The 57,671-nt window shown below is 42.1% G+C and carries 37 protein-coding genes (2 of these 37 running past the window's edge); 25 read left to right on the top strand and 12 right to left on the bottom strand.

Annotation, left to right across the window (positions count from 1 at the left end):
- Together ID165_RS12085 and ID165_RS12080 are read left to right on the top strand one after the other, a co-directional pair.
- Positions 1 to 287 carry the final stretch of an FkbM family methyltransferase gene (locus ID165_RS12085; protein WP_192350916.1) on the top strand. It extends 514 nt beyond the left edge of the window, so the window shows 287 of its 801 coding nt (coding positions 515-801); the start codon falls outside the window, past its left edge; the stop codon is at positions 285 to 287.
- A gap of 292 nt (positions 288 to 579) precedes the next feature.
- On the top strand, positions 580 to 741 hold the full coding sequence (locus tag ID165_RS12080) for a hypothetical protein (protein WP_192350914.1): 162 nt from the start codon (positions 580 to 582) through the stop codon (positions 739 to 741).
- Between the two features lies 1 nt (position 742).
- Here the strand turns inward: ID165_RS12080 and ID165_RS12075 are convergent, their stop codons facing one another.
- Both ID165_RS12075 and ID165_RS12070 read right to left on the bottom strand, forming a co-directional pair.
- Entirely contained in the window at positions 743 to 1,906 is a 1,164-nt protein-coding gene (locus ID165_RS12075) for a glycosyltransferase family 1 protein (RefSeq protein WP_192350912.1), read from the bottom strand.
- 331 nt (positions 1,907 to 2,237) lie between these two features.
- Complete coding sequence (locus ID165_RS12070; protein WP_192350910.1) at positions 2,238 to 3,542, bottom strand: alpha-amylase; 1,305 nt, start codon at positions 3,540 to 3,542, stop codon at positions 2,238 to 2,240.
- Between the two features lie 248 nt (positions 3,543 to 3,790).
- Between ID165_RS12070 and ID165_RS12065 the strand changes: the two genes are divergently transcribed.
- The 3 genes from ID165_RS12065 to ID165_RS12055 are packed head-to-tail and all read left to right on the top strand — an operon-like array spanning position 3,791 to position 9,294.
- Entirely contained in the window at positions 3,791 to 6,496 is a 2,706-nt protein-coding gene (locus tag ID165_RS12065; protein WP_192350908.1) for an HAD-IC family P-type ATPase, read from the top strand.
- Complete coding sequence (locus tag ID165_RS12060) at positions 6,493 to 8,199, top strand: ATP-binding protein (RefSeq protein ID WP_192350906.1); 1,707 nt, start codon at positions 6,493 to 6,495, stop codon at positions 8,197 to 8,199. Before ID165_RS12065 ends, ID165_RS12060 begins: the two co-directional genes overlap by 4 nt.
- Before the next feature lie 33 nt (positions 8,200 to 8,232).
- Entirely contained in the window at positions 8,233 to 9,294 is a 1,062-nt protein-coding gene (locus ID165_RS12055; RefSeq protein WP_192350904.1) for a response regulator, read from the top strand.
- A gap of 420 nt (positions 9,295 to 9,714) precedes the next feature.
- Here ID165_RS12055 and ID165_RS12050 read toward each other — a convergent pair whose 3' ends face one another.
- Entirely contained in the window at positions 9,715 to 11,007 is a 1,293-nt protein-coding gene (locus ID165_RS12050; RefSeq protein ID WP_192350902.1) for a glycosyltransferase family 4 protein, read from the bottom strand.
- Between the two features lie 347 nt (positions 11,008 to 11,354).
- On the opposite strand from ID165_RS12050, the gene ID165_RS12045 reads away from it, so the two are divergent.
- On the top strand, positions 11,355 to 11,813 hold the full coding sequence (locus tag ID165_RS12045; protein WP_192350900.1) for an Hsp20/alpha crystallin family protein: 459 nt from the start codon (positions 11,355 to 11,357) through the stop codon (positions 11,811 to 11,813).
- A 47-nt stretch (positions 11,814 to 11,860) separates the two neighbouring features.
- Here ID165_RS12045 and ppsA read toward each other — a convergent pair whose 3' ends face one another.
- Positions 11,861 to 14,326, bottom strand: a complete 2,466-nt coding sequence (gene ppsA, locus ID165_RS12040) for a phosphoenolpyruvate synthase (protein ID WP_192350898.1) — start codon at positions 14,324 to 14,326, stop codon at positions 11,861 to 11,863.
- A 316-nt stretch (positions 14,327 to 14,642) separates the two neighbouring features.
- Here ppsA and ID165_RS12035 point away from each other — a divergent pair, with 316 nt between their 5' ends.
- Positions 14,643 to 16,385 (top strand): ATP-binding protein, encoded by a 1,743-nt coding sequence (locus tag ID165_RS12035; RefSeq protein WP_192350896.1) that lies wholly within the window; start codon positions 14,643 to 14,645, stop codon positions 16,383 to 16,385.
- Between the two features lie 144 nt (positions 16,386 to 16,529).
- Here the strand turns inward: ID165_RS12035 and ID165_RS12030 are convergent, their stop codons facing one another.
- Both ID165_RS12030 and ID165_RS12025 read right to left on the bottom strand, forming a co-directional pair.
- Positions 16,530 to 17,087 carry a DUF4136 domain-containing protein gene (locus ID165_RS12030; RefSeq protein WP_192350894.1) on the bottom strand — a complete coding sequence of 186 codons (558 nt, stop codon included), beginning with the start codon at positions 17,085 to 17,087 and terminating at the stop codon, positions 16,530 to 16,532.
- Between the two features lie 226 nt (positions 17,088 to 17,313).
- On the bottom strand, positions 17,314 to 17,775 hold the full coding sequence (locus ID165_RS12025) for a pyridoxamine 5'-phosphate oxidase family protein (protein WP_192350892.1): 462 nt from the start codon (positions 17,773 to 17,775) through the stop codon (positions 17,314 to 17,316).
- A 232-nt stretch (positions 17,776 to 18,007) separates the two neighbouring features.
- Here ID165_RS12025 and ID165_RS12020 point away from each other — a divergent pair, with 232 nt between their 5' ends.
- The gene (locus tag ID165_RS12020; RefSeq protein WP_192350890.1) at positions 18,008 to 18,826 is read left to right on the top strand and encodes a universal stress protein; all 819 of its coding nucleotides are present in this window, start codon (positions 18,008 to 18,010) and stop codon (positions 18,824 to 18,826) included.
- 351 nt (positions 18,827 to 19,177) lie between these two features.
- On the top strand, positions 19,178 to 19,657 hold the full coding sequence (locus ID165_RS12015) for a YbhB/YbcL family Raf kinase inhibitor-like protein (RefSeq protein ID WP_192350888.1): 480 nt from the start codon (positions 19,178 to 19,180) through the stop codon (positions 19,655 to 19,657).
- Positions 19,658 to 19,809: 152 nt separating this feature from the next.
- Here the strand turns inward: ID165_RS12015 and ID165_RS12010 are convergent, their stop codons facing one another.
- The gene (locus ID165_RS12010) at positions 19,810 to 20,487 is read right to left on the bottom strand and encodes a BON domain-containing protein (protein ID WP_192350886.1); all 678 of its coding nucleotides are present in this window, start codon (positions 20,485 to 20,487) and stop codon (positions 19,810 to 19,812) included.
- Positions 20,488 to 20,793: 306 nt separating this feature from the next.
- On the opposite strand from ID165_RS12010, the gene ID165_RS12005 reads away from it, so the two are divergent.
- The 6 genes from ID165_RS12005 (at position 20,794) to ID165_RS11980 (ending at position 30,178) form a co-directional block, all read left to right on the top strand.
- Positions 20,794 to 21,303 carry an AAA family ATPase gene (locus ID165_RS12005; RefSeq protein WP_192350884.1) on the top strand — a complete coding sequence of 170 codons (510 nt, stop codon included), beginning with the start codon at positions 20,794 to 20,796 and terminating at the stop codon, positions 21,301 to 21,303.
- On the top strand, positions 21,293 to 22,309 hold the full coding sequence (locus ID165_RS12000) for a hypothetical protein (protein WP_192350882.1): 1,017 nt from the start codon (positions 21,293 to 21,295) through the stop codon (positions 22,307 to 22,309). The genes ID165_RS12005 and ID165_RS12000 overlap by 11 nt, the downstream gene beginning before the upstream one ends.
- A gap of 335 nt (positions 22,310 to 22,644) precedes the next feature.
- On the top strand, positions 22,645 to 26,862 hold the full coding sequence (glgP, locus tag ID165_RS11995) for an alpha-glucan family phosphorylase (protein WP_192350880.1): 4,218 nt from the start codon (positions 22,645 to 22,647) through the stop codon (positions 26,860 to 26,862).
- A 62-nt stretch (positions 26,863 to 26,924) separates the two neighbouring features.
- Positions 26,925 to 28,013, top strand: a complete 1,089-nt coding sequence (locus tag ID165_RS11990; RefSeq protein WP_192350878.1) for an AI-2E family transporter — start codon at positions 26,925 to 26,927, stop codon at positions 28,011 to 28,013.
- A 227-nt stretch (positions 28,014 to 28,240) separates the two neighbouring features.
- A complete protein-coding gene (locus ID165_RS11985) occupies positions 28,241 to 28,804 on the top strand; it encodes a Crp/Fnr family transcriptional regulator (RefSeq protein WP_192350876.1) in 564 nt (187 codons plus the stop codon).
- 477 nt (positions 28,805 to 29,281) lie between these two features.
- Positions 29,282 to 30,178 carry an NmrA family NAD(P)-binding protein gene (locus ID165_RS11980; protein ID WP_192350874.1) on the top strand — a complete coding sequence of 299 codons (897 nt, stop codon included), beginning with the start codon at positions 29,282 to 29,284 and terminating at the stop codon, positions 30,176 to 30,178.
- Between the two features lie 307 nt (positions 30,179 to 30,485).
- On the opposite strand, the gene ID165_RS11975 is transcribed toward ID165_RS11980, so the two are convergent.
- The gene (locus ID165_RS11975; protein WP_192350872.1) at positions 30,486 to 31,424 is read right to left on the bottom strand and encodes a TerC family protein; all 939 of its coding nucleotides are present in this window, start codon (positions 31,422 to 31,424) and stop codon (positions 30,486 to 30,488) included.
- 66 nt (positions 31,425 to 31,490) lie between these two features.
- The gene (locus tag ID165_RS11970) at positions 31,491 to 32,123 is read right to left on the bottom strand and encodes a DedA family protein (protein WP_192350870.1); all 633 of its coding nucleotides are present in this window, start codon (positions 32,121 to 32,123) and stop codon (positions 31,491 to 31,493) included.
- A 1,447-nt stretch (positions 32,124 to 33,570) separates the two neighbouring features.
- Between ID165_RS11970 and ID165_RS11965 the strand changes: the two genes are divergently transcribed.
- The 3 genes from ID165_RS11965 (at position 33,571) to ID165_RS11955 (ending at position 39,666) form a co-directional block, all read left to right on the top strand.
- Positions 33,571 to 36,786, top strand: a complete 3,216-nt coding sequence (locus ID165_RS11965; protein WP_192350868.1) for a SusC/RagA family TonB-linked outer membrane protein — start codon at positions 33,571 to 33,573, stop codon at positions 36,784 to 36,786.
- Positions 36,787 to 36,850: 64 nt separating this feature from the next.
- Complete coding sequence (locus ID165_RS11960) at positions 36,851 to 38,401, top strand: SusD/RagB family nutrient-binding outer membrane lipoprotein (RefSeq protein WP_192350866.1); 1,551 nt, start codon at positions 36,851 to 36,853, stop codon at positions 38,399 to 38,401.
- Between the two features lie 161 nt (positions 38,402 to 38,562).
- Complete coding sequence (locus ID165_RS11955) at positions 38,563 to 39,666, top strand: alkaline phosphatase family protein (RefSeq protein ID WP_192350864.1); 1,104 nt, start codon at positions 38,563 to 38,565, stop codon at positions 39,664 to 39,666.
- Positions 39,667 to 39,854: 188 nt separating this feature from the next.
- Here the strand turns inward: ID165_RS11955 and ID165_RS11950 are convergent, their stop codons facing one another.
- Positions 39,855 to 40,433: a phosphonate degradation HD-domain oxygenase gene (locus ID165_RS11950; RefSeq protein ID WP_192350852.1), complete on the bottom strand. Its 579-nt coding sequence runs from the start codon at positions 40,431 to 40,433 to the stop codon at positions 39,855 to 39,857.
- 461 nt (positions 40,434 to 40,894) lie between these two features.
- On the opposite strand from ID165_RS11950, the gene ID165_RS11945 reads away from it, so the two are divergent.
- Positions 40,895 to 41,473: a helix-turn-helix domain-containing protein gene (locus ID165_RS11945; RefSeq protein ID WP_192350850.1), complete on the top strand. Its 579-nt coding sequence runs from the start codon at positions 40,895 to 40,897 to the stop codon at positions 41,471 to 41,473.
- A 185-nt stretch (positions 41,474 to 41,658) separates the two neighbouring features.
- On the opposite strand, the gene ID165_RS11940 is transcribed toward ID165_RS11945, so the two are convergent.
- Both ID165_RS11940 and ID165_RS11935 read right to left on the bottom strand, forming a co-directional pair.
- A complete protein-coding gene (locus tag ID165_RS11940) occupies positions 41,659 to 42,792 on the bottom strand; it encodes a TIGR03364 family FAD-dependent oxidoreductase (RefSeq protein WP_192350848.1) in 1,134 nt (377 codons plus the stop codon).
- A gap of 97 nt (positions 42,793 to 42,889) precedes the next feature.
- Positions 42,890 to 43,591 (bottom strand): HAD family hydrolase, encoded by a 702-nt coding sequence (locus ID165_RS11935; RefSeq protein ID WP_192350846.1) that lies wholly within the window; start codon positions 43,589 to 43,591, stop codon positions 42,890 to 42,892.
- 794 nt (positions 43,592 to 44,385) lie between these two features.
- On the opposite strand from ID165_RS11935, the gene ID165_RS11930 reads away from it, so the two are divergent.
- The 6 genes from ID165_RS11930 to ID165_RS11905 form a co-directional block, all read left to right on the top strand.
- Positions 44,386 to 45,705 carry a DUF5690 family protein gene (locus ID165_RS11930; protein WP_225587105.1) on the top strand — a complete coding sequence of 440 codons (1,320 nt, stop codon included), beginning with the start codon at positions 44,386 to 44,388 and terminating at the stop codon, positions 45,703 to 45,705.
- A 724-nt stretch (positions 45,706 to 46,429) separates the two neighbouring features.
- Positions 46,430 to 47,788 carry a hypothetical protein gene (locus ID165_RS11925; protein ID WP_192350844.1) on the top strand — a complete coding sequence of 453 codons (1,359 nt, stop codon included), beginning with the start codon at positions 46,430 to 46,432 and terminating at the stop codon, positions 47,786 to 47,788.
- Positions 47,788 to 48,555, top strand: coding sequence for a hypothetical protein (locus tag ID165_RS11920; protein ID WP_192350842.1), 768 nt, complete (start codon positions 47,788 to 47,790; stop codon positions 48,553 to 48,555). The genes ID165_RS11925 and ID165_RS11920 overlap by 1 nt, the downstream gene beginning before the upstream one ends.
- A gap of 19 nt (positions 48,556 to 48,574) precedes the next feature.
- Positions 48,575 to 53,359 (top strand): hypothetical protein, encoded by a 4,785-nt coding sequence (locus tag ID165_RS11915; protein WP_192350840.1) that lies wholly within the window; start codon positions 48,575 to 48,577, stop codon positions 53,357 to 53,359.
- The gene (locus ID165_RS11910) at positions 53,360 to 56,578 is read left to right on the top strand and encodes a PKD domain-containing protein (protein ID WP_192350838.1); all 3,219 of its coding nucleotides are present in this window, start codon (positions 53,360 to 53,362) and stop codon (positions 56,576 to 56,578) included.
- A gap of 9 nt (positions 56,579 to 56,587) precedes the next feature.
- Positions 56,588 to 57,671, top strand: the 5' end (the start) of a protein-coding gene (locus tag ID165_RS11905) for an RHS repeat-associated core domain-containing protein (RefSeq protein WP_192350836.1). It continues 7,316 nt past the right edge of the window; only the first 1,084 of its 8,400 coding nucleotides appear in the window; it begins with the start codon at positions 56,588 to 56,590; its stop codon lies off the right edge, out of view.

Here is a 57,671-nt window from a genome sequence, read left to right as displayed (position 1 = left end):
ACTGGCTAACAGATAAAGTGGATTTCCTGAAAATAGACATAGAAGGGGCTGAGTACGAAGTATTAGAATCTTGCCAAAAGCTACTTGGGAATGCTTCGCACATTTTCTTCGAATATCATAACGATATCAATAAACCTCAGACGCTTCATATACTCCTGGAGATGATAGAAACAGCGGGTTTTCGATACCACTTGAAAGAATCTTCTACACGTCGACGACCTTTTGTAGACGATTCACTCATATGTGAAAGGTTTGATATGGCTATCACTGTTTTTTGCTACAAATAACATAAATCTTCACAATGACTTCTATTTTCAAAAAAAAACATAGCATAAGAGAAGGACTTGACTTTTTAAAATATTTCATCGTGGTCCGAGAACGGAAATTGACGTCATCATTTACTTCAGGAATACAAAAGAAAGATGGGAAGCCGAAAAGCTGTTCCAGCTTTTTTTATAATGTCGTTTCAACTGAGAAATAACAATATTATTTCCTTTATGCCAAGAGTCCTATGGGAACAACCATTGATACATACTGCCCAGATGGGCGGGACTCAGTGCGAACAAATTCCGAGGCCAGATGGAGATAGACAATAATCTGATAGAAAGTGCGGTATGTCCCCTTGCGGCGGGGGGGGAAGCATTTTTGTTCGCAGAATCACACCAGGCATCGGAGAGAGCTGCCGGGATGTACTCATTTATGGCTTGTTGCAAAAAGAACAAAATCAATGAATTTGAATGACTCAATGTGCCAATGCGGGTCTCAGGGAAGAAACCTCCATCACTTCCTCATAGATTTCCATCATTTGCCTGGAAATAATTTTCTGATCAAAACGCTTGATATTCATATGTCCTTTCTGGATAAGAGCTTCCCGCTGGGATTCGTCGTTGAGTAGGTCAATATGGGCGATCAAGTCGGCAGGGGCGTCCGGTCGCCCATATAAAGCTCCGTTGCCGCCAGCTTCACGGAAACATGACCCGGTACTTGTGATGACCGGAACTCCCATGCGCTGAGCTTCTATAATAGGGATACCAAAGCCTTCAAAGTAGGATGGGTAGATAAACACATGAGCCATCTTGTATATTGTGGGGAGATCTTCAAAGGATACGTCGTGTAGAAAACTTACTTTATTCTCTAATCGATGCTCGTGAATGTAGTTTTTTAGATTCGACAGATAGGCAGTAGGTCTGCCTATTACGACCAAAGGGCAATCCCAGTCTCTCCGCTCTTTGAGTGCTTCTAGGATCAACTGTACGTTTTTTCGCTTATCTATCGTGCTGACAAATAATAGGTAACGGTCAGGGAGATTGTATTTTTGCTTTACGTGGAGGCTTTTGTCTAGACTGACCTCTTGATTGAAGATTTCATGCACACCCTGATATACCACTTTTATCTTGTTGGGATCTATTCCGAAATAGGTGATTAGGTCTTTTTTTGTTTGCTCACTTACCGCTATTACCTGATCTGCAGTTCTGCAAGACCTTCCCATTTTCAGTTTGTAGATTTGTACATCGATGGGATTGAAAAGTTCCGGATACCTGCAGAAGAGGAGATCGTGTACAGTCACCACGTACTTGGTCGATTTGTTTTTGAACAGTGGAATCTCATTACTCAGTCCATGGAATATATCCAGATGGCTTTCTGAATGTTTTATACCTTGAAAAATACTCCTCCATGCCCCTGAGACGCCGGGGAGCTTCCAGAGGTCATTGGGTGTTATGGTTTTTTGATTTGCGTTGTTACAGGCCAGCGATATTTCCGTGGCCTCTCTTCGGACCTCAGGGGTGAAGAGAAGGTAATCGTTGGAAGGGAAATTTTGACTCAATGACTTTAAAATAAACCTGCTGTAATTGCCAAGTCCTGTAAAGTTTTTGAATGCACGTTTAGCATCAAATCCGATTCTCATAAAGGTGGTTGGTTTAGTCTTCAAGTGTAATAAACGACGGCATGGGCAATAACGCTACAGGAATATTGCCACAAATGAAAAAAGTGTCATAAGTATCGAGTTGATATCCCGGTTTTAAGGGACATTGTACGGTGTGTGTTGAAGTGTGGGAACTTGCTATACAGGCTTAATGGGGTTTTCTTCTTGCGGAGGAGGGGCTAAGGTAGTCCTAAATGGATAGGTTTACAACTTTAAAATAAATTTGCCCTTTTGGCAAAAGAATATGTACCATGAAACGGTAAGTTATGGAATTATCGACCTGCAAAAATGTGTTTGAAGCTGGATTTGGAAATCAAATTGTCGGTGTATAAACGCCGGTCGGGTGAGCTCCTTGTTGTAATAGCTCCGGCGGTACTTTCCTTTTTGTTTTTTCGCTTTTTAGTTGGTTAAGTCTTGTTGTTGTAAGGGATTTCATTAAGCCAACTGCCTTGCTACGATAATCTGAAATCACATTCATAAAATTTATAAATGCCAGAAATGGGCTTTCATAAGGACTAAGATGGGGGTGTTTTCCGTTTGGCAGCATTTGGCCGGTACCCATATAGTAAAAATGATCACTGGATTGGAGATACAGCCAGTCACGCTGTATGCCGGGGTCAGGACAGTCCACTATGAGGTTTTCCAGGTCATAAAGGGAATAAAAAGCCTCTTTTTGCATATCATTTCCCATTTGGCATGCCATTTCATGCCGGCTGTTTTTCCCTGATGAAGATAGGATTGATGAAGCGAATAAGGTTGCTTCATGGTCCATTGGCTCTAGGAAAGAGGGCGTGGTCAACTGGATTCCTGAAGACAGGGACTTTCCAATGAATGCATCCAGAAATCCAACAATACCCCAGCCATTTTGTTGGAGCTTACCCAGGTCTCCATAGTTTAAGAAAAGGTTGATCAACTGCTCTTTCTCAGGAGTTGCCTTAAGCCAATCGATGTATTTTGCTGCGGTTAAGGGAAACTCAGTCCATTGTATGTCTGAAAATCTCAGGGTAATATCATCGCTAAGCTTTTGGTTGTTTAGCAAGATTTTTAATTCAGGAGTAAGTGCGCTTTTATACGTGTAGTTGACAGCCCCATCTATCCAATTAATATCATTGCCTTCCAGAACCAGTGTTTTAAATCCCATGTCAAACAGGATTTCTCCGATTGCATCGGTGTAGGTCAGCTGTGGAATTCGAAATGTCTTTGGACTCGCACCAAACAGTTCATTTACTTTTCCAGAATGGAATACTGCCTGCCGGGCAAATTCCTTACGGCTTTTCAACGCTGCCAAGGAGTGGGCATAAGTCTCACCGATAAATTCCACACAGCCGGTGTCAAAAAGCTCCTGAAAGCTTGCAATGACCTCAGGCGCATATTTTTCAAACTGCTCCAGCGCAGTTCCGGAAATGCAAAAGCTCACACTGAATTTTTTATCATGCGTACGGATAAGCTGTAGCAACAGTCGATTTAAAGGTAAATATGAATTGAGCACTTCTTCATTTAGGATGGAACTGTTCAGTTCCTCGTCGAAATAATTCTTTCCGTTTCCAATCTCGAAAAAGGGGAAATTTACGAGTCGGAAGGGCTGATGAATTTTGAAATAAAGGCAAATGTTTTTCATATTCGAAAATTGGCTGGTGAAGAAAAATTAGAGGACTTTCATTTTTAATTAAAGATCTTCCCAAACTTGGAAGCTTGAAATGATCTGGGTCATCAAAAAGAATAATCCTTGTCGCAATGAAGGAGGTAGAAGTGGTTTTATTCATCACTGTTTTTTTATAGAAGCATTCTGTTCATGCTGACCATAATTTTACCAGGTGATGATCTTTGTCATTAGTTGGTTTTCGCATTCCCTGCATTTTTGTGGCTATGCCTTCTTATCACCATCTGACAGTACAAGAGACCTTGGACACCTTGCAAACCTCCAAAGCAGGGCTTTCATCAATCGAAGTAACCAAAAGACGTACTAGATACGGCTGGAACGAATTACCGGTAGCTAAACAACGGTCATGGGTCTTACTTTTTTTTAGACAGTTTAAAAGTCTCATGGTCGGGATTCTGTTTGCCGCAGCTTTTATTTCTTTTCTTACAGGGCATACGTTGGATGTCTACGTGATTCTAGCAGTCTTACTGATCAACGCCCTGATTGGGTTCATCCAAGAATATCGGGCTGAGAAATCAGTTGAATCCCTTAAAAAAATGCTGGTACAGCAGGCGTTTGTTATTCGTGACGGGCAAAAGACTGGGGTGGATGCCAGAGATCTGGTTCCCGGTGACATTATCGTTTCGTCGGAAGGGGAAGTGATTCCCGCTGACGCCAGGGTTTTAGAAGCCAATAACCTACGGGTAAATGAAGCCCCACTTACCGGAGAATCCACACCTATAGGGAAGCATGATGTGGCGGTTTCTGATGAGACGCTGTTAGCAGACCAAAAGAATATGTTATGGAAAGGCACTTATGTTTCCGGGGGTCAGACAGTTGCTGTGGTTTGTCATACCGGCTTGCAGACTGCTATAGGTGATATCGCACAGACGCTTTCGGCCATAAAACCCGAAAAGACTAATTTTCAGTTGAAATCTGATCGATTGGCCAAGCAGATGGGAATGATGGCAATAGGCAGCACGATTTTATTTTTTATTGTTGGGTATTTTGGAAAATCCCTTGAAGTAGAGGAATTGCTTTTGGTCTCCATTGCCGTGATGGTTTCTGCAATACCTGAGGGCCTCCCGGCTGTTCTCTCCATTGTCTTGGCTATAGGCTCAAACAGGATGTCCAAACAACATGCGATAGTCAAGGATTTTGCATCGGTAGAGACCTTAGGATCAGTAACCACGATAATCACCGATAAGACCGGAACGCTTACCCAAAACACGCTCACGGTGAGAAAAATCATGGTGATGGGAGAAGGTGAATTTGAGATTTCCGGTGAAGGTTGGCTTCCGGCAGGGAATTTTTACCAAAACCATGTAATTGTAAATCCTTTGGAGTTTCCCATTCTAAAAAGAATGCTTCAGGTGTCGGCGAATTCAAACAATGCGGAAATCAGCTTTGGAGAGCAGAAGGATGGTTTGGTGCCGATAGGAGACCCAACAGAGGCGGCATTGCTGGTAATGGCCAAAAAAGCAGGAATAGAAAAAGACTTCAAAAGATATGGGGATCTTCCGTTTGATTCCCAACTCAAGATGCGGGCGAGTCTGTGTAGGGGCATGTCAGGCAAAGAACTTTTTGTGGTAGGGGCACCGGAAAAACTGTTAGAGAAATCCGGCTTCATTATGAGTAGGAACGGCCCTGAGGAAATAAATGATCAAGTTAAAGCAAAAATAAAGGGGAAAATTGATCAATGGTCCCAAGACGCGATGAGAGTCATAGGAATTGCTTTCAAGACAGTTCGGGATTCCTCTATAGATGCTATTGATGAAAATGAACTGGATAAGTTGGTCTGGCTAGGTATAGTGGGAATGATAGATCCACCTAGGCCTGAGGTAAAACCGGCTATTGAAAAATGCCACAGGGCTGGGATAAGGGTGATCATGGCGACAGGGGATCATATTAACACAGCGGTTTCCATAGCCAAAAAAACCGGGATCATTGGAGCGCACCAAGAGGAGACAGAGCTTTTGGCATTGACCGAGCAGCAATTGCTCAGGCTTGAAGAAGCAGAATTTGATGAGGTGATTAAAAGGGTAAATGTGTTTTCCAGGCTTACTCCCAGAATGAAACTTAGAATTGCAGAGCGACTGCAGCAGATGGGAGAACTCGTGGCAATGACAGGTGATGGCGTCAATGATGCCCCTGCCCTCAAAAAAGCCGATATCGGAATTGCCATGGGTATAATGGGAACTGATGTCACCCGGGATGCGGCTAATCTGGTGTTGGCAGACGACAACTTTGCTACGATTGTACGTGCGGTGGAGGTCGGAAGAGTGGTGTTTACAAACGCCAGACAAGCCAGCTTTTTTCTGGTCACGACAAACCTTGCGGAAATAGCCACCCTGATTTGTATGATCATACTCGGATACCCTGTTCCACTTACGGCAATACAGATCTTATGGTTAAATCTGGTGACTGACGGAGTCGGGGATGTCGCCTTGGCTACTGAGCAGGGACATGGGGACGAATTGGACAAAAAGCCTATAGGACGTAAGGAAGGACTTCTAAATAGAGAGATTTTGCCTTTTTTGATTATTATGCCTGTCCTCATGGCTATGCTGTGCATCGTGGTATATCTTTGGTTTTACGATGAAGGGGTTGCAAAGACCAGAACTGCGGTTTTTATCACTATGGCAAGCACCCAACTTTATAATCTCTTCAATATGCGCTCCTTAAAAAAATCTGTATTTGAGATCGGAATTTTTTCCAATAAGTATGTTACCGGTGCTTTTGTTGTCTCTCTGGCTATCGTGATACTAATTACCGAAGTGCCGTTTTTTCAGACAATATTCTTGTTCGAACCTCTGAGTTTTGCAGAGTTTCTAATCTTGGTGTCCATTTCGTCACTTGTCTTGTGGATAGGGGAGGCTTATAAACTAGTCTCCCATAAAATGCCACTCAAGTCTATTCCTTCTTTAACTTGAGCTGGTTTAATTTAGATGATTGGGAGCTTTTTAAGCTAAAAATCTTACCTTATACGAAAAATGAGAGATTAAATCAGACTTTAATTCAGGGACATTTTTATAAGGAAGAGATGGGCATCAACGATAAACCGGGAAACAGGAATTTTGTAGTAGCCATCGCTCTTGTTTGTGTTGTTTTCATTGCTCTGCTAGTGGGGGCCGGTAGGGATATGGACTTGTCACCTGCCTATTTGCTCGTCATTGTTTACTTGTTGTGGATGCAGGAAAGGGGGGCGAACTACTATTTTTTAGGTGCTATTATATCAGCTTTGATGGCATTGGGGTTTTTACTTACTACCGATATTGAGTCCAGGACGGTAAACCACCTGTTTTCGCATCTAATGATGTTGATGCTTGTGTGGGTTGTGATCTATTTTATTTATAGGCAGAAGAAGTTGGTGGAAAGTGTACGTAAAAACAGTGAGCAACTCAGTGCGATGTTTGAGAATGCTACAGAGGGGATCTTTCTAGTCGACGAACAGGGGGAAATTCTGATCCTGAATAAATTTGCAGAGATGCTGTTCGGATACAGCAGAGATGAACTGATCGGGCAGCCGGTAGAAAAATTAATTCCGAAGCGGTTTGCACACCGGCATGCGACCCATCGGCATGCATACCACAATGATCCCCATAACAGACCAATGGGTTCGGGAATGGAATTATTTGCACTTCATCGGCATGGAGGAGAGTTCCCCGTGGAAGTTAGTTTGGGCTACTATACTGTGGGAGGTAGTCAGACAGTCATTGTATTTGTCAATGACATTACCGAAAGAAATAAAGTGAATCAGCAGTTGATCAGGGAAAAAGAACTCACCCAAAAGCTGAACGAAGAGCTGGAAGGCAGAGTACTCGAAAGAACCCGGATGCTGGAAGAGGCACTCATCAGGCTGGAAAAGAAGAATCAGAGTCTGAAAGAAATCGATGTAGATTTAAAAAAAGCACTTTCTAAAGAAAGGGAGCTGGGGGAATTTAAATCCAGGTTTGTGACCATGGCCTCACATGAATTCCGGACACCACTGACTACCATACTTTCATCAGTATTTCTTCTGGAAAACAGCAAAGAGGAGGATCAGGAGCGGGTTAGAAAAGTCCATTTTGAAAGGATCAGAAAATCGGCTAAAAACCTCAACGTTATATTGAACGATTTTCTTTCCCTCAGTAAATTGGAAGAAGGGAAAGTGATGCTTTCTTACAGTGCAGTTGATATAAATGAATTTGTAAAAGAGATCATTGAGGAAATCAGTGCATTGAAAAAATCGGAACAGACCATATCCTATTCGTGTTCGGGTAGTGCCGTTTCGCTTGTTGTGGACAAGCAGTTGCTTAAAAACATACTTATCAACTTATTGTCAAATGCCATCAAATTTTCCCGTCAGGAAGGGACGATTGAGCTCAATTGCGAGACTGAAAATAATAAGTTGAAAATTACGGTCTCTGATCAGGGAATAGGAATTCCCGATGCAGACCAACAGTATCTTTTTGGTAGGTTCTTCAGGGCTGAAAACGCTCAGAATATAGATGGCACAGGACTGGGGCTCAACATTGTGAAAAAATACCTAGACCTGATGCAAGGCAATATAGCAGTGTTAAGTAAAGTCAATGAGGGGACGACCTTTGTCGTAACGATTCCTGTTCAAAGAAATGGGTTGCAGGAAAATGAATAACTATTCCATGCCAAATTTTTAAATAAATTATCTATGAAGGAGACCATTCTTATTATTGAGGACAATGTGGAGATGTGTGAGAACATAGCCGATATCCTGAAACTTGAGAATTATGAGGTCATCAGTGCCAATAATGGGAAGGAAGGTGTCAAATTGGCTATTTCCGCTATGCCCGACTTAATACTCTGCGATATTATGATGCCTGAACTCGACGGTTATGGAGTACTGCACGTTTTGGGTAAGCATCCGAATACTTCTGACACCCCTTTTATATTCCTTACTGCCAAAAGCGAAAAAGCGGATTTCAGGAAAGGAATGAGTTTGGGTGCGGATGACTATCTGGTCAAACCATTTGATGGGATGGAACTTCTTAAAACTTTGGAAATCAGGTTGAAAAGAAATAGGAAACTGAAAACCGCTTTTGAAAATGAACCAAAAGATCTGGGGGAGTTTTTTGACCGGGCTAAGGAGCTGAATGGTTTTGAGAATCTTTCTGATAAAAAACTGGTCAAACAGTTCAAAAAAAAGGATTTTGTTTTTAGGGAAGGGCAGAGTGCGGGGACATTGTATTACCTGGTAGAAGGTGAAATCAAAACCAATAGAATCAATGAGGATGGAAAGGAATTTATCACTGGGATTTTCACGCCGGGGCAATACATCGGTTACGTAGCTTTGCTGAGAAATATTCCCTATACTGAAAATGCGGTTGCAATGACGGACATAACAGTAGAAATGATTGTCAAGGAAGACTTTCACCTCCTTGTCAATACTAACAGGCTGGTAGCGGCCAAATTCATGAAAATACTCTCCAATAACGTCCTGGAGGCTGAAAAAAGGCTGGTTGAACTGGCTTATCAGTCGGTAAGGCAGCGGGTGGCATCCGTGATTTTAACACTATGTGATAGAGAGCCTTCTCAAAATAAGGATGCAGGGACAATTAATATGCTAAGAAGGGATATTGCCGGTATTGTGGGGACAGCACTGGAAACCCTGAACAGAACCATTACGGATTTTAGGGAGGAAGGACTGATAGAGATTATCGAGGGAGGTGTGCGTATTGTGGATAGAAGAGGGCTTGAACGAACCAGTCGATAACGTGTTTCTAGAGCAGCCGTTTAAGAGGGATGGGTTTTTGGTTAGAACAGCGATTGCTTGTCTGGGAACGTCAACAAAATAAGATTTCAATGCTTCCCATGTAATGGCATGAATTGTCCTCGTTTCATGGCAGTCCACAAGTGGGCAGGTTAAACAGGTATTATGCATTAGCATTTTTACGCTTAGGCGCACAAGTATCACGGGCTGATCGGTCTGGGCGGATAAATCAGAAGCTTCGCTGCTGTTTTATCCTTCACTATATCTTATATCCTCTTCAAAATCAGTCACTTTGGAGATCGAGTCGTAGCACCGCTACGGTGAGGGCGAAAAGTGAAGCATATCGACTGATTTTGTCCGCCGCGGCGGATGAAGCCATAGTAGATTTGCTAATGCATAATGCGGGCTGAAATTACCCTGCCATCAGGCAGACAACAGTTGGTAGTGATTCTTGATTTTTTTTGCCTGATCATTCCAGTTGAGGTTCTTGATTTCATTCCAGCCTTCCTTCGCCAATGTACGTGCCAAGCTTGGGTAGCTACCGATACCATAAATGGCGTTGGCCATTAAATCTATATCCCAGAAGTCCACTTTGATCACGAAAGAGAGTGTCTCCTGGACTCCGGACTGTTTTGAAATAATGGTCGGTATACGGTTTTGGATAGCCTCCAGGGGAACAATACCAAAAGGTTCTGATACCGAAGGCATGACGAATACATCACTCATTGACAACAGTCGGGTGACCTCATCCCCTTTCAAGAATCCGGTAAAGTGAAAACGGTCTGAGATAGACAGCTTGGCTACCAACTCGACCATTTTAGGGTATAAATTTCCGTTTCCTGCCATTATAAAACGGAAATTCTTGCCCTTTTGAAGAATCTTGGCTGCTGCTTTAATAAAATATTCCGGACCCTTTTGATAGGTGATCCTTCCCATATAAGTGATGATTTTTTCTTTAAAATAGCGAGGCTGTGGGAGAAGATTGCCCGTTTTATTCCAAGTTATCGCGTTGTGGATGACTGTTATTTTTGATGAAGGGATATTATATCGCTTCACTAAAATCTGCTTGGTATAGCCGCTTACAGCAATGACCAGATCGGCCATTTCCATAGCCTGTTTTTCTAGTTGGTAAATGCGGGTATCTACATCATCACCTGAGCGGTCAAATTCGGTGGCATGTATGTGGGTGACCAGGGGTTTTCCGCTTTGTATTTTGGCTTCCATGGCCGCCGGAAAAGTGAGCCAGTCATGGGCATGTATAATATCAAACGTTTGGTTTCTTGCAATTTCATTCGAAACAATAGCATAATTATGCACCTCTGTTAAGAGACTCCTGCCATATTTTCCGGTAAATCTGAAGTACAGTTTCTCAATTTTTTCTGGTGCTTCCAGGGGGATTTTATCCTTCCCTTTACTGATGTTTTTTCCAAACTCGGCTGGACTTACATAGGGCATGATCGGATTGTCTATTCCTATAAATACCGCACTTTCTTTTAATTTCCGTCCGATCTGCTTTGCCACGGAAGCTGATACCCCTACACTGCCTGCGTCCAGAATTTTGAATTTTTCGGTTCCACTTCCGTTGGAAGCTTTGGGAAGCACCATCGTGACAGCTACATTGTTTTGTATGAGACCTGATACGATGCCTTCGCAGGCTGTTCCCAAACCGCCTGAAATATAAGGGGGAAATTCCCACCCAAACATTAGAATTTTCATTTTGCAAGTATTTTCCATTAGACGATTAGGTAGGCTAGTGCCAGTGCTTAAAGTTCCTATCCGGAGCCTTATAAAAATATGACGGGAGTCATAGGTTTGGTCGACTTTGGTCTTTACAAAGTGTCCCGAATAGTATAGTCCGTGAATCCTAGTCCCAGAGAAAGAAAGACCGGTTGTAGGTTGGTGTTCTTAGCCGTTACCAGAATTAACTCCTGTAATGTCAAGCTGATCTGTTTAAAGACCCACAGAAGATATCAATCTTCGGAATCGCTGATTTTGGTCATTCCATCTTAAGTGATGCTATTCTAATTTAATGGAATATTCAAACACTTAAATAAGGTTATATTATGGACTTAACAGTAAAAAACCGGGTTGGTCTGCCTTCTTTATTCTCAGACCTGTTCAATCCTCCGTCTTTTTTCGGGAGGGATATGTTTGATCTTGATTCCAATCTCATCTCTACCAGGCTTGGAATCACTGTGCCCACAGCCAACATCAAGGAAACGTCAAAAGAGTTTGAACTGGAACTTGCAGCACCGGGACTGGATAGAAAAGATTTCTCCATTGAAATCAACAACCATACATTGATGGTCAGTGCTGAGAAAGAACTCCAAAAGGATGAGGAGGATGAAGGGTATTCTAAAAGGGAATATTCCTTTAACTCGTTTTCCAGAAGCTTCTCTTTGCCCCAAAACATCAAGGAAGACAAGGTAGAAGCCAAGTACGAGAAGGGTGTGCTAAAAATAAGTATTCCCAAAGAAAAGGAAACTGAGGTAAAACCCAGTCATAAAATTGTGGTGGGCTGAGAAGTATAGGAACCCCTAAAACACAGAGGAGAAAGGCGGAAAACACTTCATTTCCGCCTTTTTTTATGTATAGGATATGGATTGTTTTTGATGGGTTGACTCAATGGCTTTTCTGATACCGGATTGGGTGTATTAAGCAGAAGTTCCATTCTCTTCTCGACGAGAGAGATGTTTTCTATTCCCTTAAGCAATGCATCTGGGGTAAAGGATATACTGTCAATTTCCTGCTCAACCAGAAAGCGTGCAAACTCAGGGTAGTCGCTCGGTGCCTGACCGCATAGCCCTACTTTTACTCCTGCCTTTTTTGCCGAACTGATCAAGTTGCCTATCATCCATTTCACTGATTCATTATTTTCATCAAACAGGTCGCTGACCATGGAAGAGTCCCTGTCAATGCCCAGTGTAAGTTGGGTTAAGTCATTGGATCCAATGGAAAATCCGTCAAAAATTTCCGCAAATTCCTTGGCCTGGATCACATTGCCGGGGATTTCAGCCATCACATAGATTTGAAGCCTGTTTTTGTTTCGTTCAAGTCCAAAATGCCGCATGGTCTCTAAAACTTTGATTCCTTCATCTACAGTCCTACAGAAGGGGATCATCACCTTTACGTTATCCATACCCATATCATCACGAACAACCCGAATTGCTTCGCATTCCAGGCCAAAGGCTTCTCTATACCGGGCGTGATAATAGCGGGATGCTCCTCTGAAACCAAGCATGGGATTTTCCTCCGGCTGCTCGAAAACCTTTCCTCCGATTAGCTGGGAGTATTCATTGCTTTTAAAATCACTCATGCGTATGATTACCTCGCGGGGATAGAAAGCGGCAGCCACTAGTGCCAGTGACTCGGAAAGCCTGTCTACAAAATATCTGCTTTTGTCTATATAGCTATGGGTAAGATCCCGAATTGTGTTTTTATCCGTTCCTTCCGGCAGCTCGCTATATTTTGCCAGAGCCATGGGGTGTATTCTGATTGTATTGGATATGATGAATTCCATCCTTAGCAACCCAACTCCCATACTTGGATAAGAAGCAAGATGGAGTGCTTTTGAAGGATCGGCCAGAATAAGCATGGGACTCGTCAGGGTACCCGGGATGTCCTGATAGATGGTTTCTTTTTCCTCCCAGTCTATTTTACCATCGAAAACATACCCCTCCCCATCTCCAATACAAGAAACAGTGATCTGCTGACCTTCATGGAGTTTTTGGGTAGCATCTGTGGTTCCTACTACAGCATGGATTCCCAGTTCTCTGGCAATTATAGATGCATGACTGGTCCTACCTCCTTTGTTTGTGACAATGCAGACGGCTTTATGCAGCATAGCATTCCAGTCAGGATTGGTAATGTCAGCAACAATAATGTCACCGGTTCTTACTTTTCCCGCATCAGCAATCGAGTGGACAATACAGACTCTTCCGCTCGCAATCGAATGTCCAACAGCTATTCCTTTGCATAGGGGAAGTGGAGCGGATTTTAGACTATACTCTTTTATGGAAACTTGTTTTTTTTGTCCGTGCACAGTTTCCGGCCTAGCCTGCACGATATATAGTTCTCCCGAAATCCCGTCTTTGGCCCATTCGATGTCCATAGGCATGGTATAAAGTTGTTCAATGGCATTACACCATATGCCAAGGGTAACCACGTCCTGGTCGGTGAGTGAAAAGGAAAGTCGTTCAGAAGAGCTGGTCTCTACTGCATAGATGGGGTTTTTGTCTTGACCGGAATAGATCATTTTGCTTTCTTTTTCTCCCAACCTACGGTGTATAATGCTTTTTTTGTTTTTGCCCAGTGCAGATTTGAAAAGATAAAATTCATCGGGTGTGACAGCTCCCTGGACGATATGTTCACCGAGACCCCAGGATGAGGTAAGGTAGATCACGTTTGTATTCCCTGATTCTGGATCTATGGTGAATGCCACTCCTGCACTTCCTTTATCTGAGCGGATCATGAGTTGCACCCCTACGGATAGATATACCTGCAAATGGTCAAATTGATTGTCTAACCGGTACTTGATAGCACGGTCGTTGAAAAGTGAGCTATAGCATTTATGGATTGCCTCAAGCAGCTTTTCTTCTCCGGAAATATTCAGAAAACTGTCATGCTGACCCGCAAAACTCGCCGAAGGAAGATCCTCAGCGGTTGCACTGCTGCGTACAGCCACTGAAATTGACTTTCCATCCAGCAGATCCTTGTAGGCAAGCAAAACCTCTTTTTTAATCGTCTCAGGGAAGATGCCGGACTTGATTAGGTTACGGCAGGTTTTACCAACCGAATCGAGATTGCTCAACCTCTCCTTGTCCAACTTGTCCAGTTCTGCCTTGAGTTTTACCGTTAGCCCGTTTTCTTCGAGAAAAACTTTATATGCGTCTGCGGTCAGTGCAAATCCTTTTGGGATACGTATTTGCCTATTGGATAGCTTCTTTACCATTTCTGCCAAAGAAGCATTTTTTCCACCTACAAGGGATAGGTCTGCATGGCTTAAGTTGTCAAATGAGATGCAGTGGTTGTTCATTCTTTTTAATTTTTGTGAATTGACTTGTTTTGGGAAAGTTACTTAGGCACTAGTTGAATAGATATGATTTTGATCGCATGCCGATCATGATTAAGATTTTATGCTTTTTTTAAGAGAGCCCAAAGTCAGTTCATAAGTGGAATAGGGATATTTCCAACCTGCTATATGCGACTGCAGAGTCTTTAAGTGCTGATTTTCAGACAGTACATTTTTTGGCGGGAATGAAAGGAATATTGATCACTGTGGGGCATGATGTGGGTCATATATTCAGAGTATTCCTACAGGTAAATTTCTCCCCGCTAGAGAGGCAAACAACATGAAAATAAACTTACAGCCATCGTTTAAACTGATGGTAGGACTTCTGTTCGGCTCCCTTATCGCAGGGGAGGCCCTGTTGGGTGTACTTACTTTCCGTGCCAAACAAAAAACAGAAAAATCATTAAAGTGGTTGAGAGATTCTTATGGGGTTGTCGAGCAGTTGGACGCAGTTTCACTGAAATACAAGGAGCTTTGGCCGGTAAATATTTCAGAACTGAACGGGGTGGGGTTTATGGATACTGCAAAGATCGATTCTGCCAGAAAGGAACTAGGGACAGGGATGGGGATTTTGAAAACGTTGATAGGAGATAACCCGGTGCAACAGGAGCAGGTTGGATTGCTGGAGGATCTACTTGAAGAACAGTTTTCGTTTCTGGATTCTTTGCGAAATCATGCACAATCAAGCGCCCTCTTTAGTTTTTCCGTTAGTTATGGTACTCTTGATTATAACAGTGAGATCGGTAAAATAATTGCCCATATGAAGCTTGAGGAAAGACGTTGGATGGGAATCAGAGAAGTGGAAAATCGGAAAGACAGTGCTGCTTTTACCCATGTTTTTTATTTGCTCTTGGCCGGAATGTGTTGTGTCGTGATTATTACCTTCTTGGCTATTAAACTTGCCTTCGACAGAGGGGTTGGATTACAGCTTAAGATGAAGAGGATAGGAGAGTTGCACGAAAAGTTTTTCAATGAGAGTCCTGTTGGGATGATAATTATAAGGAAGAGAGACGGGGTGGTGATCGATGGCAACAAAGCTTATTGTGAGCTTGTCAACGGGAATGCAGAAGATACCATCAATAAACCGCCGGCTATACTTGAGGAATCGCCGGGGATGGAGCGCTACAGTTCACTGCTCAGTTCGGAGAGTATAGTTGAAAAAATGGTGGGGATTGAACTTCAGTTACAGCCAAATAGCAACTCAGCGCTATTCACTTTCGCATCTATTCAGTCCCTATGTGTCAAAGAGGAGCCCTGCCTACTGCTGGCATTTCAGGATATGAGTCTGTACAAGAAGGCAGAGCAAGATATAAGACGGTCTTTGATGAATGAAATTGGCCTTAATAAAATGAAGATTGATTTTGTCACTCAGACTTCCCATGAATTCAGGACTCCGCTATCCACTATGCTTTCTTCTGCTTTTCTGATCGAAAGTTGCTTGTCCTTGGAAAAACAAGAAATCATCATAAAGCACTTGAACCGTATCAGGTCGGCTGTTAATACAATGACCTTTTTGGTTGAAGAATTTTTAAGCCTGTCCAGGATTGAAAAGGAACAGATCGTTGCGGAACCTGAGGAGGTACTTATTAAAGACTATATTGAAAATCACTTGAAAACACTGGAACCTTCTCTAAAGCAAGGACAGCAAACTTTTTATAACCATGAAGGAGATACCATAGTGTATACTGATCCTGTCCTAATGAGTAAAATAATAGATATCCTAATATCCAATTCAGTTAAGTTCTCTACGGAAAATTCCGAGATTCATATTTCAACTAAAGTCAGCAAGGGTTTTTCCATAAAAGTTATAGACTTTGGTCTTGGGATTCCGCGGGAAGATTTGTGCCGGGTATTCGAACGGTTTTTTAGAGCTTCCAATGCAGGCAATATCCAAGGCATAGGACTGGGATTGCATATCTTAAAACACTACGTGGAAATGCTCCGTGGCAAAGTCGCAATAAAGAGTATACCCAATAACGGAACAGAAGTTTCTATTTACTTTAAAGGTACAAAATACAGATGATCAAGTTAATGTCCCCACGGGATGTCTGTTTTGTGTTTTGACCGATATTCAAAGCCCCGTGGATGTACTTGGAGTTGTGTTGCCAAAGTCGAAATAGAATACGGACGTTTTTTAGATAGTATTACCTTGACGCCGAATATGGTATTAATTACTTATCGGAGGTATAGGATCAATCGGGTAGTGCATAAAAATAGCAGATACGAGCTCATTCATAAGCTCATTGATTCGTGCTGCTGTTTCCTCTTCGTCCATGTATGTAGCAGATGCAAGCTCACGCATTGTGCACGCTTTCCAAACCACCTCTCCTATGCCCGGGTCTACAAGATAAAGAATGAATGTAACAGATCTTTTTGATGCAGGATCTTTGTGGGTAATCTTTTCCCGCCCTTCATCAACGGTGTAGGGCAGAGAGGGAGGAGGTGAGCTAATAATGATATAGTGGTGAAATAGGAGACTGTTAGAGCTTGAGGCAATGGTATATCCTCTGGAGACCATGTGGGAAGCAATGATCTCTTTCATTTTTGTGGATATGGAGGGGTTGTAATAAAAGGCAATCTCAGGTAGCTTGAGCGAATCAGGAAACCAAGTGAATTCTTTGTTTGCAACAAAATCATAGTCGGGATTGAATTGATCATAAACTCTTATTTTAGAGCTGCATCCTACCAGAAAAAGTAAAAACAAGAGTGAAGATAATTTTAGCATTACAGTGGGCTATAGATTTTGACTCCCCATGTTTCTAGCATTTACATGGAAATGAAATGTACACATCAGGTCTAGGTGAGAATAATGGTGTTACAAAACATTGGATTTAATATGATAATGCTTGATTATTTTCTGTTTTAAAAAAACATTTCCCCCAAAATACTCTTATAGGTCAGTCATGAGGTTGAGATACATGAGGATAAGATGTGTGTATTGTGGTTTGGATTCAGAGATGACTTTTTTCAAATCTTCCGCTTTGTTCCAATATCTTGATTCTGAAAACAAGGATTCTTCTGCCTTTTTCCTCATAGTTATGCAGAATGTTTTCATTTTCCTGATGCGATTGCGTTGCTGCACTGGTTATAAATGGAGCTAGACGGTTGTTAAGTATTCTCATCCCGGACTCGTATTCATCTTTTTGTTTCATTTCTTCGTATTCCCCCCATGCCAAGACACTCCTCCAGTTAGTCATGTTTTCTATGGAATCCACCTGAAAGCATACCCTGGGATTAGTTCGCATGATTTTGATTTTTAGCCCTTCCATTGAATGGCCATATACATAGCCATTGTCAAAGGCATAAGAAATGGGGAGAACATAAACTTTTCCCCCGTCCGCACATGCAATTCGCCCGATAGTTTGACTCTGCAATACATTCGCTATTTGATCATTGTTTAATTTCCCCAACATGGTTTTTTTTTTGGTAAAACAGTAGGCGTGAATTGTTTTTGGTCCCTGAGTATCCCTTTTTTTCTGCTTTTAAACTGTCATTAATTTTTATTAAACCTAGTCAGGTACAGTGACCATTCAAATGAGAATAATTGTAAGGACTGATGATCCATGTCATATTATTGCCTCTTAAGGGAGCGTAAATTTAGGCACTGATGATAGAGGAGATACCTAGAATTAAATAACTTGGATTATGAACATACTTGTGCCGGTGGATTTTGGGAAGGAAGCAGAAAATGCAAAGGAATTTGCCACTGCAGTAGCGAAATCGACTGTAGGGAAGATAATATTTCTCCATGTGATGCCTCCAATGTACAACTTTGCTTCCAGGGCAGATGAGTCAGGGATATCTATTGCTAGACGTGCCGGGAATTTGATGAAAAAATATGTTAAAGAACTGACGGGTATGGGGATAAACAGCAGCTATAGGGCTGTCCAGGATAATTTGGGTAGTGCTATTGAAAGCATGGTAATCCTTGATGAAATTGATATTGTCATTATGGGAACCAAGGGAGCTAAAGGTCTCAAAAAAGTATTGGTAGGTTCAAATGCAAGTGAGGTTTTAAAGGAAATTAATGTCCCTGTTTTATGTATTCCCGTGGATTCGGATTTCAACAGCTTGGAAAAAATCGTTATAACCTTGGAAAAGGCAGAAGATGCTCCCAGCTATATCAAGAAGGTCCTTTCTTTAACCAAAAAATGGGGTCTTGGATATGAAGTTTTGCATTTCAGTGCCAATTCAGATGAAGACTTGGATGACTTTACGGTAAAACACATCCGTTCTCTTGAAAAAAGGTACCCGGGAACAACTTTTGGGCTTACAAATCTTTTTTCTACCAATGTTCAGGATGGTCTGAGATTATATCAAAAAGAACACCCCGAAGCCATGTTGGTGATGTTGTCATCCCGAAAGAGTTTGTTGGAGAAGTACTTTTCCAAAAGTGACACCGAGCAGATGGTTTATCATCCGGATTTACCGCTTTTGGTGATTAAAGAGGAGATAGTTGCCTGATTGCTATAGTCTTGATGATGGTTCCTTGCCTCCTTATTTTATCAAGCGATAGCGTTAAACCCGGCTTATGCCATTAGGTTTCGTCATAGCCTGTCCCGATTTTAATCGGAAGGGCATTAATTGCAAGAAAAGCAACCTGTTTGGAGAGTGAGTCCGCCGCGGCGGATATGGTAAACTCGAAAACAGTAATGTAATGGCTGATTTTGAAACAATTAATGGCTACAGTAACCTGTGCTGTGGCGTAGAACTGCTAATGCATATTTCGGGTTAAATCTTCATTTCTTATGATGAATGTCATTTTCATTGATGGGATCCAACGTTATTTTTATAAATACATCAACCCATCTACCAATGAGAAAAGCTGCATTGAATATCTTTAGTGAGAAATTTGCCAGAGGGGGGCAGATCCCTGACAAATATACCTGTGATGGAAAAAACGTCAATCCCCCATTGGATATTGAAAATTTGCCCCCAAACGCCAAATCACTGGTGGTCATGCTAGAAGATAAGAACATAGAGGGGATAGGAGCTATGCTTTGGCTACAGTATAATATTCCTGTAAAAAATTGGATCAATGAAGATGAAAAAAAAGGGGAAACGGGACTTAATGGCTTTAATGAATGTTCCTATTTAGGTCCCTGTTCTAAACCTGAAGCACACAGGTATTTGTTTAAGGTTTATGCACTGGATGATTTTTTGTATTTCGATGAGAATACTGTGAAGAAATGTGATGTGGAAGCTGGAATAAGATACCATATAGTAGGATATGGTGAATTGGAAGCCGTTTATGGGCAAAATACCAAATTGGAATTGGCCAGGATGTTCCAATGAGAGTAATAAAGGGAAGTTAGCTATACTTTTGGTATCAAATAGCTGGAAGAATTATAGTCTTTTTAACTTGAGATGCTACATATTCTCTTATGCACATTCCACAAGTGAGAATAAATATAGTGGCGGAGCTTGGTAGGACTCCGCCTTTGTTTCTAAACTAATTCAGATGAGTACTCAATTTTTAATTGGTTCTCTACTGCAGTGACGCCTGGAGATGACCATGCAGCTTTTTCAGCTTCTTTCTTTTCTACCCATGATCTTACCGAGCCACTTAAAATCACCTTGTTTTTGTCAATTTCAACATGTATGGTACCAGAATCAAGAGTTGCACTTCTGTGAAATGCAGAGATGATTTTATTTTTAATTGTTCTTGGTTCCAATTCTGCATGACTTAGGTGGATGTTATTGATAATCCCTTTTACTCCAATGATTTTTTTGACTAAATTTTCTGTAGCTCTCCTCTCAAAGTGCCATGAAACTGTGCCGGTCAGTGTGACCCATCCATTTTCAACTTTGACTTCGACCTTTTCATTCTGAATATCTGAATTCCATCGAATAACATTATTGATTGCCTCAGCGATCTCTATGTCGGATTTGGAAAATCTGGGGAATGTTTGCACATCGATATCCACTGCAACGACATTCACTCCATGAACCCGCTGTGCCGCCTGTTCAGCAGCAATTTTTTTGCTGTATGAGTCAACTTTACCGGAAAGCGTAACCATGCCCTTTTCCGCAGTCACACCGATCTGCGAAGCAATGTTCATTAACTTAGGATCCCAGTTTAATTCATCCATTACATCTTTTTGAAGTTCTCGGTCTGTTTTCATAATGATTTCAATTTTAGTTATGTTTTTATTAGTACATCATAGGATCAGGCTCCTTTTAAGTTTTCCTCTATGACTTAGTATTATTCAAGGGAGCGGATTCTAAAAGGCGTGATGATCTTTTAATATGTATTGAAATTAGTATGTTATTTCTCTTGGTGGAGTGACTTCTATCATAGATGAATTAGATAATTATTGTGTTGTGATTGTCTGATAGATGGATGATTTATATCATTAGGTACAGCATGTTTTTATCATTGTAATGAAGAGAAAAAAAAATAAAATTGACGAAATGAAAATTGGTTTTTCATGAATATGTTGATTATCGTAATGGGAGTTCCGGGCTCCGGAAAAAGTTATTTTTCCGCTAGGTTGGCTGAACAACTGTCAGCCGTCCATCTTCAAACTGACAGAATCCGTAAAGACATGAATTTAAAGGGTAAATACTCGGATGAGGAGAAGCTACTGGTATATCAGTATGTGTGTGAGAAGGCGGAGGAGCTGCTGAAAAAAGGAGAGACAGTCATAGTGGATGCGACATTTCACCTTGAAATTTTAAGAGAATTATTCTTTCAAATGGCCGCAAAACTTGAAATTCAAGCAGTATCCATATTGGTTGAAGCGGATGAAATTACAGTAAAGAGAAGGTTGGAAAACCCCAGAAAGCACAGTGAAGCTGATTACGAAGTCTACCAAAAAATAATGCGGGATTTTGATCCGGTACTACATCCTTTTCTTCACATTACTTCCACTGATACTACTATTGAGGCGATGCTGCATAAAGCAATTAATTATTTAAAGATAGGGAATGACACCTGATGAGATAAAACTTCTCTGCGGAGAGGGAACGTTTGAGCGTATTCCTGTGGAGGGAGAGTTGTTGGAGACACATATTTCCTGGATAGTTCTTTCCAAAGAATATGCGTTCAAAATCAAAAAACCGGTGAAGTTTTCATTTTTGGATTTTTCAGATAAAACTCAACGGAAAATTTACTGTGAAAAGGAAGTCCTACTAAATAGCCGTTTTTCTAATATCTATCTAGGGACCGAACCGGTATTTCTAAAAGACGGTAAGTGGACAATAGGAGGCATAGGCCCAGAACCTATAGACTTTGCTGTGGTCATGAAGAAAATGGACGGGCACAAAAGAATGGATCACCTGGTGGAATCAGGTGAAGTCAGTGATTTTATGGTTGTCGAATTAGCCAAACATATTGCCCTTTTCCATAGAAAAGCAGGAAGGATAGCCCGTCCATTTGATCTTGAAAATGCCAAAATGTTGTTCAATGATATTCTGAACGTGGGTGAGCAGCTGGATAAAAAGTGCACTGTGGATAGATTAAAACGTTCGTTACAGAATGCAGTTCCTATCAGCGATGTGTTTTTGGAGAAAAACCAAAAGTATTTTCAGCGCAGGATCGAACTGGGATTTAAAAGGGACCTTCATGGGGATTTGCATTGTGAAAATGTATTTCTGGAAATCCCTCCTGTGATTTTTGATTGTATAGAATTTAACGACGAGTATAGGCAAATAGATGTTTTATATGATATCGCCTTTATGAGCATGGATTTGGAAAGCTGGGGTCGGCGTGATCTGTCACAGCTGTTGGATACTGCCTATAAGGAACATCTCCATGTCAACTTTTCATCAGACGATGATCGGATTTATCTTTATTTTAAATGCCTTCGCGCAAATATTCGTGCAAAAACATATGCACTGAGAATAATCCATTCCGGAACTGAGACCACTAAAGCCCAAAACTTCAAAGCTTTTAAACGTTATTTTTCTCTCTTTGAGCATTATGTGGGGTTAATAGAGATTTAAGGAGATATGATTGCCCGCAATGATGCCGGTACCTATATTCTCTTTGTTATACTGGATGGAAGACAGGCGGCCGAAGACCGAATGACGCTAGTGTTTTCCAAATCCTATGATGTTTTTTTATATGACCGAATAAGGGTGCATTACCTGTTTTTTGAGCAATGTCTAAATGATAAGGATCATACTAATATTAAAGGGAAGTCATCTATAGGCCAACTTTGGATTGATAATTTTATTTATTCATTACAACACAAAACAACGACTTAAACTAAAGGGAGTATTTTCTGGTCGGAATATGAGTCTTTTTCAAAAATCCAAATTTTAATAGCTGTACAAAAATGGAAAACCCCTTAGTCAAACAACCTGATTATTTATTCGAAATAAGTTGGGAGGTTTGTAATAAAGTAGGCGGTATTTATACGGTGTTGTCCACGAAAGCGGCCCTTTTGGAGAGGAAATACCAAGAAAAGTATATTCTGATCGGACCGGATGTTTGGAAAGGTACCGGGACAAATCCCGACTTTATCGAGGACAGGATGCTATTCAAGCTATGGAGGCAACGGATGGAACAAGAAGGCCTGAAAACAAAAATTGGAAGGTGGAAAATCAATGGGAATCCCATAGCAGTATTGGTGGATTTTACGCCTTACTTTTTTCAACGGAATGAAGTCTTCAAGCATTTTTGGATCAAGTATAAACTGGACTCGCTCTATGGGCAGTGGGACTATATAGAACCTGCCTTGTTCGGTTTTGCAGCAGGAAAAGTCATTGAATGTTTTTACAGGAGTCATGTCAATTCAACAGACAATGTGGTAGCTCATTTTCATGAATGGATGACAGGTACGGGACTTTTGCATTTAAATGAACATGTCCCACAAATAGGGACTGTTTTTACCACACATGCTACGGTCACAGGCAGGGCAATTGCCGGAAAAGGACTGGCTGTTTATCAGAATTTAGACAATTATATTCCGGAACAGCAGGCAAGGGAAGCTGATGTACTATCCAAGCATTCTCTTGAAAAAATCACTGCCCAAAACGCAGACTGTTTTACCACGGTAAGTTGGGTTACGGCCAATGAATGCGCCAAAATGTTAGGAAAGTATCCGGATATCATTACCCCCAATGGATTTGACAACTCCATCGTTCCACCTTTTTCAGAATTGGAAAAAAAAAGAGAGTTGGCTAGAGCAACCGTGTTAAAAGTTGCTGAAGGATTGTTTAACAGGTCTTTTGATTCAGACAGTTTGCTGGTGATCAAAAGTGGAAGATATGAGTATAGAAATAAAGGAATTGATGTTTTTTTGGATTCCTTGAAGGAATTGCAAAAACGAAATACCACGGGAAAAACGGTAATAGCTTTAATTTTTGTTCCCGGAAATCAAACCGGGCCGAGAAAAGACCTGGCAGATCGCATTCAGAAGCCCGATTTTGGCAATCCACTGCCTTCTGAACTGCTAACCCATTATCTCCAAGGAGCCCAAAAGGATCCAATTGTACGCCATATAACTGAGCTGGGTCTAAACCAAGATAAAAATGAACAGGTTAAGGTAATATTTGTGCCAACTTATCTGGATGGGAATGATGGGATTTTTAATATGGGATATTATGAGTTGTTGACCGGCTTTGACTTAGCCATTTTCCCTTCTTACTATGAGCCGTGGGGATATACTCCTCTTGAAAGTTTAGCATACTATATACCCTCGGTAACGACCGATAATTCAGGTTTCGGCAAAGCGTTTTTAGCCTTGAATGAGCAGAACTCCAACGGACTTTTCGTATTGGAAAGGAAAGAAGCGGTTAACCATCTGATTGCCATTAGGATAGCGGATACGATAGAGCTCTTTCTTAGCCAAACGGATAGCGAAATTCAGTCAGCGAGATTGGCTGCACATCGTATCAGTCAAAATTTTATATGGGAAAATCAATTGAAATTCTACGTAGAAGCCTATGGAAATGCCCTGGAAAAGAGTTTCCTAAGGGAAGAGTCCTATAAGGATAAACCCCAGGCCCTACCTGTGGAGACTTTTGAGAATATAGTATCTCTGCCTATATGGAGAGAAATTACAATCAAATCTGAGTTACCTCCTTCATTAACTGCGCTCAAAGAACTGGCTACTAATCTTTGGTGGTCTTGGAATGAATCTGCTCAATCCCTTTTCAGTTCAATGGATGCAATCCTTTGGCTCAAAAGCCACCAAAACCCTGTCAAATTCCTACAGTCTTTGCACTACACAACCATTCGAAAATTAGCTTCTGATAAACTGTTTAAAGAAAGTTTGCACGAAGTAAGCCGTCAGTTTGATAATTATGTGCAAAGCAACCTGCCCAATGAAGGACAGGTTGCTTACTTCTGCATGGAATATGGGATTCATAACAGTTTGAAGCTATACTCGGGGGGATTGGGGATCTTGGCCGGGGATTATCTGAAAGAAGCGAGTGACAACTTGGTACCTATAGTCGCTGTGGGTTTGTTGTACAAAAACGGCTATTTTAAACAACGACTCACCGTCCACGGAGACCAGCTGGTGGAAGCTGACACAATGAACTTTTCAGAATTACCGGTAGAGTTGGTACTGGATGGTGAAAATCAGGCGTTGAGGATCGTTTTACCTTTCCCCGGAAGGACAGTTTATGCCCAGATATGGAAAGTGAATGTCGGTAGGGTGAAACTATATTTGTTGGATACTTTCGTAGACCAAAACAAGGAAGAGGATAAATGGATTACTGCCCAGCTGTATGGAGGGAGTCAGGAGAATCGTTTAAAGCAAGAATTAATCCTTGGAATGGGAGGTGTTCAGGCTCTAAAATTACTTGGTATAAAGCCAAAAGTATTTCATTGTAATGAAGGCCATGCGGCTTTTGTAGGGATTTCCCGTATTCAAGATCTGATTCTAGGTGATAACCTGTCGTTTGATGAGGCCTTAGAGGTTGTCCGTTCCACGGGGCTTTTTACCACCCATACTTCAGTTACAGCCGCAATTGACAAATACAGCGAAGAGCTTCTAAGGCCTTACTTCTCCCATGTGGCCAAGCAGTTTAATATCTCTTGGGAAAAATTCATGAATCTGGGGCGTATTTCCGAAAGCAATCCGGACGAGCTGTTTTCGATGACTACGCTTGCATTAAGGATGTCACAGGGAATAAATGCAGTCAGTAAGATCCATCAAAAAGTAAGTAGTAACCTCTTCAAAGAGGCTTGGAAGGACTATTTTGCGGAAGAAATACCCATCGGATATGTTACAAATGGGGTGCACTATGATACATGGGCAGCTTCGGGTTGGAAAACAATCCATCGAAAATATTTTGGCGAAAACTATCTTAAAGATTCCTCCGGTTGGCAGAAAATTGAGGAAGTACCCGATATGGAAATTTGGAATACCAATTTGCAGCTTAAACAAGAATTGCTGATTGCGGTGAAACAACGCTTGGCGGATACAATGGCTTTGCGCCATGAAAGCCCGGGCAAAATACGGCATACCCTGGAATTTCTTAGAGAAGATGCATTGGTAATAGGCTATGCCAGAAGATTTGTGTCTTATAAACGGCCCGAGCTCTTATTGGTTGATATCAATCGCTTATCCGCGATGCTGAGTGATAAGCAAAAACCGGTTTTGGTCTTTTTTGCAGGGAAATCCCATCCATATGACAATGAAAGTATCAAAATCATCAAAAAAGTAGTCCAGATGACACTCTGCAAAGAATTACAGCAAAAGATTTTCTTTTTGGAGGACTATGACATCAATTTGGCAAAACTTTTAGTCCAAGGGGTTGATGTATGGATTAACACTCCTGTGAGAAAGATGGAGGCTTCAGGAACCAGCGGTATGAAGGCTATGCTCAACGGCACACTTAATTTCAGTGTTCTGGATGGCTGGTGGGCAGAAGCTTACAGTGATAGGATAGGCTGGGGATTGGAAGCAGAGCAAGAGTATGACAGTCCTGATTATCAAAATGACCTGGATTCGGATAAAATATATAAGATGTTGGAAAATGAGATTATCCCGATGTTTTTTGATAGAAATGACCAAGACCTCCCGGAAGCCTGGATAAGGATGGTTAAAAGATCCATAGGTGCGGCACCTCAGTACTTAATGGGGAGAGTAATGAAAGAATATAGACATAATTATTACGATAAGTTGATGGATAGGGGAGCAAGGCTTAGTGCAGAGGGATTTGCCATGGCCAAGGCGTTAGTTGTATGGAAGAAACATGTACGGAGAAATTGGAATGATGTAGATGTCCTATCCATTACACCAGAACTTCTTACGGAGTTGGGTAAAGGAGAAGAACTGACCTTGGTTCTTACCTTGGGAGATTTTAAGGCTGAAGAAATAGGTGTTGAACTAATTGCGTTGAAGTTAGACTCAATGGGGGATGAGGAAAAAATCCGACTAATTGAATTGTCAGCTAAAGGGTTAGGTGGGGGGAGGCAGGTTTTTGGCGGGCAAATTGGAGAGCTTTCGCCGGGTAACTATCAATATGGTTTCAGGATTTTTCCAAAAAATGTTCAAATTGAAAATCGTTGTGATTTTCCTTTGGTCAAATGGATTTGAAAGTTTAGCGCGCCGGTTAAACTATGAAGGGTCTATATGCTTTTATTTTAAGCCGATTAAAAATGAAAAAGTCAAGTTTGCTTCAAATTTCCCATAGTCTGATTTGTATAGTTTTAGGTACAGTTATTTTAAGAGAAGGAGCATTTTTGATTGTTCCTTTTTTATGGGGGGTATTCTTTGCATTTGCCTTAAATCCACTGTCCAGTTGGTTGGAAGAAAAGCGAATACCGCGTGGAGTCGCTATACTCATAAGCATTGCATTGGTTTTTATTCTTGCTTCAGGAATTGTATACCTATTCAGTAATCAGATGTCCGGTCTGTTAAAGGATCTACCTGAAATTCGTTCATCCTTTCAGGATAATTTGGGCCATTTGTTAGGTTATATGAACGATCAGTTCGGACTAGGGATAAGAGTAGAGGAGGCGCTTGACAGCCTAGGTAAACTGATAAGCCCCGGAAATTTGAATGACCTTCTTGTGCAGACAGGAAAAACCTTGGCGTTGATCGGAATTATACCCATATACATTTTTCTACTGTTGTACTATAAGGATTTTTTCAGAGAATTTCTCAAAAAGCTCAATACATCAAGAAATCAGGATTTTATATTGGGGTGGACAGAAGATTCTACCGTTTTGATCCAATCCTACCTGACCGGACTTCTAAAGGTGACTGCAATTGTTGCTATTTTGGCAGGAATATTTTTTTATAGTATTGGTTTGAAATATTTCGTACTGTTTGCTTTGTTTATCGCAGTGATGAATCTTATTCCGTATATAGGGGTGTTGTTTAGTTCTTTCTTCACAGTGGTGTATGTTTTTTTAACAACAGATTCAATTTTACTCCCTCTTATTACAGTGGGAGTATTATGGGGAATCCAATTAGTAGAAAATAATATCATTACTCCTATTGTAGTAGGTGCTGAAGTCAAGCTTAATGCCTTGGTCGTCTTATTGGCAATTTTGATTGGTGGCTGGCTCTGGGGAGTGTCTGGTATGGTGCTCTTTATTCCAATATTGGGAATTGTCAAAATCAAACTGGAAAAATCTGAAAGCTATAGAGCACTGGCATACATCCTTGGTGACAAGATACCTGTGTTTGAAAAAAGGGAGAACTTTTGGAAGATTTTTATTGGAAAGCTAACCGGAAAGTGAAAGACGCTACTGGTTTTTCTAATGCATTTTGCGGATTGAAGACCGCCAGCCGGCGGAGCCCCGTATGTTTTTAACGGGTTCAATTTCATGACACGGCATTTTTTTTAGTGAAAAAAAAGCGATAATAGTATTGAAATCACAGGTACTAGTCCAATCCATATGCATACCAATTGTGGCTTTGGGTATTGCGGCGCAGGCTTTAATTTTGATGATATAATCTTAATCACATGAAAGAATTTCTAGATTTTATAAAAGCCCGTGTATCTATAAGTGAACAGGATCTTACCACTGTTCTCTCAAAATTCAAAGAATTAACAATCAAGAAAGGGACGCTTGTTTTGAGAAAAGGACAACTGGCTAATCAGTATTATTTCGTAAAATCCGGTGGTCTGCGCCTCTTTTATGGAGAGTATGATGAGCAACATACTTCTTGGGCATTTTTTGAGAATGATTTTTTCACTGAGATTTCAAGCCTGCATGCCCAAGTACCCACTCGCTTTAACATTGAAGCCATAGAGGGTACCGAACTTCTGGTAATCAATAAATCTGAAATGGATCATCTCTATAAGCTATTGCCTGTATGGCAAGAGTTTGGAAGAAAAATCTGGGAAGAAATGTGCGCCAAGCAAGTGGATCAAAATCTAAATTACCAAACTTTATCAGCAAAAGAAATATACCTGGAATTGCTCAAAAATTCGGATTTTATTAAAAAGATACCTGTCAAACAGTTGGCTACCATTCTTGGCATTACCCCCAACGCACTCAGTAGAATCCGAAAAAACATCAAGTAATCCATTACCTACCAATTGGTAGGTTTGTGAGGCCGGTTCCGCTCTACATTTGTAAAAATAAAAAACTACAAATGATGAAATCAGTGAATCAATATTCTGATGAGGAACTTATAAAAAAATGGCCTGGGTTTGCCAATAAATACGCTACTGTTAACGGAATAAAACTTCACTATGTAGAAGGAGGTTCTGGTAAACCGTTGATTTGCCTGCCAGGCTGGCCACAGAACCGGTATTCTTACCATCCTATTGCATTATATAGCAAAAAACCTGGGTGTAATAGGGATATTAGATAGCGGACATTATATGTACGAGGAGCAACCTGAACAGGTAATTGATGCTGTTATACACTTTCTCCTATAAATTAAACCGGTTAAGAAATAGAAATATGAAATCGAGCATGACGAAGAACGTCGCACACCGGGATGATTATAAGCCATGCGAGATTCCATGTGGCCAATAGAAAACAATTATAAACACATGAAAAAATCAATATTGGTAGCAGGTGCTACAGGTAATTTGGGAATTAGAATTTGTAGGGAACTAATTAAAAGGAGGGCAGAAGTGAGTGCCATTGTCCGCCCATCTGCAGACCCGGTAAAAGTAGAAGCGCTTACTAAAATGGATGTTAAGGTGATCAGGGTAGACATGAACAACATCGATGAAATTGCGAAAGCATGCAAAGGGATAAATACCGTAGTTTCTGCACTGGCAGGTTTGGCTGATGTAATCGTAGACTTGCAAAAAAAAGTAGTGGATGCTGCCATTCAAGCTGGTGTTCCAAGATTTATTCCTTCCGACTTTTGTACAGATTACAATGATTTAGTTCCTGGTGAAAACAGAAATTTTGACCTAAGGAGAGAATTTAAAGCTTACTTGGACAGTACTTCCATCAAAGCATCTTCTGTTTTCAATGGTGCTTTTGCTGATATACTCAAATACAATATTCCGATATTAAACCTAAAGGACAGAAGCATTGGTTACTGGGGGGAGAAAGCTGACTGGAAATTGGATTTTACTACGATGGACGATACGGCTGGCTTTGCAGCCGAAGTGGCTTTGGACGATGATGCGCCAAGAGATTTGCAGATTGCAAGTTTTCAAATTAGCCCAAATATGATTTTGGCTGAAGTCAATAAAGCTAGTGATCAAGCGTTTGAAATTCATCAATTATCAAGCATGGAGGATTTTGCTGCATCCATTAAAAAGCAAAGAGCTGATAATCCGGCGGGTGAGAATGAATTGTATGCAAAATTCCAACAAGGTCAATACATGTATTCCATGTTCACATCACAAAACAACGAGTTGGCGAATAAGCGGTATAAAGGGCTTTCCTGGACTTCAGGTTCCGAATATATACAGTCATTTGTAAAATAAATTCAAATCAAATAGTCCTTTTCTTTACCTATTCTGCTAAACCCTGACGATGTATTGGAATTGAAGCCTACCGTATACGCAAGCGGGGGCGTACCTCGTAGGAGGTTAAGTGGTGAAAATCCCTGCCTGCGTATAGCAGAGAACCTTGTAACGCTCATTTTGGAGCGACTCCCCTGACAAAAAATGATAGTAGAGATCCCCTTTTTTGGGCAGAGGGCAGTATTATATCAATACCCACACACCGAATAAGGTAAAACCAACCAGGGTATGAGCTTTAGGCACTGTTATGAAATTCCTGAAATGCATTTTATTCCTTTGGCGAAATCAATATTGAGGCTAAAATTCCGCCTGTCAGGGAAAGCGCTATCACAGTAAGGGAGAGCCATTCCGGAATTTCAATATGGTGCGAGAAGATCATCTTTAATCCGACGAAGGCAAGGATCGCTACCAGACTATAATTAATGAAGCGGAATTTGTTCAGCATTCTGGAAATCAAAAAGTACATGGATCTCAATCCCATGATGGCAAATATATTTGAGCTGAAAACGATAAAAGGATCAGCGGTAATAGCAAGAATGGCAGGGATGCTGTCCAGAGCGAAGAGAATGTCTGTAAGCTCTATGATGACCAAGGCCATAAAAAGTGGAGTAGCCATCCTGATTCCTAGTTTGTGGATGAAAAATCTCTCCCCATCTAAATTAGCTGTAAACGGAAGTATTTTTCTCAGATTTTTAAACACAAAAGATTCTTTCGGTTTGAACTCATTCCCATCTGATTTGAACATTTTAAATGCAGTGAAAAGAAGAAAGGCCCCAAAAAAATAAATGATCCATTCAAATTGGTTAATTAAGGCTACGCCAAAAATTATCATCAAGGCGCGGAAAAAGATAGCTCCCAAAATCCCCCAAAAAAGAACCCGGTGCTGGTATTTGTCCGGAATCTTGAATGACTTGAAAATCACAGCTATCACAAAAATATTATCAACGCTTAAGGATAACTCGATCAAATATCCGGTGATGTATTTCAGCAATGCCTGATCCGGGCGCAGGCCAGTTGGATTTTGAATATGATCACCTGAAAATAACCACCAGATAACCCCGGAGAAGGAAAGGGCAATAGCAACCCAGACTCCTGTCCAGATCGCAGCTTCTTTCGATTTTATGACATGTGAGTTTTTGTTGATAACGGCCAGGTCAAGAAAAAGGAAAAACAAAATGCAGGGTATGAAAATTATCCAGATAGACATAGGTAGGAAGGTGGTTTACAGATTGAAGAAGAATTCACAAAGGGATTGATGGTGTTTCAACTTTAATCAGGAAGCATCCCCTCTTTTTAGTTTAAGTAATTGTCTGATTAACGGAATGGAGGTAATGGCAAGCAATGTCAGGATAATCCATTCAATATAGTGAATGAGATCAGGGAAGATGATTTTCAGGAAATATCCCGATAGCACCAGGCTCGATGTCCAGATCAATGCGCCAAGGAGATTGTAAATCATGAAGAGCCTAAAATCAGACTTGATCAAACCCAGACAAAGCGGAAGGAAAGTCCGGATGACAGGAATAAACCGACCGATGATGATGGCTCCGTGCTGTCGCTTTTCAAAATAGGATGCAGCCATATTCAGATATTTTGATTTGAAGAATAGTGAGTCAGGACGGGAAAGCAACCACTTACCCAACTTTAAACCCACAAAATAGGATACGATATATCCTAAAAATGCTGCTGAAGCTATACAGGTAACCAACGCATAGATGGATACATTCAAAACCGGTAAACCGCAGAGCATTCCCGCCAAGAACAACAGGGAATCCCCCGGTAGGAAGAAGCCTAAGAATACCCCGTTTTCGGTAAATATAATTGCCAGTAGGAGAATGAGTCCTCCACGGTTTATAATGAATTCAGGGCTTAAAAGCTCAGGGATGGACAGAAGAATTTCATGCATAGTTTTTTAGTTATACCATTCTCTTAAATGGACTCATTGATTCAAGAACATGCTTAAATTTTGATCGCTGATGAGTGCCCATTAGTTAATTCAGGAACATGTGCTGACAAGTTTGGGGCATCGGCGACCTGCACACCAAATTCACTTTTCAATTTGGCTATTACGCAAGTTGCCGGGCAGTTTCCAAGGGGATGGGCTGTTTTCCGGACAATCAATACAAGGATTGGGTTTAAGCCAACCAATAATGCTGAGCGGGAGACAGATTGATAATCCCCTCTTCACTGATTACCTGTATAGATCAAATACCCGTTTTTGAAGTCACAGTACACCTTTCAACCAATAGCAGCTTGCTGCTTTTCCTGAACGATTTTTCAGTAGAGCAGAAGCTCTTGCTGTAGCTAGGTAAAATAGTGGTGCGGAAAAATAAGCAACAGGGTGGGCAGGCCAACATCAATGACAAATGCTGATTTTCGATAATTTCTACCCATTGACCGGCACGTGGCCGATAGACCGGAATAGTTTTCAAGTACGGAATGAGATTCAAAAAAATGAGTAACAGTACGGATTACAGTCCTACTGGGAACAAAGTAGTTGGGTAGTGCTTCACCAATGACCAGGACCGGGCTTTGCTGAAAGGATAGATCTGATTGGAATGATTCGCTGGAGGATGGAATAGGGGAATCCAAGCTCACGGGTAGATCCGTTGCCCAAACGCTCAACGAAAAAACCAAATTGAGAAATAAGTATAGGATTCCCAAAACCCTCATAATTTGCATTTGATGATAAAGCTAGCTCAAAATTAGAATAGGTAATACAGGGCTCTTAGAAAAAAGCCGTTTTTCATGAAAATTTTTCAAAATGAATAGTAAGGTGATTTTTAGCCCTTAGATTTTTTCAGTAACATACAGGTGATTTGTGGCTTTTGGGGTCTTTTTCCTCACTACAGAAATATAAAAGCCAGGGTAAATGGAGGAAGAGAGTTGCCTCAACTTCAATGATTTGGGTCAATAGGGGATTAAGGATGGATAAAATACATCCTACGCACCTTCCCACCTCCTACACCATTCCTCATTTTCAAGCGATGCTCTCTGGGCAGGAGACCATGTCCTTTTGTTTTGCCAGACGGCTGGCTTGGGACAGGAGGTAGGGGAGGCATCTAGCTTCTTTGGAAGATGGTTTTTATCAGCTGCCAAATCTTAATGGTTTAATATTTATATACTTTTTTGAATAAAAGTTGGATAATAAAGAGGAATCCCGATAGGAATGTTAAGTGTCAGTAATGTCTATTTTCCGAATTATTAGGGTTTTAGGGCATTTTATTGCCGAATTAACATACAATTAATTCATTTTTTGATAAAGCTGATTTAATCACTAGCCAATAGGGAAAGTATAGTTTTAATAAAATTTTGAGACTAAAATAATACTTATTCAAAACCTCTACTTCAAAATGACTGCTAAAAAAAGCATTTGGCAATGTGTGATAACGGCTTGCTTGCTGTTTATCATCAATTTTTCTTTCGCCCAACAAACCAATGTTGAGGGGAAGGTAATTGACGCAACTAATGAGCCTCTACCCGGAGCAACGGTACTGGTTAAAGGTACTAACCGGGGAACGGTAACCGGTATTGATGGAAACTATGTTATACAAGCTAGCGTAGGAGAGATTTTGATCTTTTCTTTCGTAGGCTTTGAATCTATCGAGCAAGAAGTAGGAAATTCAACTACAATTAACGTTACGCTCACAGAAGGTCTTGCACTCAATGAAGTAGTGGTGACTGCCCTTGGAGTGGAGCGGGAGACCAAAGCCTTGGGTTACGCTGTGCAAGCCGTTGAGGGGGATAGATTTACGGAGGCTCGGGAGACAAACGTAATTAACTCCCTGAGCGGAAGAGTAGCGGGTGTTCAGGTCACCAACAGTTCTTCAGGAATCGGAGGATCCAGCCGGGTTACTATCCGTGGAGAGTCCTCTTTGAATATCAATGGAAACCAACCCTTGTTTGTAGTGAACGGTGTTCCAATATCTAACAATATAGTTGGTTCTTCCGGGTCTTCCAATCAGGAAGTGGATTACGGTAATGCCGCGGGTGAGATCAACCCTGACGATATTGAGTCCATGACTGTTTTGAAAGGGCCCGCTGCAGCTGCACTATACGGCTCTAGAGCTGCAAATGGGGCTATTTTGATTACTACCAAATCAGGCAAAGGCAAGAAAGGCTTGGGAATCACTATTAACTCCAACACTACTTTTGACAATGCGCTAAGACTTCCGGATTGGCAGAATACGTACGGTCAGGGAAATAACGGTCAATTTGAATTTGTAAACGGAGCAGGTTCAGGTATCGCTGATGGGGTGGATGAAAGCTGGGGTCCAAGACTGGATGCCGGCTTAATGATTCCTCAGTTCGATTCTCCAAGAGATGTCAACGGCTTCAGGGGTGGGGATCTCAATGCGCCTGAAGGAAGTGTGATCCTACCTACTCCTTGGGTGTCGAGTCCGGACAACATCAATGACTTTTTCCGTACAGGTGTGACGCTTTCAAATAACGTGGCGCTAGCTGCCGCCAATGAGAATGCAAATATTCGCCTATCCTGGACCAACTTGGATCAAAAAGGAATTGTGCCAAATACGGATCTAAAGAGAAATACCATTTCCATGAATGGGGGGCTTAACCTTACGGATAAACTCACAGTAAACTCTACGGTTAACTTTCAGAGAACTGACAGCGGAAACAGACCAAATATCAGTTACGGTACGGAAAACCTGATGTACTTGTGGATTTGGTATGGCCGTCAGGTCAATACGGCAAACCTGAGAGATTACTGGATGCCGGGATTGGAAGGCCAGCAACAGTATAATTACAACTATAACTATCATGATAATCCATATTTCAATGTGTATGAAAATACCAACGGACAGGCTAAGGATAGAATCTATGGTAATATCTCGGTAAACTACAAGTTCACCGATAAGCTAAACTTGATGCTGAGAACAGGTTTGGATACCTATAATGAATTAAGAGATCGGAAAAGAGCATTTAGTACGCAGCGTTTTCCGAAAGGAAATTACAGGGAAGACAACTTGTATTTCTCCGAAATCAACTCTGATTTCTTATTGACTTATTCTGAATCTAACAGTGAGGTATTTACTTATAGTATTGCGGTAGGTGGGAACCAAATGCGTCAGGAAAACAGGTACTTGCAGACGGTAGCTCCTCAGCTATTGATCCCGAACATTTACAACTTCACCAATACAGCAGTAAACCTTCAGGTGACTCAGTACAATTCGGAGAAGCGCATCAACTCTTTATATGGTTTCGGTCAGATTGGTTACAAAAACATCCTTTTCCTAGACCTCACAGGCAGAAATGACTGGTCAAGTACGTTACCTGCTGATAATAATAGCTATTTCTATCCTTCTGCTACATTCGGTGCTGTGATCTCTGATATGGTGACTATGCCGGGATTTATTTCATTTCTAAAAACAAGATTAGCCTATGCTGAGGTGGGAAATGATACCGATCCATACAGCCTTTCCAATGTCTATAGCTCACAGACTGCCTGGGGGTCTATTCAGTCAAAATCTGAATCAAACAGACTTTCCAACTCAGAATTAAAGCCTGAAAGAACCGGTGCATTTGAAACGGGGCTTGATGTGCGTTTTTTTGAAGGAAGATTGGGCATTGACTTTACTTACTTCGACAACAGAACCAAAAACCAGATTATTCCAATTGAACTGGATATAGCTACCGGTTATGCTTCCAGGATAATCAATGCAGGTGAGATTCAAAATAGGGGAATAGAAATCGTGATGAGCGCAAATCCAATCAGAAACAGCTCCGGATTTAGCTGGAATCTGATGGCCAACTTCACGCGAAACAGGGGTAAAGTTCTAGAATTGACGGAAGGTCTTGACACCTATTCTCTTACAGGCAGAAACGGAGCCGATATTCAGGCGAGAGTAGGGGAAAGAATGGGGAATATTTACGGAAGAGGCTTTGCCAGAGTAGAGGATGAAGATTCTGAATATTTTGGCCAGATCATCCACAATTCCACAGGAACGCCACTTATGGATCCGGAATTGAAGCTTCAGGGAAATTACAATCCGGATTGGATGCTTGGCTTGCAAAACAACTTCAGCTACAAGGGAATCAATCTGGGATTCTTGTTTGACTTTAGATATGGGGGAATAGTCGTGTCAAGAACCAAGACTATCGGAAGTACTTCCGGTCAGCTTGCAGAAACCCTTTACGGTCGCGAAACCGGCTATGATTTAGAAGGCGAAGGCAACGGCATCATCAGTGAGGGTGTAGTGGCAAATGCGGACGGTTCTTACAGTCCAAATACTTTCGAAACTACTTCCAGAAACTGGCACAACAGATACTATGAACGGGATAATGTGGAAGCGGCTAAGTATGATGCTACTTTCTTGAAGCTTAGGGAAGTGACATTGGGTTATACTATCCCAAGATCTATTTTGGGCAGATTGCCCTTTGAAGATGTGAAAATCTCCTTGGTAGGCAGAAACCTGGTGCTTTGGACAGAGAATCCCCACTTCGATCCTGAGACGATGGCAATGGGTGGCGGTACGCTAATCCCCGGTGTGGAGGATATGTCTTTTCCATCTACAAGAAGTATTGGTTTTAATCTTAACGTAAAGTTCTAAGCATCGGCAGCTGATAGACTTTTTATGCCTTTAGAATCTAAAAAACTCTCAAAAACAGAATAGTATGAATTTCAATACAAAATATATAGCAGGAATTGGGTTGGCAGCAATGCTTTCTCTGGTCAGCTGCGACAAGGATTTCGATGAAGTTAACACAAATCCAAACAGCCCTGAGATGGTTTCTTCAAGTTTGCTTTTGCCGAACATCATCCGGAATACTACGAATGAAATCTCGGGAAAGGCTTGGGGGTACGGGAACGTAGTGATGCAGCAGACTGCCAAGATTCAGTTTACCAATGAAGACAGGTATAACTGGGGGCCCGAAGGAAACCCATACAGCACATTCTACAATTCTATTCGGGATCTGAACAATGTGATCGAGATCTCTACGGCAGCAGGGCAAAGTAATTACGTCGGGATTGCCCTTGTGTTAAGAGCGAGTCTTTATTCGTTTATGACGGATGCTTACGGGGATTTGCCATATTCGGAGGCGACGAAAGCCAAGGAAGATGTGAACTACCCGGTTTTTGATACGCAGGAAGTGATCTATAATGGGATTCTTGCAGAGCTGGAGCAGGCGAATGCCTTACTGGGATCAACGGCAGAAAGTGTAGAAGGAGATATTCTTTTCGATGGGAATGTGGTGAGATGGAAGAAGTATGCGAATTCACTTAGGCTTCGAATGCTAATGAGGCTTTCTGACCGGATGAATCCGGCGGCAGGCATGCAGGCGATTGTTTCTGATCCTACGCAGTACCCGATCTTCACTTCCAATGACGATCAGGCGGCTTTGCAATACCTTCAGGATGTACCAAACCAGCATGGGTTGTATACTACCCGTTCCGGTTCTTTTGATGAGTATAGGTTGAGTGAAAGAATGGAAAACGTTTTGAAAGAGCTGGAAGATCCAAGATTGTATGCCTATGCGCAGCCTACTAACGACTCCGGAGCAGGAGTGATCGGAACTAAGGACGATTACCAAGGGGTGCCAAACGGCTTGGCGGATGAGGAGGCTTTGGCTTATTCTCCTTCAGGTGACCCTACCAAGGGCGGTTCTAATTTCATATCCCGTGTGGGGTATCTATGGTCTTGTTCTGCATGTACCCCGCTGGCAAATCCTATTGGTGCCCAGGCGATCTTAATGAGTTATTCAGAACTTCAGTTTGTATTGGCAGAAGCTAGAGAAAGAGGGTATATCACTACCGGCACAGCTGAAGATTATTATAAAAATGGGATTGAGTCTTCTTTTGCTTATTACAAAAGCCGATATGAAATCATTAATCTACCTCAGATAGCAGATAAGTTGGTAGTGGGAGATGCGTATTTTGCGCAGCCGGAAGTAGCTTATACCGGCTCTACTGAAGAGAAGCTGTCCAAAATCGGTACTCAAAAGTGGCTTGCCCTGTATTTCTCAGGAATGGAAGGCTGGTATGACTGGAGAAGAACGGATTATCCTAAAATCACTCCGGGGCCTGCAGCTTACATCAATACGGTTCCTGTCCGTTTCATGTATCCTAGTTCTGTGCAATCGCTCAATAAAGCGAACTACGAAAGTGCGATAGCGCGTCAAGGCCCGGATGCCATTACCACACGCGTGTGGTGGGATATGGATTAATTAGATAGCAGACTGGATAGTCCCTCAAAAGGTATAACTTAACTCAAATGTCACCCTTCTTAGTAGAATGAGGGGTGACTTTTCAAACTCGGATTTTGCATTAGGGTAGGTGGAGAGAACTCTGATACAAGTTCATGTTAATTCATAACCTCATAAAAATAATGTTAAAAAAATCAATTATTTATGCGGCTCTCGCTTTCTGTTTTTTCCGGATAGGCACGGTAAAAGGGCAAGAGTACAAGACTGAAAACATCATCCTGATCACATTAGATGGGCTGAGGTGGCAGGAGGTATTCAAAGGGGCGGATTCCTTGCTTGTGGATGATACAGGAATGGTCAAAGAACCGGGATCTTTACTGGAAGATTTCTGGAATATAGATCCTCTTGTGAGGAGGGGGATGCTACTGCCGTTTCTGTGGAATACCATTGCCGAAGAAGGTCAAATCTATGGCAATCGTGCTTATGGAAATAAGGTTGACAACAGCAATAAAATGTGGTTTTCCTATCCTGGGTACAATGAAGTGCTGAGTGGATTTGCAGATGATAGGCACATCAACAGTAATGATAAAATCAACAATCCCAATGTGACTTTTCTGGAGTATCTGAATCAGAAACCTGGGTTTAAGGGTAAAGTGATGGCCTTCGGTTCTTGGGATGTATTTCCCTATATAATAAATGAGGAGAGAAGTGCAGTGCCCGTGAATGCCGGATTTGACATTGCCGAGGGGGCTGATCTTTCCCCTGAAGAGATTTTGACCAACAAGATGCAATCCGAAATCCGCGGGCCATGGGGAGGAGTGAGATTGGATGTGTTTACACAGAACTATGCAATGGCAGCCTTGAAAAACAAAAAGCCAAGAGTGCTGTATGTTTCTTATGGAGAGACTGACGACTGGGCACACGGAAATCAGTACGATCAGTACATCTGGTCAGCTAAGCAGACGGATGCTTATATCAAGGAGATCTGGGACTTCGTGCAGTCAGACCCTCAGTACAAAGACAAGACTACGATGATCATTACCACCGATCATGGTCGTGGCATCAGCAAAACTTCTTGGAGAAGTCATGGCTCATCTGTGCCTGAAGCGGGAGAGATCTGGATGGCGGCTATTGGACCCGATACACCGGCCGGTGGCGAAATGAAGTCCCAAGGCCAGTGGCATTCTTCCATGGTTGCCCGTACCATTTTCCAGTTGCTGGGAATGGAATATCCGGATTCGAAAGCCGACAGGGGCATCAGGGAAATGGTGGAAGGAACCAACTAGACTTTTTGCTTTTTAGGTGGCTTTCTCTAGTTGCCATCCCAGCTGAAGCTGTTCAAAACACCTCTCCGGCATTCGGAGGGGTGTTTTTTTCAATTGAGTAAAACATCTACCCAAGATTTCAAAAAAGTATTGTGGGGTAAGAATTAAACGGAAATGAGCTGTCTGTAATCAGAATTTAGAACCTTGCACTAATTGATCAATCGTTCTGCCATCCGTATATAGCTTTCCAGATCGGGCAGGGGGATGTTTTCTTCTTTTGCCATTTCGTCCCAAGTACGCATCTTAAGAGACAACTCAAAGAGTGGATCAGTCTCGAAGGCAACAGCTTCATCTTCATTCATTTTTCCGCCCTGAAACTCAAGTGTTTTCCGGCTTGCTTGGGAGAGTTTCTCGTAATATTCCGGATATCTGTAGGTCAGGTAGCGCTTGGCCTGTACATGGTTTTCAACCAATTTGGCTATTCGTTCAGGAAACCCAATATCTCTTAAAAAGTCAGCTCCGATTTTCTCGTGACTTAGTATCCCATAGCCATGCATGGTTTCAAAGTCTCCTTGGTTGACACATAAGTGCCCGATGTCATGAAAGAATGCTGCCAAAATCACTTCGTCATCATGTCCTTCTTTTTCTGCAATTTGGGCAGATTGGCTCATATGCTCAATCTGTGATACAGGCTCTCCTATGTAATCCTCCTGTCCGAATTTTCTGTATAGATCAAACACCATGTCAACTCTCTTGGCGCTACTGAGTTTGGAAGCTTTCTTGTCCATAATTAACAGGTTTATATATACATAAATAAGGTATTGGGATCAAACTTCTCAAAGTAATGGTGTTAAGAATTTGTGATTTGTTGAAGTTGTTGTCATCACTATACCAAAATGAGACTAAATTAAGTAGGTAATTGTTTTTGCTGGACTGGATGAGATTCATAATAGTTCTTTGGTTTTAAGATAACATATAAATAATCTGAATTTAGAATTCTGATGTGTTTTGATGTTTAATTTTACTAAACATTGATTTAATTGGTTTGTTAATTCAGGGAGTGGATGCTTTGCATGAAGCTCCCTTTTTGCTAGTCAATTTAACCGGAAATTTATTCCATCAAAAGTGAGGCGGTTAGATGCGGGCTATTACACAAAGGGTAATTCAATTATCCTAAATCTAACGTAACCTGCTTTTTTACTTTTCAATAAATAAGTAGGTTAGCTTAGCACACCCAAAATAGCAGGACATGGAGCATGAAGTGATCGTACAGATCAGTAACAAAATCAAAAGTATTCGCAAGGAAAAAGGTATGACCCTGCAGGACGTTGCCGATCTGGCAGGAGTCACCAAGGGGTTGATTTCGCAGATCGAAAACAGTCGCACTATTCCATCTTTGCTGGTTTTGATTCAGATCATCAAAGCACTGGAAGTTGATTTGGATTCATTTTTTACAGAATTGGACCTGCATGCGCGTGAATCCCCTGTATTGATCCGGCGTAAGTCAGCTTATGAGCGATTCGAAAAGGAAGCAGCTAGCGGCTATGAGTATTTTCGGGTTTTCACTAAGAAAGTCAAACAGAGCACCATTGATATTGTGCTTCTGGAGATCCAGCCGGGATCCACACGGGATTTTGTGCAGACTGATGCTTTTGAGTACAAATTCATTATCTCGGGCTCAGTACGGTACATTTTCAGAGATCAGGAAATTGATCTGGAGTCGGGAGATTCTATGTTATTTGACGGAAGGCTGGAGCATAATCCGGTAAATGTGGGCAATATTCCCGTACAAATGCTGGTAGTTTATTTCTTCGAAGACAAAGTATAGTACGCCTTTGTGCCCGCCCGGGTATCCCGCCGGATTGTTTTGCATTAGTTTGAGAGAAGCAACTGATCCAATATAGCATCTTCGGAATTGTACATTCTCAGCTCAAAATAAATTGAGCCTCAAGAGTTTTATTATCATGTTATAAAATTGTCAAATGATTGCGCCTAAACCAGCAGAGGAACTCCCTACCGGTTTGGGCTGGACGCTACCACCTCTTCACCGAGTCCAAAGGAAAGTGTCATTCCTGCGCCTCCCATTCCATTGACAATGGTAACGATGTCATCGACTTGATGGACAAATTCCGTCGCACCATTGGTCATTTTAGGATAAATCCCGTGCCAGGAGCTGTCGATTTCCCAGTCCTTAAATTGTGCAAAAGTCCGTAACACTTCCAAGATTAGTTGGTTGATATGTTTGGAGTCAAAGGGTGTGAAGTTAAGCCCATATTCATGGCTGTCACCAATGGTCAGTTCTCCCTTGCCATTTTGGGAGACCATTACGTGAATACCCAGATCAAGCAGTTCTTGGTACTGCCCGGTATAGGTTTCCTTAAGCTTCGGCAAGGAAGCCGCAACTTGAAAACCCTTGTAGTGTATAAAGCTTAGTCCTGCACATAGTGGCGGGCCGATACGCCAACTCTGCGGCTGCTGTACCAGGCGCATCATCTGTAGCTTACACTTGGTGATAGGAGTGGACTCAAACAATTCAGGATATAAGGTCTCAAAGTCAGCACCGCTGCAGACAAATATTTTGTCTGCAGACCAGGATTTCTGACCGCTGTAAACCGTGTTTCCTTCGATGCGTGAGATGGCTCTGTTCCAGACGAAGTCTACGCCTTGGAGGCTTTCAAGATAGTTAGCAGTTTTGGCGATGGCCTCCCTTGGATCCACTATCATCTCCTCCGTAGTCCAAAGTGCCCCTTTAAGTCCTTTCCCGACGGTTGCAGGACTTTTCGCAAGGGTTTCTTCCGGTGAAAGTTGCCGGGCCGAATTTTTGCCTTTCATGGCAGATACATATTCCGAGACCACCTGTAGCTCCAAATCAGTATATGCTAAATGCAATGCGCCGGTCTGCTCAACCCAAAATCCGGCTTTTTGAGCCATCTCTAGCCAGATTTCCCGGGTACGTACAGCCCGGTCGAAGCTTGGGCCCTGCGCTTGACCTATAGGCCAAATCATACCGAAATTTCTCACTGATGCTCCCTGAGCCTGGGGATGACGCTCAATAACAGTTACTTTCCAGCCTTGGGCATGTAGTGCTCTGGTCACGGATAGTCCTACGATACCTGCGCCGATTACGATAGCATGTTGTGGATTCATGAATTACAATGTTAGAAGAATTCTCAAAATGTGTGTGGTAGCTTGCCGGATACGAAGAAATAGGAACAGGGCGAGACGTTGTTATGGCTATTGATAATTAGCCCCTTATTGCAATTATACTTTTCAATTCCGGAAGTGAATCGATAATGAAATCCGGGCGAGCTGCATTAAGTTGGTCTGCTGTCTGGGCACCGGTAGTCACGCCAAATGTCAGTCCGCAGTGGGCTGCTTTTCCTTCTTCGATATCTACCATCGAGTCACCTACTTTAGCCACTTCCTTGGGGTTGGATATCCCACACTTTTCCATAGCCAGCAAAATCATATCAGGAGCGGGCCTGCTTCTGTCCACATCGTCTGCGGTCACCAACGCATCAAATGTCTGCCCTTCGCCCCAGTTCAATTTTTCCAAGAGTGAAAGCGCTGTTTTTGTGTTGTACCCGGTGTTCAAAGCTGTTTTTACACCATTTTTTCGGAGATACTCAAAGAGCGCTACTGTGCCCTCATAGGTAGTCACCGTTAAGTTTTCATAAGCATCCTTTAGCAAAATAAGAAAGTCAGAGAATGCAGCCTGTGCATCTTTTTCAAGCGAATCGGAAGAGTTGTAAGCAGGTCTCATGATGTCACGGATAGCCTGTAGTTTTTCTTTTCCCCCGCCATTCAACAGCACATCGTGAAGCGTAACGTCATGACCTAGCTTATTGATAGCCAGTTGGAGAGTCTTGTAGACCACATTGTTTTCATTGACAGTAGTTCCTGCCATGTCAAAAACGATAAGTTTGATGTAGTGTTTTTTCCTCATTTGTTTTTAATGATAGAGATGGCTTTCTCAGGAGTTTGGTGTGATTCCCCTCTGTGAAAATTCTGTCTATTGACTCGGTGTAGTCCAAAATCTCAGGAAAATCGCGTTTAAAATTTATTTCACCTCCCGATTCCCGGGACAGGTTCTTTGGGGTTTAACTGAAAGCAAAATCCAACATTTTCTATAACTATCTTAGAATTTCAGGCTTTTAAATCCCGAAGAGCTTGCGCACTGTGGCGGGGATAATAAGATTTTAGCTTAAAACGTCTTTATGTTGTATAATAACCCCGGGGGGTGGCATTATTTCTATCTAGAAAGTTAAAAGCGATTTCCCTGTCCAAAATCTACCCTTGTGATGGGCACAAATAAACTTAAAAAATTTCCTAATTGGAAAATTAATTTATTGCTGTTAAAAGTTAATAAACACTTAACATGCAGGTTTTAAGTTTTTGAATTGATGCCAATATCTTTGAAATACAATACTACTATATAGTTAGAAAACAGTATTTAGTTAGCTAACTTATAAAGTTTTGAGATTTTGTTTTTTACTGGAATCTCCCGGAAAAGAGTCTTCTAAATTAGATTTTTGGATTTTTTGGCTAATGTCAGAATTTGATTAAAAAAATCATGATATGAAATCGACACGATTGAAATCATCATTAAAACACACAGGCCAATGATTGTTTTAACCGTCAAAGATTCCATCTGACCTCTAAAAGCAAATTATAAACAGATGAAATCGAGCATGTCGAAGACGACACACAGTGGGATGATTATAAACCGTGCGAGATTCCATGTGGCCAATAGAAAACAATTATAAACACATGAAAACCATGCCAGCGGTATTTAGGATGTCTTTTCCTAAAAGATCAACATATATGCTAATGACCGGGGCATTTCTCTGCTACACGGGTATGTATGCGGTTCGTAAGGCATTTCTAGCCGGGCAATACCTCGACGCAGGTTTTTACGGGATGGATCTTAAGACTGTGCTGGTGATCAGTCAGGTACTTGGCTATATGTTTTCTAAGTTTCTGGGCATCAAATTAGTGTCCGAAATGACACCCAATAGACGTGCCATTTCCTTAATTGCTTTGGTCGGATTCGGCTTGCTCATGCTTTTGGCTTTTGCAGTTTTGCCTATCAACTTGAAGCCGTTTGCGCTGTTTTTGAATGGATTTCCATTGGGAATGGTGTTTGGGTTGGTTTTTTCCTATCTGGAGGGGAGGAAAAACACAGAGCTTTTGGCTGCTGCATTGAGTGCTACTTTTATTTTCTCCACAGGATTGGTGAAATCAGCGGGGTTGTGGTTGATGCAGGATTTTGGCATAGGTGAATTTTTTATGCCCTTTCTCACGGGTTTACTTTTCTTTCCTTTTTTTCTGGTGTCAGTACGAATGCTCAGCAGTTCCCAGCAACGCTCAACGGAGGATTTGATGCTTCGGTCCGAACGGCTGCCGATGAATGCACGGCAACGGATGGATTTTTTGAGAAAAAATGGGCTGGTCTTTGGCGGCTTGGTGGTGGTGTATGTGCTCTTGACAATTGTGCGTGATTTCCGTGACAATTTTATGGTGGAATTTTGGGCTGAGCTCGGTATGCATGGTAGTCCACAACTGATCACGCTGACCGAGATTCCTGTAGCGGTGTTGGTTTTGGTGATTGCAGCTTTTGGAGTGCTGATACGGGACAACCGTAAGGCGTTTGATTATGGGATTTATCTGAGCATGACATGCTGTATAGGGATTGTGGTGTTGACATTTGTTTTTGAAAAGGGCGTCATGTCACCTATCTGGTGGATGATAATCAATGGAGTAGGACTTTATTTGCCCTACATTTTATTTCATTGTCTGATCTTTGAGCGATTCATTGCAATGCTGCGCTTTAGTGGGAATGTTGGTTTTCTTTTCTACACCGCAGACGCACTGGGCTACAGCGGAAGTGTGGGAGTGATGCTGTTCAAAGAGTTCAGTGGCTCGCAGGTGACATGGGTAAATTTCCTGGGAGATCTGAATCAAATTGCCGGAATCATCATGACGGCTGTGTGTATTATTACGTTGATTTTGCTACATGGAAAATCAAAAAGACAGCCCGAATTTGCTTTGAATACCTAATTTATCGTGATCAAATAAATAGGGCGTGATGAAAAATGTCAGTAATAGATCAAAAGCTATCCTTTTGAATGATTGACCCATTTTTGAGGCGAACGGTTTTTCAACAAGTGCAAGGGTATTGAGCACAATAGGTCTTAATCCATGCATCAGAAAATTCCGGAACCGGGATTTTCAAGCTAGTCTCAGTCCTACCATCTGATTCGTTGGCCTCATTCCAGATATACCCATACCTCTTCACTCGGCCACCTCGAAGCTGGCATACCTGAGCCTTTTTTCAGCAAGTCTTAAATAAAGCTGCATCACAGCATCGGTAGTCACGGTAGTTTGACACAGCGACTAGTCAAAGACCGTCTTGGAGGGAATTTGTCTTGGCATATCCCAATTGAGATTTAGGTGTAGGAGCAGCTATTGTTGCCACGGAAATGATTGAGGCCAACGCTAAGATCCTACTCAAATAGTCGGTGTAACCGGATTGGGGTATGGATTGTTTTTATTTTTTTAAAGAATAGGGTTAATTTTTTGTTGCTGAAAATCAATCATTTACGAATGGGGGTAGGCTTGGTTAGATCCAAGACATGTATGCGGTTTTCTGTTGATTGCATATAAGAATTATCCCTTCGTATGTTGATAGAAATTTTTTCCATATAAACAATACCCTATATAGGGTAATTTTTACTTAAGAATAAAAAATGTATCATGCGGCCAATTCTTTAATCAACGATGAATGGCAAAGGGATATTGTTTCTTGGTATTGATTTTTTGCTTCACGTTTGAAAGCCCGGCTCAGAGCAGGGTAGAAAAAATAATTGGTGAACGTGTTGAAATATTTTCTCCCGTATTAGACACTATACAGTCAACACCGAAAAAGGGCGACTTATCAAAATCCTTTCTCAGGAATAGCGGGATATTGCCTGCTTCTAAATTGGAGAAGGGCATTAAATATGATTCTTTAGTGTCCGGCAAGGTCTTTCCGATGGAGGAGGGAAAATCTGCCGTCATTACCCAATATTTTGATGATGATTTTGATTCTCTGTCAGGAAGTTTTGTTGAAAAATTACCTGTCGATACCCTTATCAAAGGGCAGAAGACAGATTTATTTTTAAAGAATATCGGAAGCTTTCAAAAAGCCTCTGAGCAAAAACCGCAAAGTGCCGATTCATTGAAAAACATTCTCCGTTTTGTAAAAATGCCGCAGGAATCCGGCGGGGAGCCGACTTTCAATGAGGATTCATTAATCCCCGACGAACTGTGGGAAGATAAGGCTGTCCGTCGGCTACAAGAGGGTAAGCCTGCCGGTCTTACCCACTATTTAGATGGTGGTTTTGATTCTATCCCAACCTCTATTTTGGAAAGATTTTCTGCTGATTCCCTTTTTGGTGGCCAAATGCGGGATCTGCCTTGGCAGGATAAAGATCAGTTTCAAAAAGAGCTTGAATCACAATTTTCCGGGGAGATAGGCGGTGAGGCGATGGCTTTGGAGGGTGTCACCCAAAAGCAAGCCATGGCAAAGCGGGTCATAAGTGTCAAGGACAGGGAAATAGTAGACAGTATTCGTTCTCTTGCAAGTGACAAACTCTATAGAATCAGCGAGGAAATACAGGATTCCCTAAGTATGTATCTGATTTCCGAAAAGAAGAAACTTAAGGATAACCTGTTTTTTGAGGGGCTTGTCTCTATGGAAAAGTATAAGGATAACGTATCGGTTTCTGATTTTTCGGGAAGTTTGGGGGTTAGGCTAAGCGAATTTTATGAATTGGGGCTTGGACCTGAAATAGGGGTTTCGGGCAAAGACTTTTCTGCCATAGGAGCCAGACTGTTTGCCAGACGAAAAATCTTTGAAGATAAGCTTTTTGTAATCGTGGAAAATTCATTTAGGAGGAATCCGGATTTTTCTGAAGTTGTTACCGAAGCCGAAGGCCTTTATTCCAACCTTAAGCTAGGTGCAGGGAGATTGTTTAATCTTTCGCCCGGCGGGGAGACGAAACTTAATATCCAAACACTTTTGAATCCGCAATCCCTGAAGGGTGGCTATAATAATGTAGTCGATTTTAGAATAGGCATCTCCAAATTATCCCGCAAATAATGAAATATGTTGTATTAATATCCACGATTTTGCTTTGGACATCATCAGTGTTTGCCCAACAGTACGATGAACTTGAAAATCATTTGAGGACATCTGATACCACGGTTTATTATGTCCATCTCAATGCCGTTCAGGGCGACTTTCAGCAGATAGCGTATCATGGGGGTAAAATAGGGGTGATCTTTGAAGATAAATTCGGAACGAAGGATTCTGTCCGGATAGTTTTGGAAAATAAAGCAGATCAGAATTCCGATAGCTACATCTTCCGGAAAAGTTTCGGCAATAACAGTTTTTTGCTTGCTAATGTAGACTTGTCAGGGCTGGAGGAACCCACGATTTTTGACCTCTCGCTGGTGGACGACATGGGGAAAAGATACAAAAAGAACTTATTGATAGATCCCCTGCGGGATGAGTTGCCCATACAAGTAAACATTGTAAAATCTCCCATCAACATAGACTGTCAGACTCCGTCCAACACGTTAATTGAGTTTTTTAGTGATGTAAAAGGAGGAAAAGCCCCTTACCTGATTGAATGGAAGTTTTCCGGGGGAGATGCTGATTTTGAAGAGTTGATACCAATCCAGGGATACAGCAGCGGGATTTTGGTGGACTTACCACCTCCGTATCAGATTGAATTGAAAGTCACGGATTCCTGCGGGATGATTGACTATCAGACAGTCAATGTGGCCTGTGATGTCTCAGCTCCAAATTACAATTCCATTTTATTCAATATGGATCCGGTCAAAAAACGAATTATAGAAAAGTAATCCCTTATTAAGCTAGATTATGTTGTTATACAAGCGAAGGAAAAGTATCGCACTTTTTTTATTGTTGACTTTTTTGGTTCCGATGGGATCAACCCGGGTTTTTGCATTGACCTCAGGACCATCCGCTCCTGAATTCAGGGGTTTTTCGGCTATTGGTACCAATGAAATGGTAGATCCCTTTACCGGTGATTTTTCTTACAATATCCCGCTTTTCGAATTGCCTGGGCCAAATGGAGGCTATCCGTTTACCCTATCCTATGCAGCCGGATCCCAAATGGACGACGAAGCATCCTGGGTAGGATTGGGCTGGATCTTGTCCTCAGGGGCGATTAACCGTCAGCTGAGGGGATATCCGGATGAGTTTGCAGGGGATTTAATTCACAATACAGTGAGTATGGTTCCAAGTGTGACGGTAGGTGTGCAGGCGGGACTTGGACTTGAGGTAATAGGATTTCCGATATTTAAAGTTAAACCCAGTCTGGGTCTGGGTATTTATAATAATAATTTAAATGGTCCGGGCTATTCAATCTCTGCTGATTTTGGGCTTTCGGAAGTAGCAAAATCCCCGCAGGTAGGAGCAAACCTGGGACTGAACTTTGATTCGAACGAAGGAGGAACAGTCGGCATGGGGTTTTCATATGGCTCTGAATCCTTTCAGGCGGGGATGAACGGGGTTTATAATTCTAAATCCGGTTTAAGTTCAATTGGATTAACTTCCATAATTCCAATGGCTGAATCAGAATCTACCAAAGAAACGATTGGTTCAGGTACCAGTGTTACGTCCTTTTCTTTTGCCCATCCTTCTTATTTTCCACAAAATCCCTTTCCCATGTTGCATAAGAGTTTTTCTGCAACCGTCAAAGTTGGGATAGGGGTAGTTGGGACCTATCCCAATGGCCATGTGACAGGGTATTATAATGAAAGTGGATTTAAAGATGATGGAATACGGGTAGGAACACCCGCTTATGGATACTCCAACTTTCACAAAGTAAATCCAAACAGCGATTATCTTATTGATCTAAACAGGGAAAAGGACGGGATGATCAATTCTTTTTCCCCCAACCTGGCAATCCCGCACCATACCTATGACCTGTTCAGTGTTTCAGCAGCAGGTATTGGGGGGACTTTCAGAGCGTATAGAAATGACTTTGGATTGGTTCCCGAAAGCACGGTAAAGTCCCATTCTATTGGGCTTTCCGCCGGAGTGGAAGTTGGTGGAAAGCATGTAGGCATCAATGCCACCCCCAGCTATGCTGAAAATAAATCAGGATTCTGGGCATGGGGAGCCGAATTTATAGAAAAGTTTTTTTTCAACAGAACAGCTGAATCATCAGAAGTTGCACCGGTTGACTATAGTTTTGTCGGGGACCGCAATAGTTTTTCCCAGTCCCTGTATGATAAGACGGGAGGATTGGAAGCTGTTAACGTGAGAATTCAAAAGGGAGGTGGGATGATCCACATGGTAAATGAAAAGCAGGGATACGCATCAAGTCCCCAGCTTCCTTTCGGGGAGAAAATGAAGGCAGAGACTCAACGGGAAGTGCTTCCGCTTATCAACGCAGATATTCTAAAAAATAACCTCAGTTTAATCCCTGAACTCAACATTGAATATTTTGACAAGAACAATAACATTGTTTCTCTGGACAGGGGTAATTTTCCCGAGCACCATATTGCCGGCTACATAATTACGGATCAGAATGGACTCCGGTACATATTCGGTCTGCCGGTATATAATTTGGTACAGGAAGAGCATAATTTTTCCACCAATCGCGGCGATGGATTGTTTACCACGGTATCCGAAACCAATGGAAAACCCAATTATAAAATTCCCGGCACTAAGGAATACTATAAAAAAACGGAAATCCCTGCTTACGCCTACAGTTACTTGCTCACCTCCATACAAGGTTCGGATTACGTGGATGTCACAGCAGATGGGGTGAGTAGTGATGATTTGGGATACTGGGTTAAGTTTTCCTATCAAAAAATCACTGATGAAGCAAACAGGTACAAGTGGCGCGACCCGTATCTAAAAGCACACTATTTAAAAGGTTTTGCCATTGATGCGAGGGACGACCAGGGAGCATTTACCTATGGGGAGAAAGAGGTGTATTTCCTCAAACAGGCGGAGACGAAAACCCATATTGCCAAGTTTGTTTTTGATACTCAGGATCGGGCAGATGCTAGGGGGGCGGTAGACCGTTTTCAGGATAATGCCAGCCCGTCCGGCGGAATGGGCATGAAGAGTCTAAAGGAAGTAAAATTGTTTACCCGTTTTGGGGGAGAGTCAGATCCCATCAAGAAAGTAAAATTCACCTATGACAACAGCCTTTGTTCCAATCTGCCAAATGCGGTAGGGGGTACGGGAAAGCTGACATTGAAATCAGTGGCTATCGAAAACGGTGCCGGTACCCAGGGCAGCCAAAATCCTTACACGTTTACTTATTCTGATTTTAACCCGTCATACTCCCAATATTCCAAAGACCGGTGGGGAAATTATAAACCTGCTTTATCCAACGGGGAATCAACTATAGACTGGCCTTACGTTGATCAGCGTGCTGAAAATGAAGGGTTACAGGATCAGTTTGCCAGCGCATGGAATTTATCCTCCATAGTATTGCCCTCAAAGGGAACCATTAAGGTAGACTATGAAGCCGATAGGTATGCTTTTGTCCAGAGCGGGCAGGCAGGGGCTATGGCGAAAATGGAACTCTCCGGTACTGAACGCGGGGACAGGCTGGTGCACGGGTTTAATCCGGAATCTACCACTCCGAAAATAAGGTTTAAACTGGATAAACCGATTGGCGGAACCCTGTCCTCCATAGACCAAAAGTCAGAGGTAATGAAGTATTTGGATATGGATACCAAAGAGGTTTTTGTGAAACTGGATGTTAATCTAAGAAAACCTCAGGGAAGTGATTTTGAACTTATAGAGGGTTACCTCAACATAAACTTGAATGCTCCTATGACGCTGATAAAGGATGGCACGGGGAATTATGTCTCGGGAGAGTTTGAGCTGGCTAAGATCAATGGAGTCCATCCCTTTGCGGCCATGGCATGGAAACACCTAGAATTGGACCAGCCTTGGGCAGCAAATTTGACCAAGAGTTTCTCCCGCGCAAACTCGGCAAAACAGCGGATAAATCTGAATAAGGGGCTTTCGGGAATTGCCGGATCAATACGGCAAACCATAGAGGGCTTTAATGACTATTGCAAGAACAACAATTGGGGAAGGGAGATAAACCTGAAAAAATCCGGCGTACGTCTCTTAAGTGCTAATTATGATAAAATAGGAGGCGGCCATCGAGTCCGGCAAATCACGATCGATGATGGATGGCAACATGATGTTGAGGGTACTTATGGGCAGGTGTACGATTACACCCAAATGGAAAAGGGGAACAGGATCAGTAGCGGGGTAAGCACATTCGAACCTTTTGTCGGTGGGGAAGAAAATACACTTAGGAAATCCAAACAATACAAGGAAATCAGAAAATTGAGAAGTAATGCCAATCTGTATTTTGAATATCCGGTAAACGAAAGTTTATACCCCTCGCCTTCTGTAGGATATTCGGAGGTGAAGATTTTGAGTCTGCCTTCAGCCAAAAAAGCAGGTTATGAAATACTTCATGATTTTGTGATACCGGAAGGCAGCAATGCGACCTATGGGACTACGGGTATGAAAAGAATGGAGTTCTATACTGCCAGGGACTTTCCGGTAATTCCCCTTGAAACAGACTTGAAAAAAGAGAAAATCAATATTGCCACATTTCCAAATCCATTTTTGAAAGTTCAGGAGAATGATTTTGTGGCGAGCCAGGGCTATGGCATTGTGTTAAATGATATGCATGGGAAACTCAAATCTGAGGAGGTATATGCGCAGGGGAATACGGGCGAAATTGGTTCTGAGCCAATTTCTTGGACAAGGTATAATTATAGAGCTGAGGTAGGTGTTTTAAACAGGAAAAAAACAGCAAAAGTTAACAGTTTGTTTTCAACGAGAGGAAACAACGTCTATTCTCTCTTGGATGAACAGGGACCGGCTGACAAAAATGTATATTATGGTTATCAATCCGATTTTATCGTAGATGCCAGGGAAATTACGGATGTGGCTTATTCAGGAGGAGCCACGTTTAATGCCGACTTCATTTTTATTTTTCCGCTGCCATCGGTTTATCCCAATGTGGGGAGGGTTCAGAATAAACTCAGGACCATAGTCACCAATAAAGTCATTTTTCAGCAAGGCATCCTTGAGTCAGTTGAGTCATCCAATCTCGGCTCAAAAATCCTTGCGCAGCACTTACGTTGGGATGCCCTGACAGGCGCTACCATACTACAAAAAGTAAACAATAATTTTGAGGCTCCTATATATTCCCTGTCAGTTCCTGCTTACCATACCTACTCCGGCATGGGGCCTTCAAAAACCACTGTCGGTTATGCTATAAAAATTCCCGATCTCGCCAGATACAAAGAGACCATGGATGAATTTGTGTTTGGGTCAACTAGGGCAAATTCCAATTTACTTATAAAAGGAGATGAACTGCTCTTGTACACCTATTCCGGTGATCTACGGATTCCGGTGGCCCGGGGGATATATCAGGGAAGTATTAATGGGGAACATGTTTTTTATTCCGCAGATGCGGACTTGAGTAATTACAGCGATCTGGAGGCTAAAGTGTATCGATCAGGAAACAGAAATATACTTACTCCGATCAGCAGGTCTATTACAGGCTTGGAGAAGCCTGAAAACGGCTCTACGTTCACCACTTCTAGAGGAGATCGAATCCCTACACCACGTCCAATACCATAAATGAAAAAGATATATACCGTATTGATTCTGTATGTAGCACTCGTACAGAATATTTCCGCCCAGTCCGAAGCGGAAACTGAAAGCCAGGGTTTGGAACAGCTAAGGATGGAAATGGAGCAAAGGGTTCAAGAGGAAATTCAGACAAGATTTGTCTCTTCTTTTTCTTTTAATGATTCTGATATGGAAAATAGCCAGGGGGATGAAATGTCAACCCCATCCAACAGAGCAAGTCAATATTCTATTATGTCGAGCCCGGCAGTTTCATTAGCTGAATTCAATGCACTTAAGGCGATCTATAACAGTTCGGGTGGATCAGGTTGGACTAATAAAACAGGATGGACCACGGCAGGTTCTCCGCCGGATGTGAGTGGGTGGTATGGAATTACGGTAGATGGCGCAGGGCATGTAGTGGAATTGAATTTGCAAAACAATAACTTAGTCGGCACTTTGCCGACCGCTATCAGTGGACTGACTTACCTGAACTCACTGAATGTGGATGGCAACCATCTTACCGGGGCTATACCCGCTACCCTTGGGAGCATGACCGGTTTAAGTCAGTTGCTCCTGAGTAATAACGAGTTTTCCGGGGCAATCCCGACACAGCTTGGTTCTATCACAAATCTTGTTTATTTGAATATTTCATATAATCCTCTTTTGGTTAGCACCATACCTGCCCAATTGGGAAATCTCTCCCAGCTTCAGGTTCTCTTGTTGACCTATTCGAATCTGACGGGTGGTATACCTACTTCATTCGGCAATTTGACTTCTCTCCATACGCTTTATTTGACAGGAAATAATTTAACAGGCCCCATTATTTCCCAGATCAATCAAATGTCTTCCCTTAGCTACCTCCAATTGGGAGCTAATAAGCTGAGCGGAGCTATTCCGGCAACCTTGTTGAGTTTGCCTCATCTGGAGGGACTGTTTCTGTATGACAATCAATTTTCAGGAAGCCTTCCGGGCGGAACCGCTAATTTTACAGGCCTTAAATCTTTTGTTGCTTATGGAAGTGGCCTTTCCGGAACAATCCCAGCCTGGCTGGGGGAGCAGAAGATGCTTAATACATTTAATATAGGGTATAATGGGTTCTCAGGGGAGCTTCCTCCGGGATTGATGGGCGAAGGGCCCTATAAACTGGAGTTCAGGACAAACAACAATCCGGGACTGAAAGGTAAACTGCCTGAGAAAGTGAGCGCAGTAACCGGTTTGGTGGATATTTCCTATTGTAATTTTTCTTTCAATGATTTTTTGAGTGTATACAGCTCATTTTCAGGAAGTCAATTTACCTATTCACCCCAAGGGTTGGTTGATGTACAGAAAAATTCCACTGAAAGAATTGGATTCACATTTAAATTCATTGCTGAGGTGGATAGAGAAATTAGATGGCCTTATTCCAATGCTACCTATAAATGGTATAAACTGGTGAATGGAACCGGAGTGCCGATGGAGGCTGAAACCTCAAGATCGGGTTATAGGTATACCACTCCTTATTTGACCGATCCTGAATATGGGACATATTATTATACGATTACACACAGTAATGCACCATTGCTGACATTGAGAAGCAGGAACCATGTCCTCACCAAAAACACGGCTTCTTTGGGAACAGTGGCATTCGATGCCTATAACGTGTACTGTGCGGCTGCATTTGAGCCGGATCTCAATTTAATAGAAGGGTGTACCCCCTTATCCTATGAATGGACTTTTGGTGATGGAAACAGCTCAGCCGATAGAACTCCGGTTCATGCTTATGCGTCGAATGGAACATATCCCGTCACTTTGAAAGTCAACTTTAAGTGTGGCAACACCATTCTTTTTGAACTGTCCAATACGAGGTCCGTTAATTTTCAGGCAGCGGAAATTTCAGAGAATGATCTGGAAACGGTTTCCTATGAAGTTACAGTGCCGACAAGTGGACAGGTGATTAATTCCAGCGTCCAATCCTATGCCGATAGTTGGGTTAAGAATTTTAAGAATGCCGATTTATCAGGCCTAAGTGACTTTCAGAATGGTAAATCAGGGGTATGGAATCCACTGGCATCCTATTTCTATGATGGCGAAAGGTCGTATTCTGACCAGCCGAATCTATCAGCAGATGGAACCTATGATCTAAAGGGATTTTCTTATATAAACCCCGGCCAGGATATAGAAAACGGATGGGTATTGGGTGCAAAAAACAATTCCTATAGTGAAGAGGGTTTTGCAGATGAATCAGTGGATGGCTTGGGGATATACAGTTCCAATTTATATGGCTACAAAGGGGCCAATGTAATAGCAAGTGCTTCCAATGCCAGGCAAAATGAAATTCTAGTCACCGATTTTGAGGACATTTCCAGCCCGGTAATTGGAAATTGGAGATTATTTCAGGGTTCAGATTTTAAACCTATTCAGGCAAATATCAGGCTGACTACATATTTGGCTGTGGTTGATATTCCCATGGAAGAAATAAGTGAATTCAATTCCGTGTCAATCGAAGCACCGTTGGACATTTATGGTTCACTTCCGAATTTTAGCAATACTTCAATAATTTGCAAACAACCGCATCCAACGGATCCTAATAGAACAATACTTGTCATACCCATTGGCTATCTTCCTGATGTGTTCAGTCGGGCATATACCCGTGCTGTTTTTAAGGTTACGCTAAATACCCCGGAGACATTGATTTTTGATTCCAATTTTGCCCATACAGGCAAGAGAAGTATGAAGATCGTGAATCCTACCGAGTCAATTACCCAGGATCTGCTGAGTCTTCAGCCGGCAAAGAAATATAGTTTTTCAAGTTGGGTGTCAAACGGTCAGTCTTCCAATTCCATTATCTCGGATCCAAATCAGTTTATTGAGTTAATCTTTGAAAATGGGGCGGGGACGGTTATTTCTTCAACCAGATTCCATCCATCCTCACATGCCGTTGAAAAATGGAGAAAAGTCGAAGGGGATTTTGTGGTTCCACCGGGCACCAAACGTATCCAAACAAAATTTTCAAAAGGGGCAAACTCAGCAATGTGGATTGATGATGTGAGGATTATGCCATCCGATGCCATGATGAAATCTTATGTGTATGATCCGGTGACATTACGTCTTTCCTCAATTCTTGATGAGGAGAATTTTGCGATCACCTATTCCTACGATGAGGAAGGCAATTTAAGATTGCTGAAGAAAGAGACCGATTCGGGTATAGTCACCATTACCGAAGTAGAGCAGTTTTTGAGAACCAATTGACAGATTTTTATGGATAGTAAACACATACATTTAAGAAAAGCCCGATTGGGCGGATTGGTTGCGCTGCTGTTGGTTTGGGCCTGCATTGGCGGGTTAACGGCCGCTCCAATTGCCGTTTCCGTCCCTTCCTCTTTTAAGGCCTTCTTTGCCTCACACAATTCGATAAAGCTTGTTTGGACCTATTCGGGGGAATCCGCGGATTCATTTGTGGTGGAAAGGAAGATAAACGGCGGGAATTTCACCCAGCTGGCTACGGTGGCAGGCACATCGGGCACTTATACGAATACGGGATTGACGGTGGGCAACACCTATACCTACCGGGTGAAGACCAAAAAGGGTAGTGTCTTTTCTGCCACCACCCGTGAGCTCAGCCTCAGAATCCCCGAAAACAGGAGTTTTATCCCCTCCGAACTGGTGATGGTTCCCGGTGGGATTGCTTCTTTTTCCCCGATAGAGCATGTGATTCCCTGGAACACATTTGCCGCAGGCAACACCTTTGACGTGTTTCAGACCCCTCCCTGCTTGACGGGACAGTATTATGTGGGTTTTGAGCTGGACTATGACCTGGGGGACTTTAACACCGGGGCGGACTGGCAGGCAGACTTGCAGCTCAGCTTTCTGGAAAACGGGACAGTCAAATGGACCAAGCCGCTTTCCATTGCTTCCGGGACAGGTACCTGGACAGGAGTGGTTTTTCATGACGTGGCACTTTCCTGCGGGGGGGATTACAAGTTTAAGATCCATTCCAAGACAGCGTCCGGAACCGTCCCGGGAGCCAGGGTAAGATTGACGGAGAAACTTTACAAAAAGGTGGGGAATACCTTTGACCCCGCGCAGGTTCCCGCATTGACGGCGGGTTATGCCTCGAATGTTGCGACGGTCAACTGGACTGCTCCGAATTCTGATTTCAGGGAGTATGACCTGGAATGGGTGTTTATCTCCGTCCATGACAATTATACAGGCAACACGGCTGTGGGAGCATTTGCGCACCGGGAGGGAGTGGGAGTACGCCTGACATCCAACAGTTACTCGTTCCCGGTTTATTATCCACAGGGCAAACTGTACTACCGTGTGCGGTCGGTGGGGTACCATC

Source organism: Algoriphagus sp. Y33, assembly GCF_014838715.1.
In the GTDB taxonomy this organism is placed as follows: domain Bacteria; phylum Bacteroidota; class Bacteroidia; order Cytophagales; family Cyclobacteriaceae; genus Algoriphagus.
This window is presented reverse-complemented; position numbering and strand designations above follow the sequence as displayed.

Bases quoted from the DNA above. Each gene is read 5' to 3' on its own strand.
- ID165_RS11910 (WP_192350838.1), top strand. From the start codon at position 53,360: ATGAAAAAGATATATACCGTATTGATTCTGTATGTAGCACTCGTACAG.
- ID165_RS11940 (WP_192350848.1), bottom strand. From the start codon at position 42,792: ATGAATCCACAACATGCTATCGTAATCGGCGCAGGTATCGTAGGACTA.
- ID165_RS12075 (WP_192350912.1), bottom strand. From the start codon at position 1,906: ATGAGAATCGGATTTGATGCTAAACGTGCATTCAAAAACTTTACAGGA.
- ID165_RS12055 (WP_192350904.1), top strand. From the start codon at position 8,233: ATGAAGGAGACCATTCTTATTATTGAGGACAATGTGGAGATGTGTGAG.
- ID165_RS11975 (WP_192350872.1), bottom strand. From the start codon at position 31,424: ATGTCTATCTGGATAATTTTCATACCCTGCATTTTGTTTTTCCTTTTT.
- ID165_RS11985 (WP_192350876.1), top strand. From the start codon at position 28,241: ATGAAAGAATTTCTAGATTTTATAAAAGCCCGTGTATCTATAAGTGAA.
- ID165_RS12010 (WP_192350886.1), bottom strand. From the start codon at position 20,487: ATGAAAACAGACCGAGAACTTCAAAAAGATGTAATGGATGAATTAAAC.
- ID165_RS12050 (WP_192350902.1), bottom strand. From the start codon at position 11,007: ATGAAAATTCTAATGTTTGGGTGGGAATTTCCCCCTTATATTTCAGGC.
- ID165_RS11970 (WP_192350870.1), bottom strand. From the start codon at position 32,123: ATGCATGAAATTCTTCTGTCCATCCCTGAGCTTTTAAGCCCTGAATTC.
- glgP (WP_192350880.1), top strand. From the start codon at position 22,645: ATGGAAAACCCCTTAGTCAAACAACCTGATTATTTATTCGAAATAAGT.
- ID165_RS11980 (WP_192350874.1), top strand. From the start codon at position 29,282: ATGAAAAAATCAATATTGGTAGCAGGTGCTACAGGTAATTTGGGAATT.
- ID165_RS11920 (WP_192350842.1), top strand. From the start codon at position 47,788: ATGAAATATGTTGTATTAATATCCACGATTTTGCTTTGGACATCATCA.
- ID165_RS11915 (WP_192350840.1), top strand. From the start codon at position 48,575: ATGTTGTTATACAAGCGAAGGAAAAGTATCGCACTTTTTTTATTGTTG.
- ID165_RS11960 (WP_192350866.1), top strand. From the start codon at position 36,851: ATGAATTTCAATACAAAATATATAGCAGGAATTGGGTTGGCAGCAATG.
- ID165_RS11950 (WP_192350852.1), bottom strand. From the start codon at position 40,433: ATGGACAAGAAAGCTTCCAAACTCAGTAGCGCCAAGAGAGTTGACATG.
- ID165_RS12015 (WP_192350888.1), top strand. From the start codon at position 19,178: ATGAGAAAAGCTGCATTGAATATCTTTAGTGAGAAATTTGCCAGAGGG.
- ID165_RS12070 (WP_192350910.1), bottom strand. From the start codon at position 3,542: ATGAAAAACATTTGCCTTTATTTCAAAATTCATCAGCCCTTCCGACTC.
- ID165_RS12045 (WP_192350900.1), top strand. From the start codon at position 11,355: ATGGACTTAACAGTAAAAAACCGGGTTGGTCTGCCTTCTTTATTCTCA.
- ID165_RS11990 (WP_192350878.1), top strand. From the start codon at position 26,925: ATGAAAAAGTCAAGTTTGCTTCAAATTTCCCATAGTCTGATTTGTATA.
- ID165_RS12025 (WP_192350892.1), bottom strand. From the start codon at position 17,775: ATGTTGGGGAAATTAAACAATGATCAAATAGCGAATGTATTGCAGAGT.
- ID165_RS11955 (WP_192350864.1), top strand. From the start codon at position 38,563: ATGTTAAAAAAATCAATTATTTATGCGGCTCTCGCTTTCTGTTTTTTC.
- ID165_RS11930 (WP_225587105.1), top strand. From the start codon at position 44,386: ATGTGGCCAATAGAAAACAATTATAAACACATGAAAACCATGCCAGCG.
- ID165_RS12005 (WP_192350884.1), top strand. From the start codon at position 20,794: ATGAATATGTTGATTATCGTAATGGGAGTTCCGGGCTCCGGAAAAAGT.
- ID165_RS12030 (WP_192350894.1), bottom strand. From the start codon at position 17,087: ATGCTAAAATTATCTTCACTCTTGTTTTTACTTTTTCTGGTAGGATGC.
- ID165_RS11965 (WP_192350868.1), top strand. From the start codon at position 33,571: ATGACTGCTAAAAAAAGCATTTGGCAATGTGTGATAACGGCTTGCTTG.
- ppsA (WP_192350898.1), bottom strand. From the start codon at position 14,326: ATGAACAACCACTGCATCTCATTTGACAACTTAAGCCATGCAGACCTA.
- ID165_RS12000 (WP_192350882.1), top strand. From the start codon at position 21,293: ATGACACCTGATGAGATAAAACTTCTCTGCGGAGAGGGAACGTTTGAG.
- ID165_RS11935 (WP_192350846.1), bottom strand. From the start codon at position 43,591: ATGAGGAAAAAACACTACATCAAACTTATCGTTTTTGACATGGCAGGA.
- ID165_RS12080 (WP_192350914.1), top strand. From the start codon at position 580: ATGGAGATAGACAATAATCTGATAGAAAGTGCGGTATGTCCCCTTGCG.
- ID165_RS11945 (WP_192350850.1), top strand. From the start codon at position 40,895: ATGGAGCATGAAGTGATCGTACAGATCAGTAACAAAATCAAAAGTATT.
- ID165_RS12035 (WP_192350896.1), top strand. From the start codon at position 14,643: ATGAAAATAAACTTACAGCCATCGTTTAAACTGATGGTAGGACTTCTG.
- ID165_RS11925 (WP_192350844.1), top strand. From the start codon at position 46,430: ATGGCAAAGGGATATTGTTTCTTGGTATTGATTTTTTGCTTCACGTTT.
- ID165_RS12020 (WP_192350890.1), top strand. From the start codon at position 18,008: ATGAACATACTTGTGCCGGTGGATTTTGGGAAGGAAGCAGAAAATGCA.
- ID165_RS12065 (WP_192350908.1), top strand. From the start codon at position 3,791: ATGCCTTCTTATCACCATCTGACAGTACAAGAGACCTTGGACACCTTG.